This is a genomic window from Saccharopolyspora elongata (assembly GCF_004348985.1).
GTDB lineage: Bacteria > Actinomycetota > Actinomycetes > Mycobacteriales > Pseudonocardiaceae > Saccharopolyspora > Saccharopolyspora elongata.
Genome location: NZ_SMKW01000010.1, coordinates 111,494 through 155,218, shown reverse-complemented (window position 1 = coordinate 155,218; position 43,725 = coordinate 111,494). Strand labels below are relative to the sequence as shown.

Genomic DNA, 43,725 nt, shown 5'->3' with positions numbered 1-43,725 from the left:
GGATGGGAGTAGAGGCGCTGCGACGGGCCGTCTTCCACGAGCCGACCCAGGTACATCACCGCCACGCGCTGGGCGAGCTGCCGCACCACCGACAGGTCGTGCGAGATGAACAGGTACGAGGTGCCCAGTTCGGCGCGCAGTTCCTCCAGCAGGTTGATGATCTGGTTCTGCGTCGAAACGTCCAATGCGGACACCGCCTCGTCGCAGACCACGACGCCCGGGTCCACCGCCAGCGCGCGGGCGATCGCCAGCCGCTGCCGCTGCCCGCCGGAGAACTCGTACGGATAGCGCTCCAGGTGGCGCGGCGATAGGCCCACCCGCACCAGCAGGTCCCGGACCCGTTCGTCGCGGGCCTTGCCGCGCAGGCCCTCGTGCACCTCCAGCGGTTCGCCGACGCTCTCGGCGACCACCATCGACGGGTCCAGCGACGAGTAGGGGTCCTGGAACACCATCTGGATGTGCCTGCGGTGCCGCCGCAGCTCGCGGCCGCCGAGCGCGGTCAGCTCGGTGCCCCGCAGCCGGACCGCGCCGCCGTCGGGTTCGACCAGCCGCATCAGGGCCCGGCCGGTGGTCGACTTGCCGGAGCCGGACTCGCCGACCAGCCCGAGGATCTCCCCGGCGGCCACCTCGAAGGACACCCCGTCCACCGCGCGCAGCCGCGACCCGCGCCGGAACAGGCCGCGCTGCAACGGGAAGCTCACCGACAGGTCCTCGACTTCGAGCAGTGCGGTCATGCCGGGCCTCGCAACAGGAGTTCGTCGGAGCGGACGCACCGGGTGGCGCGGTGCAGGTCGAACGGCCGGAGCTCCGGGGCACCGGCGGTGCAGCGGTCGGCGGCGTACGGGCAGCGGGGGTGGAAGCGGCAGCCGTCGGGCACGGCGCCCGGCGTCGGGGCCTGGCCGGGGATCGTGGCCAGCCGCTCCGCGCCGCCGACCTGCGGCATGGCGGCCAGCAGGCCCTCGGCGTAGGGGTGCGGCGGGAGGCTGAAGAGGTGGTCGACGTCGTCGGCCGCCACCACCTGCCCGGCGTACATCACCACCACCCGGTCGCAGATGTCGGCGACCACGCCCAGGTCGTGGGTGATGAACACCATCCCCATGCCGAGCTCGTCGCGCATCTGCCGCAGCAGGTCGAGCATCTGGGCCTGGATCGTCACGTCCAGCGCCGTCGTCGGTTCGTCGGCGACGAGCACCTTCGGCTCGCAGCAGATCGCCATCGCGATCATCGCCCGCTGCCGCATCCCGCCGGAGAACTCGTGCGGGTAGCTGCGCACCCGGCGCGCCGCGTTCGGGATGCCGACCTGGTCCAGCGCCGCGACGGCGCGGCTCATCGCAGCCTTGCGGGACACCTTGCGGTGCCGCCGCACGGTTTCCGCGATCTGGTCGCCGATGGTGAACGCCGGGTTCAGCGACGACATCGGCTCCTGGAAGATCATCGCGATGTCGTTGCCGCGGATGTCGGCCAGCCGCTTCTGCGGCATGCCGACCAGCTCGGTGCCGTCGAGCCGGATGCTGCCGCGGGACACCCGGCTGGTCCGCGGCGGCAGCAGGCCCAGCATCGCCAGGCTGGTGACGGTCTTGCCGGAGCCGGATTCGCCGACCAGGCCCAGCGTCGCCCCGGCTTCGACGGCGAACGACACGCCTTCGACCACCGTGGCCCAGCCGCGGTCGGTGGCGAACCGGACGTCGAGGTCGGACACCTGCAGCACGCTCATCGACCGCTCCTGATCTCCCGGCCCAGCGAATCGCGCAGCCCGTCGCCGAGAACGTTGAACGCCAGCACCGTCAGCGCGATGGCGACGCCGGGGAGGACCACCAGGTGCGGCGCCAGCGACACGAACCTCGCGCCCTCCTGCAACATCGAGCCCCAGCTCGCCTGCGGCGGCACCACGCCGAGGCCGAGGAAGCTCAGCGTCGCCTCCGCGAGCATCGCGAACGCCGCGACGAGCGAGAGCTGGACCAGCAGCGGCGACAGCACGTTGGGCAGCACGTGCCGGCGGATGATGCGGCCCGCCGGTGTGCCGATGCTGCGGGCCGCCTCGATGTAGGTCTCCTCCCGCACCGACAGCACCGAGCTGCGCACCAGGCGCAGCAGGCGCGGCGCGGTGACCAGGCCGACCGCGAACATCGCGTTGGTCAGGCCCGGGCCGCGCGCGGCGACGATCGCCACCGCCAGGATCAGCGGCGGGAAGCTCATGAACGCGTCCGCCAACCGCACCACCCAGCGGTCGAACCGGCCGCCGAGGTAGGCGCCGACGAGCCCCAGCGGCACCCCGAGCACGACCGCGACGCCGACGGCTTCCACCGCGGCGAGCAGCGAGATGCGGCTGGCCACCAGCATCCGGCTGAGCATGTCGCGGCCGAACTGGTCGGTGCCCAGCAGGTACCCGTCGGCGCCCGGCGCGGCGAGCACGTTGCGCAGGTTCTGGTCATCGGGATCCGCCGGGGCCAGCAGCGGCGCGAACACCGCGATCGCCGTCAGCAGCAGCAAGAACAGCAGCGCGAGCACCGCCGGGCGCTGCCGCCGGAAGCGGCGCCAGAACCGCTGCCTCGGCGACTGCGGCGGGCCGAGGTCATCCGCGGTGGTCTCCGCGGCGACGTGCCGCGTCCACCGCTGCGTGGTGTCGGTCAACTCCGCTCCTCCCTCGCCGGCGCTCACTGCGCTCGCACCTTCGGGTTGAGGTAGCCGTAGGACAGGTCGACCGCCAGGTTGGCCAGCATCACCATCACGGCGGTGACCACGACGACGCCCTGCACCATCGGCAGATCCCGTTGCAGCACGGCGGTGATCGCCAGCTGGCCGAGGCCGGGGATGCCGAAGATCTGCTCGACGACAACGGTTCCGCCCAGCAGCACCGAGATCCGCATGCCCAGCACCGTGACCACCGGCGTGGCCGCGTTCTTCAGCGCGTGCTTGGCGATGACGCTGGTGGTGCGCAGGCCCTTGGCGCGGGCGGTGCGCAGGTAGTCCTGGTCGAAGACGTCGATCAGCGAGCTGCGCAGCTGGCGGGTGAGTTCGGCGGCGGCCGCCAGGCCCAGCGTGAAGCCGGGCAGCAGGAGGTGCGCCAGCCAGGCGACCGGATCGTCGTCCAGCGGCACGTACCCGGTGGCGGGCAGCAGCCGCAGGTTCAGCGCCAGCGCGGTGGCCAGCAGCAGCCCGAGCCAGAAGTTCGGCATGGCCACGCCCACCGAGGTGCCGACCGTGGCGAACCGGTCCAGCCAGCGGCCCCGGCTGGTGGCCGCGGCGACCGCGGCGGGCACGCTGATCAGCAGCGCCATCACGATGGCGACCGCGGTCAGCGACACGGTGGCCGGGAAGCGCTCCGCGATGGCGCCGGAAACGCTGCGGTTGCTGAACATCGACGTGCCCAGGTCGCCCTGGACGGCGTGGCTCGCCCAGCGCCAGTACTGCTCCAGCAGCGAGTCGTTGAGCCCGAGGCGTTCGCGGGTCGCCTCGATCTGGGCCTGGGTGGCGTTCTCCCCGGCGATGGTGATGGCCGGGTCGCCGGGCACCAGCAGCACCAGTCCGAACACGATCAGCGAAACGAGGAACAGCAGCGGCACCATCGCCGCCAGGCGGCGGACAACGAGCTGTAGCACCCGGTCACCTCCCCGTTCCGGCCGCGCCGACGCCGCGGAACTCGGGCTTGTTGGACAACCAGCTGCGGAGGTCGGTGACGCGCGCGGCGTGCCCGTAGTTGGTGTCGGCGAAGACCACCGGCACGTCCAGTGCCTGGTCCAGGACCATCCGGTCGATCCGGTGCAGGATTTCGGTGCGCGCCGCCGGGTCGATGGTCCGCCGGGCCTGCCCGATCAGCTGCTCCAGCTCGGGCGTGGTGTGCCCGCCGGGGTTGGAGAATCCCTTGCTGGAGTAGAGCAGTGCGAGGGTCTGGATCGGATCGGCGCGCCCGCCCCACGGCGCGACCATCGCGTCGCCCTGCTGCCTGCCGTAGAACAGGTCGGCCGCTTCGCTGGAGGAGACCTCGCGGATCTTCATCCGCACCCCGATGTCGGCCAGTTGTTCCTGCACGGCGACGGCGGTGCCGGGATCGGTGTTGGGCACGATCGCCTCGAACTCGAAACCGCCGGCCAGCCCGGCCTCGGCGAGCAGCTGCCGCGCCTTCTGCGGGTCGTACGGGTAGGGATCGGGCAGGTCCGGGTCGTGCGCGTAGTAGCCGGGCGGGAAGGGCTGCGCGGCCGGTTTGCCGTTGCCGAACAGCACACCGTGGATGATGGCGTCGCGGTCGATCGCGTGGTTGAGCGCGCGCCGCACCCGGATGTCGCCGAACTCGGCGCGGGTGCGGTTGAGCTGCAGGTGGTAGAAGGCGAGGGTCACGTCCCCGACGACGCCGAGGTCGTACTGCCGGGCCTCGGCGACCTGGTTCCCCTGCAGCAGCGCGGCGTCGACCTCGCCGGCGCGCAGCGCGTTCATCCGCGTCGTCGTGTCGGGCTGGATGACGACCGCCATCGTCTCGACCTGCTGGGCGGCGGGATCCCAGTAGCCCGGGAAGCGGCGCAGCACGACGCGGTCGTTCGGGCTGTAGCTGACGATCTGGTACGGCCCGGCGCCGACCGGCCGCAGGTCCAGCTGCGGGTCGTCGAACGCCGCGGGGCTGACCATCATCCCCGCCCGGTCGGAGAGCACGCCGATCAGCGAACTGTCCGGCGAGGTGAGCGCCAGCGCGATGGTCAGCGGGCCGAGCACGTCGACCCGTTCCACCGCCTTCAGCTCAGAGGCGACGGTCGAGCCTTGCAGCGTGCGGGCGCGGTCCAGGTTCGCCTTCGCGGCGGCGGCGTCGAACGGGGTGCCGTCGTGGAACCGCACGCCCGGCCGCAGTTCGAAGACCAGCCGCTTGCCGCCGTCGGTGTACTGCCAGCCGGTGGCCAGGCCGGGCACCGGTTCGGCGGCGGTGGTCAGGTGCACCAGGCGGTCGTAGACCGGGAACAGGGAGGCGTTGTCGAAGCTGGACGAGGCGCGGTGCGGGTCGTAGCGGCTGGGGCCGACGGAGTAGGCGAACCGGAAGGTGCTGCCGGCACCGCCGGAGGCCGATCCGGTCGCCTCGGTGTTGATGCCCCCGCACGCCGCGGTGAGCGCGAGCAGCGCGAAAATGGCTGCTGCGGCGAGGAACTTGCGATGTGCGGGCACCCGGACCTCCGGCTCTTCGGCGAGTACGGCGTCGGCGGTCGTCCTGCGCGAGCACGCCTGGTGGTGCGGCCCGAGTCGGAGGTCTCGTGATCGGTCGCCCTATTCAAGGAGAGCTGGATCACAGAATCAAATAGCCCTGGACGAACGGACGAATAGGGCGAAACCATGGCCGCCGAACGGGTGTTGATCGGTGCAGACCCCGTGCGGCGGCCGGTTCGATGTGCCGGGTTTCTAGCGCGGGTTGCGCACCACCGGTGCGATGCGGGAGCCGGTGGCGGCTTCCTGGAGCACCCCGGCGAAGCGGAGCGCCCGGCAGCCTCGCAGCGGTCGGCAGGCAGCGGCGCTGTCGGTGCTCGTCGGTACGGTTGCCGGTGATGAGCATGGTGTTGCAGGCGTATCGGTTTGCGCTGGACCCAAGCCCGGGGCAGGAGGCCGGGTTGCGGTCGCATTGTGGTGCGCAGCGGTTCGCTTTCAACTGGGGGCTCGGCAGGGTCAAGGCCAGTCTTGATCAGCGGAGGGCAGAAGCGTCGTACGGCCTGGACGCTGACGGGTTGACGCCGCTTGTGAGTTGGTCGGCATACGGCTTGCGGAAGGGCTGGAACCAGGCCAAGGACGCGGTTGCGCCGTGGTGGCAGGAAAATTCGAAGGAGGCGTACTCGTCTGGTCTGGCGAACCTGGCGACCGCGCTGAGGAACTGGGACGACTCGAAGAAGGGCACACGCAGAGGCCGCAAGCTCGGTTTTCCTCGGTTTAAGGGGAAGCGGGCTGGGTTGTCGTGCCGGTTCACTACCGGCAGCTTCGGTCTGGTCGACGGCGATCGGCGGCATGTGAAGCTGCCCCGCATCGGGGTGGTGCGCACTCACGAGTCCACCCGCAAGCTCGCTCGCCACGTGGAGCGCGGGAGGGCGCGTATCCGTTCGGCGACGGTGTCGTACCGGGCGGGGCGCTGGTTCGTGTCGTTCTCGGTAGAGATCATCCGCGACGACCCGGCCTCGGCCCGGCTTGATGTGACGGTGGGTGTGGATCTCGGGGTCAAGTTTTTGGCCGTGCTGTCCACTGGTGAGGTGATCGCGAATCCGAAGCACCTGGAAGTAGCCCTGCGTGAGTTGCGGCGGTTACAGCGGCAAGCCTCCCGACGCACTGGCCCGGACCGCCGAAGTGGGCAGAAGCCGTCGAACCGCTGGCGCAAAACCCAAGCCCGCATCGAAAAACTGCACGCTCAGGTGGCCAACGCGCGCCGCGATGGACTGCACAAGCTCACCACCTGGCTGGTGCGGACCTTCGGTGCGATCGTGCTGGAAGACCTCAACGTTGCGGGCATGGTCAAAAACCGCCGCCGGGCCCGCACTGCGCGGGCGGCGGGTATCGCCACGGGAAGACCCGCGCCGAAGTACGCGGGCCAACGTCGACACCGCAAGGTGCCGACTCACGACACGTTTTATACGTTTCGTGAACGGTAGAGGCCCTCGTCTTCGGTGCGCACCCCGCTGGCGATCGGCGAGATGCCCAGCCGCTTCGCGTCCTCGTCGGCGCCGGCGATCTGGTGCACCGCGCCGCGGCTGAGGTCGTTCCACGGGGCGGCGGTGGCCCGGTAGGTGTGCTGGCAGGCCCGGAACTCCTCCAGGTCGTCCGGGGTGGCCATGCCGGTGGCGTTGAAGAAGTCCTCGTACTGGCGGATCCGGTTCGCGCGGGCCTCGGCGCTCTCGCCCTTCGGGGCGATGCAGTAGATGGTGACCTCGGTCTTGTCCGCCGAGATCGGCCGGAAGTGCCGGATCTGCGAGCTGAACTGGTCCATCAGGTAGACGTTCGGGTACAGGCACAGGTTCCGGGAGTAGCCGATCATCCAGTTCGCCCGGTCCTCGCCGAACCGCGCCACGAGCTCGTCGCGCTTCTCGTTCAGCGACCGGTTGCTGGGATCGGCCCACTCCGTCCACAGCAGCAGGTGGCCGTGCTCGAGGGAGTAGAACCCGCCCTTCTGCCGGGACCAGGTGCCGGCGTCCATGTTCTTGGTGTCGTTGCTGGACTCCCCGGAGGTGCGGCGGGCGGTCGTGGCCGCGTAGTTCCAGTGCGTCGCGGAGACGTGGTACCCGTCGGCGCCGTTCTCGGCCTGCAGCTTCCAGTTGCCGTCGAAGACGTAGGTGGAGGCGCCGCGCAGCACCTCCAGCCCCTCCGGGGACTGGTCCACCACCATGTCGATGATCTTGGTCGCCTCGCCCAGGTGCTCGGCGAGCGGCTTGACGTCGGGGTTGAGGCTGCCGGGAAAACCCCCAGTCCCGACCTAGGGCCGATTGATATCCGGGACATACCAATCGATCGGGAATGAGTATTTGTTCGAGCTGAATGGTGGACCTACGCTGACCTGGACGAACGACGTTGTGGTCGCGGCCACACGGCCTGGCGGGAGGAGGTGCGGCAGTGGAGTTGCGACACCTGCGCTACTTCGTCGCGGTGGCCGAGACGCGCCACTTTGGGCGGGCGGCCAAGCGGCTGAACATGGCGCAACCCCCGCTGTCCCAAGCGATCCGGCAGCTGGAAGCCGAACTCGGCGCCGAGCTGTTCGCCCGCACGACCAGGCAGGTGCAGCTGACGCCTGCGGGTGCGGTCTTCCACGACGACGCGCTGCGCATCCTGAAGTCGATCGACGACGCGGCGCGCCGCGTGAAGCGGCTCGCGGACGGATGTCACGGCGTGCTCCGGCTCGGGCTGACCGGGTCGGCGTCCTACCGGCAGCTGCCGCGGCTGGCGCACATCGTCAAGCGCGACCTGCCCGGGGTCGAGCTGGAGATCCACCCGGACCTGCTCACCCCGGCGCAGGAGAAGGCGTTGCTGCGCAACGAGATCGACGTCGGGATGCTGCGCCCGCCGACCCGCGAGGACCGCATCGCGCACCGCACCATCGCGCGCGAGCCACTGGTGCTCGTGCTGCCGGAGAACCACCCGCTCGCCGGGGAACCCGAGGTCGGGATGGCGCGACTGCGGGCGGAGCAGTTCATCATGTATTCCGCCGCGCTGCGCTCGGTGGTCAACGACGCGGTGGTGCGCAGCTGCCTGGCGGCCGGGTTCTACCCGAACTGCGCGCACGAGGTCGGGGAGGCCTCCACCCAGGTCGCGCTGGTCGCGGCCGGCCTCGGGGTGGCGCTCGCCCCGGCCTCGGTGCAGGCCTTTCCGCTGGAAGGCGTGGTGTTCGTGCCGGTGCCCGACGCCGAAAGCGTCGAACTGGCACTGGCCTGGCGCGCCGAGGACGACTCGCCGCTGCTGCGCAACCTGCTGACCACGCTCGCGGCCAACGACGTGTTCGTCGGCCACGACGACATCCAGGACATCGAGGAAGCACGTGAAGATCACGCGAATTGAGGCGATCCCGTTCGCCATCCCGTACCGCAAGCCGCTGCGCTTCGCCAGCGGCGAGGTGCACGTGGCCGAGCACGTGCTGGTGCGGGTGCACACCGACGACGGGCTGGTCGGGGTCGCCGAGGCGCCGCCGCGGCCGTTCACCTACGGCGAGACGCAGGAATCCATCGTCGCTGCGATCGACAAGCTGTTCGCGCCCGAGGTGGTGGGCATGTCGGCGCTGGAGCGGGAGGCGATCCACGCGCGGCTGCACCGGACGGTCGGCAACCCGACGGCCAAGGCGGCGCTGGACATGGCGCTGTGGGACGTCATCGGCAAGTCGCTCGGGCTGCCGGTGACCGAACTGCTCGGCGGCTACACCGACCGGATGCGGGTCTCGCACATGGTCGGCTTCGCCGCGCCGGAGCAGATGGTCGCCGAGGCGGAACGGATCCGGGCCGAGTACGGCATCACCACCTTCAAGGTCAAGGTCGGCCGCAAGCCGTACACAGTGGACGTCGAGGCCTGCCGGGCGCTGCGGGCCGGGCTCGGCGACGACGTCGAGCTCTACGTCGACGGCAACCGCGGCTGGACCGCGTCGGAATCCGCCCGCGCCCTGCGCGAGATGTCCGACCTCGGGCTCACCCTCGCCGAGGAGCTCTGCCCGGCCGACGACGTGCTGGGGCGGCGCTGGCTGGTGCAGCACAGCGAAATCCCGTTCGTGGCGGACGAAAGCGTCACTTGCCCGGGCGAGGTGACCCGGGAACTGCTCGCCGGCGCCGCCACCGCGATCAGCATCAAGACCGCCCGCACCGGCTTCACCACGTCGCAGCGCGTGCTGTTCCAGTGCGAGGGACTGGGCGTGGAAGTGGTGATGGGCAACCAGATCGACGGGCAGATCGGAACCATGTGCAGCGTCGCCTTCGGCGCCGCGTACCAGCTGACGTCGCAGCGGCCCGGGGAGCTGTCCAACTTCCTGGACATGAGCGACGACCTGCTCGCCGAGCCGGTGCGGATCAGCGACGGCACCGTCCAGGTCCGCGCGCAGCCGGGCATCGGCATCGACATCGACCCCGGGAAGCTGGCGCACTACCGCCAGGACGGCTGAGCCGGGAACCCATCGACAACGTTGTTGAGCAAAGGAATCGGTGACATGACGACGAACCTCTCCGCGCAGACCGCGACCGCCGCCGCATCTGGCGCGGCGGCCACCCAGCGCTTCCGGGAGAAGCAGACGACCGCCGCCACCAGCAAGGAGCGGGTCGACGCGTTGGCCACGGAGGTCATTCGGGCGGTGCACGACGTGATCCGGCGGCAGCAGGTCACCTACGCGGAGTACGACGCGCTCAAGGCGTGGCTGATCCAGGTCGGGCAGGACGGCGAATGGCCGCTGTTCCTGGACGTGTGGATCGAGCACGTCGTCGAGGAGGTGGCCAACGAGGACCGGCAGGGCTCCAAGGGCACCATCGAGGGCCCGTACTACGTGCCGGACTCGCCGGAGCTGCCCGCGGAGGCCACCCTCCCGATGCGGCCGGACGAGCCGGGCACCCCGCTGCTGTTCCAGGGCCAGGTCACTAGCGTGTCCGGCCAGGCGCTGGCCGGGGCGAAGATCGAGATGTGGCACGCCGACGACCTCGGCTACTACTCGCAGTACGCGCCCGGCCTGCCGGAGTGGAACCTGCGCGGCACGGTGATCGCCGACGAGCAGGGCCGGTTCAAGATCCGGACCGTGCAGCCGGCGCCGTACCAGATCCCCACCGACGGCGCGTGCGGCAAGCTGATCGCCGCCGCGGGCTGGCACGCCTGGCGGCCCGCGCACCTGCACCTGAAGGTCTCCGCCCCCGGCCACCAGCTGATCACCACCCAGCTGTACTTCAAGGGCGGGGCCCACGTCGCCGACGACATCGCCCAGGCGGTCAAGCCGGAGCTCGTCCTGGACCCCCGGCCCAACCCCGGCAGCGGGGCGAACGAGGTCACCTACGACTTCGTCCTGGACCCCCAGTGACCCGTCGGCAGTGATCAATCGAACGGGGTGGGGCGCCACCTCGCCGAGAAATTTGGTCGAGGGCGCCCCGCACCGGGGCGAGGAATCTCAGGAAGGACTGACCGTGCTGTTCGCGGTGACGATGGACGTCGACCTCCCGGCCGGGATGGATCCGGCGGTGAAGGCCGACACGCTCGCGCGGGAGAAGGCGTACTCGCAGGAGTTGCAGCAGGGCGGGGAGTGGGTGCACATCTGGCGCTGCGTCGGGCAGTACTCGAACCTCAGCGTCTTCGACGTGGCCGACAATGAGCGGCTGCACGAGATCCTCTGGAACCTGCCGCTGTTCCCGTACATGACCATCGAGGTGACCCCGCTGGCCCAGCACCCGTCCGACATCGCCCTGCTCGGCTCCTGACGGGCGGCAGTCACCGGGAGCCGCGGACCTCCAAGGACGCCAGCAGCTTCGCGGTGGCCTTCTCGATGTCGTCCACCGCCTGTTCGAAGGCGGCCTCGTTGTGCGCGGCGGGCTTGCGGAACCCGGAGATCTTACGGACGTACTGCAACGCGGCCGCCCGGATGTCCACTTCGGTGACGTCTTCGGCGTAGGGCGGGCGGAGCGTCTTGATGCTGCGGCACATGAGCATTTCCTGGGTAGGTTTCCCCAGCTTTCGCCGGGGCGACGACCGGTGAACGGGGACGGCCCTGGGGCCGACCCCGTCATGCTAGTGCCAGTGCCCACGCGTGCGGGCGAAGAACGCCTGCTGCCCTAGAGGAACGTCGACAGCAGGAGCGTCAGGGCGAGGCCGACCACCGAGATGATCGTCTCCATCACCGACCAGGACTTGATGGTCTGGCCGATGGTCATGCCGAAGTACTCCTTGACCAGCCAGAAGCCGGCATCGTTGACGTGGGAGAAGAACAGGGAGCCGGCACCGATGGCCAGCACGACCAGAGCCAGTTGCGTCGGCGGCAGACCGACGGCGAAGGGGGCCACGATGCCCGACGCGGTCACGGTCGCCACCGTGGCCGACCCGGTCGCCAGCCGCACCAGCACCGCCACCATCCAGCCGAGCAGCAGCGCGGACAGGCTCGCCGCCACGGCGAGCTTCCCGATCGCGTTGCCGGCGCCACCGTCCACGAGCACCTGCTTGAAGCCACCGCCGGCTCCGACGATCATCGTGGCACCGACGATCGGCATCAGGCTCTCGCCCAGCTTCGTCGTCAGGGCGAGCGGCGTGAATCCGACACCCGTACCGAACGTCACCATCGCCAGCAGCACGGCGATCAGCAACGCCACGATCGGTTCCCCGATGAACTGCAGGAACGGGTAGATCCACGCGGTTTCGCTCATCCACACGTCGGCCGCGGCGCGGACCAGCATCAGCACCACCGGGGTGAGAACCGTGATGAGGGTCCAGGTGAAGCTCGGGCGACGCGTGCGCTCCGGCTCGCCCGGCACCGTGCCACCCTCGGTGCTGCCCGGAGAGCCTGCGCCCGACCCGGGCCCGATGAGGTTCCCGCCCGCGCCGAGGGCACCGATGGGCACCAGGCGCGCCGCCACCACGCCGAACAGCGGTCCGGCGATGATCACGGTGGGGACCGCGATGATCAGGCCGATGGCGAGGGTGATTCCGACGTTGGCGCGCAGGTTCGCGATCGCCACCAGCGGCCCCGGATGCGGGGGGATGAAGCCGTGTAGGACGGAGAGGCCGGCGAGAGCCGGGATCGCCAGGTACATCGCGGGCAGCCTGGACCGGCGGATCGTCAGCATGATGACGGGGATCAGCAGAACGAGGCCGATCTCGAAGAACATCGGGATGCCGATGATGAAGGCGATCAGGGCCATTCGCCACGGCAGCCCGCGGCGGCCCCCGGTCATGATCTTGTCCACGATCTCGTCGGCCCCGCCCGAGTCGGCGAGCAGCTTGCCGAGCATCGCACCGAGCACGATCAGCACGCCGACGCTGCCGAGCACGTCGCCGACGCCCTTCTCGAACGAGCCGGCGACCTCGTCCAGTCCGATGCCGGACCCGATCCCGACGAAGAAGGACCCGATGGTCAGCGCGAGGAAGCCGTGCATCTTCGCCACGACGATCAGCAGCACCACGATGGCGATCCCGATCGCCGCCACGACGAGGGTCTGGGTGTCGTGACCGGTCCACGGCTCGTGGATCGTGTCAGCCGGGAAGGGAGTGTTCGAGCTGAGCATGTCGCGCTCCTTCGCGCCACCGGAGTGCCAGGTCCGTCATGGCAGCCGTTGTCCCACGTTGCACCAGTTGGAGCCCGAGGGCCTGTTGACCTTGCGGCCAGAACCGGTCGAACGGCGGCGCTGCGCGAGCGGTCCGCGGCGACTGCGCGGCAAGACGGCTCGAAGATGAGCATGTCCATTCAGGACGATCACGGGCGGGCCGCTGCGAAGCGACGCGCTAGGCGGGTCAAGCCGGTCGGCCGCCGTCGTCGAGGTGGCACTTTCCCGTGCACATACCCCGCCACAGCAGGTCGATGAGCTTCTCGGTCGGGCCCCGCCAGTCGTCGCGGGGGTCGAGGTAGAGCAGGCCGCCGAGCCCGCGCAGGACCGTCTCCGGGTCCAGGTCGGCGCGGACGGTCCCGGCCTCGACGTTGGCGTCCAGCAGCGTGGCGACCGCGCCGACCATGGCCTCGTGGGCCTTCGCGAACATGTCGCCGTGCGACGAGGTGGCCGCGCCGAGGGCTCCGGCCAGGCCTCGTTTGGTCATCATGTAATGCGTCAGGTGGTCGGCCGTCCAGATCCGGAACGCCTGTTCCGGCGGGTGTTGCCGGAGCAGGCTCGGGACGACGTCGACGAGGTGCTGCAGCTCGCGCCGGTACACGGCCAGGACGAGCGCCTCCGGGGTGGGGAAGTGCCGGTACACCGTGCCGACGCCCACGCCGGCCTGCTTCGCGATGGCGTTGAACGAAACCGCTCCCGAACCGGCCAGCGATTTCGCCGCCGCGGTGAGGATGAGCTCGTGGTTGCGCCGGGTGTCCGCGCGTCGGGAACTGACCGAGCCCGTCGTCATCGCCCCTCCCGGTTGGCTGCCGCGTTCCTCCCTGGAATGTAATGCACAACCGGCCGTCGACCTGCGGCTACCTTCGGGGCCGTATCGTCCTTGCAGAGCGGATAAGTATCCGCTAGCGTCGAGGAGGGGCCGAAACGGATGAATATCCGGTTTCGGTGATGGTCCCAGTTCTGCTCCCACCACCACAAGCGACACCGCTGCGGTCGCCCTGCGCGGGCGGCCGGCGGGGAAGAGATCAAGTGGACATCTCACTCGAAGTCAACGGCAGGGCCGAACGGCTGAACGTCGATCCCGGCGTGACGCTGCTGGACGCATTGCGGGAGAACCTCGGCGTCACCGGCCCGAAGAAGGGCTGCGACCGCGGCCAGTGCGGTGCCTGCACCGTGCACGTCGACGGCAGGCCCGTGCTCTCGTGCCTGACCCTCGCCGCCACCGTGAAGCGACCGGTTACGACGGTGGAGGGCCTCTCCGGCGGCGACGAGCTGCACCCGGTCCAGCAGGCGTTCGTCGACCAGGACGCCCTGCAGTGCGGGTTCTGCACGTCCGGTCAGGTCATGTCGGCCGTCGCCGCGGTCGAGCAGGGCGTCGAGGACGTCCGGGAGTTCATGTCCGGCAACATCTGTCGCTGCGCTGCCTACCCGAACATCGTCGCGGCGATCGAACAAGCGAGGCAGGCCGATGCGTCCCTTTGAACTCACGGCACCGACGACCGTCGAAGCCGTGCTCGCCTCGCCCGGCACGTTCCTGGCCGGCGGCACCACCCTCGTCGACCTGATGAAGCTCAACGTCCTCGCGCCGCAACAGGTCCAGGACATCAACGAGCTCCCGCTGCGGGGCATCGACACCGGCGACGGGCTGCGCATCGGCGCGCTCGAGCGGATGAGCGACGTCGCCGAGCACCCCGGCGTGTACCCGGCGGTCTCCCGTGCCCTGCTGCAGAGCGCCTCCCAGCAGCTGCGCAACATGGCCAGCATCGGCGGGAACCTGATGCAGCGCACCAGGTGCACGTACTTCCGCGACGTCGCCACGCCCTGCAACCGGCGGGAACCGGGCAGCGGATGCCCGGCGATCTCGGGTGCTAACCGGATGCATGCGGTCCTGGGCACCAGCGACTCGTGCGCGGCAGCGCACGCCAGCGACCTCGCGGTCGCGCTGGTCGCGCTCGACGCGGAGGTCCGGCTGCTCAGCGCCGCCGGGAGCCGCACCGTGAAGCTGGCCGATTTCTACCGCCTGCCGGGCGATTCGCCGGAGGTGGAGCACGATCTGCGCCCCGGCGAGCTGATCGGCGAGGTCGTGGTGCCGCGGCTGGACTGGGCGTCGCGCTCCACGTACGTCAAGGTGCGCGACCGGCAGTCCTACGAGTTCGCGCTCTGCTCCGCCGCGGTGGCGCTGGATGTCCAGGACGAGCGCATCGCCGACGCCCGGGTGGCGGTCGGCGGCGTGGCGACCGTGCCGTGGCGGCTGCCCGCGGTCGAGGAGGCCCTGCGTGGCGCGCCCGCGACGCCGGAGTCCTTCGAGGCCGCGGCGTCCGTGGCGGCCGATGGCGCTCGGCCGTTGTCCGGCAACGCTTTCAAGATTTCCCTGCTGAAGCGGACCGTGGTCCGCGCACTGCTCGAACTGACCGAAGGGAGCCGCCTGTGACCAGTCGGCTGGACGGCCCGCTGAAAGTCACCGGGCAGGCGAAGTACGGCGCGGACAACAACTTCCCCGGCATGGCCTACGGGTACGTCGTGCTCAGCACGATCGCGCACGGCGAGGTCGAGGCCATGGACGTCACGGCGGCGAAGAGCGCGCCCGGCGTGCTCGGCGTGTACACGCCGTTCGACCCGCTGGACCTGCGCAAGCCGAGCTCCCCGCTCTTCGGCGAGATGTGGGTTCCGCTGCAGGACCGCGAAGTCACCTACTACGGCCAGCCGATCGGCTTCGTGGTGGCGGAGACCTTCGAGCAGGCGCGGGACGCGGCGATGCTGGTCGAGGTCTCCTACCGGACCCGGCCCGCCCTGACCTCGTTCGAGGACGGCCTCGCCGCGGCCGAGGACGCGCCGTCCAACGAGGACATCACGGTCCTCGAGGACGGCGTCGAGTCCATCGAGGACGCGCTGGGGGCGAGCCCGGTGCGCATCGAGGCGACCTACCGCACCGCCACCCAGAACCACGCCGCGATGGAACCGCACTCCGCGGTCGCGGTGTGGGACGCCGGCGTCCTGACCATCTACAGCGGGAACCAGGGCTCGGACCTGCAGGCCGCCGACATCGCCGGGGCGCTGGGCCTGGACCGCGCGTCGGTCCGCGCGCTGAATCCCTTCGTGGGCGGCGCTTTCGGCGGCAAGGCCCGCACCTCCACCCCGGCGTTCCTGGCGGCGGCCGCGGCCAAGGCCCTCGGGCGGCCGGTGAAGGCCGCGCTCACCCGGGAACAGGTCTTCACCGCGACGGCGACCCGCCCGGCGACGCTGCAGAAGATCTCCCTCGGCGCGGACTCCGACGGCACGCTGATCGCGCTGCGCCACGAGTCGTGGTGCACCACGCCGACGGACCGGTCGTTCGTGGAGCCGACCTCGCACGGCACCTCGCGGGAGTGGTACGCGACCCAGAACCTGGCCGTCAGCCAGAAGATCGTGCCGCTGAACATCCCGCCGACGACGTTCATGCGGGCGCCGGGGGAGGCGCCCGGGTCCTTCGCGCTGGAGAGCGCGATCGACGAGCTGGCGGTCGAGCTGGGCGTGGACCCGATCGAACTGCGCCTGCGGAACAACTCGATCGCGCCGCCCGGCAAGGACCTGCAGTGGTCCAGCAAGCACCTCGACGAGTGCTTCCAGACCGGCGCGGAGCGGTTCGGCTGGGCGGACCGCTCGCCCGGCGGGCGCACCGACGGCGACTGGCTCGTGGGCATGGGCGTGGCCACCGCGATGTTCCCGGCGCTGCGGTTCCCGGCCAGCGTCGAGATCACCCTGGGGGCCGACGGCACGGCTGTGGTGGCGACCAGCGGCTCGGACCCGGGCACCGGCCTGCTGACCGTCCTGTCGTTGGTGGGCGCGGAATCGCTGGCGATTCCGGTCGAGCGGATCACGCCGCGGCTGGGCGACTCGGCGTTGCCGTCGGGCGGCATGTCCGGCGGCTCGACCGGCACGGCGAGCGCGGGTTCGGCCGTCATGATCGCCGCCACCGAGGTGATCGACGCACTGCTGGCGGTGGCGTCGTCGCCGGGCGCGCCGTTCGAGGGCGCGGAGGTGTCCTACGAGGACGGTCGGGTGCTGGCCGGTGACGGCCGCGCGATGGAGTTCGGTGAACTGCTGCGTGCGGTGGGTCGCTCGTCGGTCTCCGCGATCGGTTCCTCGGCGCCCGGCGAGGAGCTGACGAAGCACTCGTTCAGCTCGTTCGGCGCCCAGTTCTGCGAGGTCCGCGTGCACAAGTGGACGCGGGAGGCCCGCCTGTCGCGGATGCTCGGCGTGTTCGACTGCGGCCGGATCATCAACGAGAAGGCGGCCCGCAGCCAGGCGCTCGGCGGGATGATCTGGGGCGTGTCGGCGGCGCTGCACGAGGGCCTGGAGATCGAGGACAGCGGCCGCCTGGCCAACGGTGACTTGGCGGGCTACCTGGTCCCGGTGAACGCCGACATCCCGGACGCCGACGTCCACTTCGTCCGGTACCCGGACACGCTGCACAACGCGGTCGGGGCGAAGGGCCTGGGCGAGATCGGCACGGTGGGCATGGCGGCGGCGGTGGCCAACGCGATCTACAACGCAACGGGAACCCGCGTCCGCCACATCCCGATCACGATCGAGGACCTCCTGGACGACTGAGGCGCTGAAGAGCCCGCTGACCGGTGCGAGAACACCGGTCAGCGGGTGTTGCGCGCCAGCCGGGGCGTTTCGGGGGAGTCGCGCGGGATAAACTGGGCGCGGGCTGATGATCGATCTCCGAGGTGGGCGGTGCCGGTGGCCATTGATGCGTTGGACGTGGCCGTGCTGTTCCGCGAGAGCCGCCGCGAGTCCGCGCCCGCCTACCGCCGTCTCAAGGACGTGATCATCGAGCAGGTCGGCTCCGGGCGGTGGCCCGAGGGCGAGCTGCTGCCGTCGGAGAGCCAGCTGGTGAACGCGCTGGGGCTGTCGCGGATGACCATCAACCGGGCGCTGCGCGAGCTGAGCTCGGAGGGGCTGATCGTCCGGCTCGCCGGCGTGGGGACCTTCGTCGCCGAGCGCAAGAGCAGCTCCGCGCTGTACGAGGTGCGCAACATCGCCGACGAGGTCCAGCGGCGCGGGCACCGGCACCGGACCGACGTGGTGCTGCTGCGGGAGGAACCCGCCGACCTGCGGATGCACCGCCTGTTCGGGATCACCGAGGGGCGGCCGGTGTTCCACTCGCTCGTTGTGCACTTCGAGGACGAGATCGCGATCCAGCTCGAGGACCGCCACGTCAATCCCGAGCTCGCCCCGGACTACCTCGACCAGGACTTCGCCACGCAGACGCCGAACAGCTACCTGTCGCGGATCGCGCCGCTGGGCAAGGGCGAACACGTCGTCGAGGCCGTGCTGGGCACCGCCGAGGACTGCGCGCTGCTGGGCATCGCGGAAGCCGAGCCGTGCCTGCTGATCCACCGGCGCACCTGGTCGGAGGGGCGGCTCGTGAGCACCGCCCGGCTGCTGCACCCCGGTTCGCGATACCGGCTCGAAGGCACCTTCGACGCGACCTGACCCTCGGATCGTCCCTGTTCGCCAGCGTTTGTCCGGTTTCTCCGCGCGCCCCGCCCGGATTTCGGGCCGATCTCTTGACGAGCTGTATATACAGCACTATACATATCGCACCGCCTCGGATTGTGCCCGGCAGCACAGCCGGCGGTTCCGGTTGCAACGGAGGGGACAACGTGGTTCCCGCAGGGAGGAAAAGGTGAGAAAAGGCGCGGCTGCACTGACCCGTGGCCTCACGGCACGGCACATCCGCTTCATCGCCCTCGGCTCGGCCATCGGCACCGGTCTCTTCTACGGCTCTTCCGAAGCGATCAGCCAGGCCGGCCCGTCGGTGCTGCTGGCCTACCTGATCGGCGGTGCCGTGGTCTTCGTGGTGCTGCGGGCGCTCGGTGAGATGGCCGTGGCCGACCCGGTGCCCGGCTCCTTCGGCGAGTACGCCAGTCGGCACCTGGGGCGCCTGCCGGGCTTCCTGACCGGCTGGACCTACACCTTCGAGATGATCATCGTCTGCATCGCCGACGTCACCGCGCTGGCCGTCTACATGGGATTCTGGTTCCCCGACGTGCCGCGGTGGATCTGGGTGCTGGCCACGCTGTTCGTCATCGGCGCGGTGAACCTGCTGAGCGTCAAGGTCTTCGGCGAGCTCGAATTCTGGTTCTCCGTGATCAAGATCGCGGCGATCGTCGCGATGATCCTCGGCGGCATCGCCGTCCTCGCCTTCGGCTTCAGCGGCGCCCACGCGGAGACCGGCGTGAGCAACCTGTGGTCGCACGGCGGGTTCTTCCCCAACGGCATCGAGGGCTTCCTGATGTCCTTCGCCGTGGTCATGTTCGCCTTCGGCGGCACCGAGATCATCGGCGTCACCGCGGGGGAGGCCGAGGAGCCGCACAAGACCATCCCGCGCGCGGTGAACAGCGTTCCGGTGCGCGTGCTGCTGTTCTACGTGCTGACTATCGGCGTCATCATGTCGATCACCCCGTGGCAGTCGATCAGCTCCTCGGGCAGCCCGTTCGTGCAGATCTTCGAGGGCCTCGGGCTGACCTCGGCGGCGACCGTCCTCAACGTCGTGGTGATCACCGCAGCGCTGTCGGCGATCAACAGCGACATCTTCGGCGCGGGCCGCATGCTGTTCGGCATGGTCGAGCGCGGTCAGGCGCCGGCGATCATGGGCCGGGTCTCGCGCAACGGCGTGCCCTGGATGACCGTGGTCATCATGACCGGCGCGCTGCTGATCGGCGTGGTGCTCAACTACGTCGTCCCGGAGGACATCTTCACGATCATCGCCTCCATCGCGACCTTCGCCACGGTCTGGGTGTGGCTGATGATCATGCTGGCGCACTTCCAGGCCCGCCGGAAGATGAGCCCGGCCGAGGCGTCGGCGCTCAAGTTCCCGTCGCCGCTGTGGCCGTACGCGCAGATCGCGGCGATCGCCTTCCTGGTCTTCGTCTTCGTGCTGCTGGCGTTCTCCGCGGACACCCGCGTGGCGCTCATCGTCGGTGCCGTGTGGCTCGCCGTCCTCACGATCTTCTACAAGCTCGGCGTCGGCCGCCGCAAGGCCGCCGGCGGGAGCTCCGCCGACGACCGGCTCGCCGCGTCCGAGGCCGGTACCGGCTGACCGCCGGACACGCAGCTGTATAGACAACCCTATGCTTCATCTGGCGCCACCAGCCGGATGAAGCGAGCGCGACGCCCCAACTCACGAGGAAGAAGAACATTGAGCATGCTCAGCAGTACCGAAGCCAGCGCGGACACCACCGCCCAGCCGGTGGTCGTGGGAGTCGGCCCCGTCAGCCCCGCCGACGTCGTCCGCGTCGCCCGCGGCGGCGCGCGGGTCGAGCTCTCCGAGGAGGCCCGCCAGGCCCTCGCGGACACCCGCGGCCGGATCGAGCGCCTCGCCGAAGAACCGAAGCCGGTCTACGGGATCTCCACCGGGTTCGGCGCGCTCGCGACCCGCCACATCCCGGTGGAACTGCGCCGCCAGCTGCAGAAGAGCCTCGTCCGCTCGCACGCCGCCGGAAGCGGCCCGGAGGTCGAGCGGGAGGTCGTCCGCGGGCTGATGCTGCTGCGCCTGTCCACCCTGGCCACCGGCCGCACCGGCGTCCGCCCCGAGATCGCCGACGCCTACGCCGCGATGCTGTCGGCCGGGATCACGCCGGTGGTCCACGAGTACGGCAGCCTGGGCTGCTCCGGCGACCTCGCGCCGCTCGCGCACGCCGCGCTCGCCCTCATGGGCGAAGGCACCGTGCGGGACGCCGACGGCCGCTCGCTGCCCGCCGCGGAAGCCCTCGCCGCCGCCGGGATCGCCCCGGTCGAGCTCGCCGAGAAGGAAGGGCTCGCGCTGATCAACGGCACCGACGGCATGCTCGGCATGCTCGTGCTGGCCTGCCACGACCTGCGCAAGCTGGCGAAGCTGGCCGACATCACCGCCGCCATGAGCGTGGAGGCCCAGCTCGGCACGGACCGCGTCTTCGCCGCCGACCTGCAGGAACTGCGCCCGCATCCAGGCCAGGCCGCCGCCGCGTCCAACATGCGGCGCGTGCTCGCCGGCTCGGGCATCGTGGCCAGCCACGCCGGCCCCGACTGCAACCGCGTGCAGGACGCCTACTCGCTGCGCTGCGCGCCGCAGGTCGCCGGCGGCGTCCGCGACACCCTCGCCCACGCCGAGTCGGTCGCGGCGGTCGAGCTCGCCAGCGCCGTGGACAACCCCGTGGTCACCCCCGACGGCCGCGTGGAGTCCAACGGCAACTTCCACGGCGCCCCCGTCGCCTACGTGCTGGACTTCCTCGCCATCGTCGCCGCGGACCTGGCCAGCATCAGCGAGCGCCGGACCGACCGGTTCCTGGACCCCGCCCGCAACCACGGCCTGACGCCGTTCCTCGCGGACGACCCCGGCGTCGACAGCGGCCACATGATCGCCCAGTACACCCAGGCCGCGATCGTCTCCGAGCTCAAGCGCCTCGCCGTCCCGGCCAGCGTCGACTCGATCCCGTCCTCGGCCATGCAGGAGGACCACGTCTCGATGGGCTGGTCCGCGGCCCGCAAGCTCCGCCGCGCCGTCGACGGCCTCACCCGCGTCCTGGCGATCGAAGCGCTCACCGCGGCGCGCGCCATGGACATGCGGCAGCCGCTGAGCCCGTCGCCCGCCACCGGAGCCGTGCGCGACCGCATCCGGCAGCACGTCGCCGGTCCCGGCGCCGACCGGCACCTGGCGCCGGAGATGGAGGCCGCCGTCGAGCTGTGCCGGTCCGGCGCACTGGTCGACGCCGTCGAAGAGGTCATCGGCGCGCTCGACTGACGCCCATCCCGGCCCGGGTTTCCGGGCCGGGCGCCGATCTGGGCGGGGGGAGGGCTACGCCTTTCCCCGCCCGGGCCGGAACGTTCGCATCGGTGCCGGTGCTGCCGTTGCTCACGAGCCGGTTACTGTCTCGGATACCAGACCGAGTGACATCGAGGACGCATGGTTCAGGACGCGGTGACCGGTGCGGCCGGGCGCACCAAGGACAAGGTGCCGTCGGTTCGGCAGGCCATCGCGGTGCTGCGACGTCTTTCGGCCAGCCCCGACCCGCTGCCCGCCGCTGCGCTGGCCCGTTCGCTGGGAGTGCCGCGCAGCTCCATGTACCACCTGCTGTCCGTGTTGGTGGACGAGGGGCTGGTCGTGCACCTGCCCGAACAGCACCGCTACGGGCTCGGGGTCGGCGTCTTCGAACTGGGCTCGGCATACCTGCGGCATGGTCCGCTGGAGCACCTGGCTGGCCCGTTGCTGGCTCACCTGGTGCGCGCGGTCGGCGACACCGCGCACCTCGGGATCCTGCACGGACCGGAACTGCTGTACCTGCTCAAAGTGCAGCCCGAGCACCCGACCACGCTGGTGACCGACGTGGGCGTGCGGATGCCGGCCGAGCTCACCGCTTCCGGCCGCGCGCTGCTGGCGCACCTGCCCGACGCGCAGGTGCGCGCGCTCTTCCCCGGCCCCGACTCGTTCGTCAACCGCACCGGCCTCGGCCCCCGCAGCCTGCCGGAACTGCGGTCCCTGCTGGCCGCGGAGCGCAAGCAGGGCTGGTCGGTGGAAGACGGGCTGATCACCCAGGACGTGGCGTGCGTGGCCGCAGCCGCCTTCGACCACAACGCGCATCCGGTGGCGGCCGTCGCGGTGCCGTTCCGCCGCCAGGTCCGGCCTCCCGAGTCCTGGCCGCAGCTGGCCCGGCACGTCATGCAGACCGCCAACGCCCTCACCCAGCGGCTCGGCGGCGTGCCCAGGACGAACTGAATCGTCCCCCGAGCCCGGTGTCTGCGATTCCGGACAGCTGACCCGAGCCGGGCATTGCCCTCGACATCCGCGCGGCGACTAATGGAACGAACCGAATTCCGCGGCGCGAGGAGGGCGCATGGCAGGACCGTTGCAGGTCGAGCGCAGATCGATCGAACCGATTCCGGACAGCGAGCGGCACGGGAGTCCGCGCAGCCTGTTCACCTTGTGGTTCGCCAGCAACATGCAGATCACCTCGGCCGTCACAGGCGCGCTGACCGTGCTGGTGGGGCTGCACCCGGTGTGGGCCCTCGTGGCCATCGCGCTGGGCAACGTCATCGGGGGCGTGCCGATGGCGCTGCACGCGGCGCAGGGGCCGAAGCTGGGCATTCCGCAGATGATCCAGAGCCGGGCGCAGTTCGGCGTGTTCGGCGCGGTGCTGCCGCTGATCCTCGTGGTGCTGATGTACCTCGGCTACTTCGCGAGCGGCAACGTGCTGGGCGGCCAGGCGGTCTCCGCGATCACGAGCCTGCCGGTCGATGTCAGCATCGTGCTCTACGCGGCGATGTCGGCGCTGATCGCCATCATCGGGTACAAGCTGATCCACCGCTTCGGCTGGCTGGCTTCGCTGGTGTCGGTCGTGGTGTTCGTGTACCTGACGTTCCGGCTGGTCTCCACGCACGACCTCGGGCCGGTGCTGGCGAATGCCCACCTGGACGTGCCGGCGTTCCTGCTCGCCCTGTCGCTGACGGCGTCCTGGCAGCTGACCTTCGGCCCGTACGTCGCGGACACCTCACGCTACCTGCCGGCGACGACCTCGATCCGGGCGACGTTCTGGTGGACCTACGGCGGCACGGTGCTCGGCGCGACCTGGGCGATGTCCTTCGGCGCCCTGGCCTACGCGGTCGCGGGCAAGGACTTCAAGGGCCACGAGGTCACCTACGTGGTGGGGTTGGGCGGCGAGGCGCTGGTGCTGCCGCTGTTGTTGGCCGTCGCGCTCGGCAAGTTCACCATCAACGTGCTCAACATCTACGGCGGCTACATGACGGTGGCCACCACGATGACCGCCTTCACCCGCAGGGCCGCGCTCTCCCCGGCGACCCGGATCGGCTACATCGCGCTCGTCGGGATCCTCGGCGGGGTGCTGGCCGTGCTGGGACGCGGTGACTTCCTGTCGAACTTCGTGCTGTTCCTGCACTTCCTGCTGTACTTCCTCACGCCGTGGAGCGCGATCAACCTGGTCGACTTCTACTTCCTGCGCAAGGAGAAGTACGACCTGGACGCGATGTACGACCCCGACGGGGCCTACGGTCGCTGGTGCGTTCCCGCGTTGGTGGCCTACGTCTTCGGCATCGTCGTGCAGATCCCGTTCTCCAATGTGGACAAGGTCTTCACCGGGTTCATGGTGCCGCTGCTCGGTGGCGCGGACATCGCCTGGCTGCTCGGCCTGGTCGTGCCGGGGTTGATCTACTGGGCGGCGATGCGCAACCGGATCCGGGAAGCCGCTCCGGCAGCGTCCTGACGAGCAGTGGTACTGCCCTGTCGTGGGTGTTCCGCGCGGCTCAGCGGCGCGGAACACCCACCCCTGCCGGACGGGATGTCGTTCAACGCGGGAAGAATGCGATGATGCCGGTAAGCGTGGCCGATCTCGTCGAAGTGCGTTCCCTGCGGCTGGTGCCGAAAACCAGCCACTGCGGCACCGCGGTCCGGCCCATCAGCTGGGTTTCGACCACGGAGCTGCCCGACCCGGTCCCGTTCCTGCGCGGCGACGAGCTCGTGCTGACCACGGGCCTGTACGAGCGCACCGACGAGCAGTGGTGGGAGTTGGTCGACCGCTTGGCGCGGTTGCCGATCGCGGCGCTGTGCTTCGGCACCGGGCTGGTGCACCGCACTGTCCCCGATGTCGTGGTGCGCGCCGCCGAGCAGTGCGGGCTCGCGCTGGTCGAATCACCGCGCGAAGTGCCGTTCATCCAGGTCAGCCACTGGGTGGCCGACCGCATCTTCGCCGAGCAGTACGACGCGGTGCGCGCCAACGTCGCCGTGCAGGACGAGCTGGTTCGCGCATTGCTCGCAGGCAACGGCCTGAACGGCTTGCTCAGCAGGCTTTACGTGCACCTCGGCAGGACGCCGGTCGCGGTGGTGGGCATGGACGGCGTGGTGCTGGCGAGATTCCCCCAGCGCGCCGCCCTGCCCGATTCGGCGGTGCGTCGGCCGGTCGCGATCGACCAGGTGCCGGTGGCCCAGGTCTGCGCCGACATCCCCGCGCATTTCGAGAGCGTGCTGTCGTTCGCCGCGAACATCCTCGGCCTGGAGATCGCGCGGCACCAGGCGGTGCTGACCGGGCGGCGCGAGCTGCTCGGGCAGGTCGTCGAGGACGTGCTGGAACACGTGATCTCCGACCGGGAAGGGCGGGCCCGGCTGGCCCGCGCCCACGTGCCGATCGGCGAACCCAACCACGTCGTTCTGGCCGTGGTCGCCGGGCCTGCCGACCGGCTCCGCCGCCTGCCGTGGGCGGTGGGGCAGCTGGCGGAACGCCGCGACGACCACCAGCCGACCGCGGTCATCGACAACACCGCCGTGCTGATCGTGCCCGCTACCGCGGATGTCGAGCGCATCGCCGCGGAACTCCGCGACCGGTTGGCGGTGCTGGACCCGCAGGTCGGCGTCGGCGTCAGCACCGCCAGGCCTGGCGTTCCCGGGCTGCGCATCGGGTACGCCGAAGCCCGCCAGGCCGGCGCCCAGGGGCCCGGGGTGCATTCGGCCGGGCCCCTGAGCGTGACCGGTCTGCTGGCCGCCGGCGTCGACCTGCCCCTGAAGGAACTCGCCGAGACCACATTGGCGCGGCTGCTGCGCTACGACGCCGAGCACGACGGCGAACTGCTGACGACCCTGCGCGCGTACCTGGATCACGACTGCTCGCCGTCGGTGACCGCGTCGGCGCTGACCGTGCACCGCAACAGCCTGCGCTACCGGCTGCGGTTGATCGAGCAGCTCACCGGGCGCGACCTCGCGCGCCTGACCGACCGGATCGAGCTGTGGTTCGCCGTGGCCGCGCTCAGCCGAGGAGACGGCGAGCCATGACGACCCGCTGGATCTCGTTGGTGCCCTCGTAGATCTGGGTGATCTTGGCGTCGCGCATCAACCGTTCGACCGGGAAGTCGCGGGTGTAGCCGTAACCGCCGAACAACTGCACCGCATCGGTGGCCACGCGCATGGCGGTGTCGGAGGCGAAGCACTTGGCGGCGGCGCCGAAGAACGTCAGGTCGGGTGCCCCATCGGCGCGTGCTGCGGCCGCGTAGACCAGCTGGCGGGCCGCGGTCACCCGCATGCCCATGTCGGCGAGCATGAACTGCACGCCCTGGAAGTCCCCGATGGGGCGGCCGAACTGCTCCCGCTCCCGCACGTAGCCGACCGCCGCGTCCAGCGCGGCCTGTCCGATCCCGACGGCCTGCGCCCCGATCGACACCCGCGTGCGATCCAATGTGGACAACGCGATTCGCATGCCCCTGCCCGGTTCGCCGAGCATCCGGTCGGCCGGGATGCGGCAGCCGTCGAAGAACACCTCGCGGGTCACGGAGCCGCGCAGCCCCATCTTCTTCTCCGGCGGGCCGTAGCTGATGCCCGGATCCTCGGCGTGCACCACGAACGCCGAGATCCCGCGCGAACCGGCCTCCGGATCGGTCACCGCGAACACCACGAGCAGCCCTGCGACACCGGCCGAGGTGATCCACGTCTTCACCCCGTCCAGCCGGTATCCGTCGCCGTCGCGGACCGCCCGGCACCGCATGGCGCCGATGTCGCTCCCCGCTTCGCGCTCGCTGACCGCATAGGCCATCAACGCCTCGCCGGACGCGACCAACGGCAGGTAGCGCCGCTTCTGCTCCTCGGTGCCGAACAGCAGCAGCGGTGTCACGCCGAGCTTGTTCGACGTCAGGATCGTCGACGACGACGCGCACGCGCGCGCGACCTCTTCCACCGCGATGGCCGCCGCCGTGGCGTCCGCGCCGTCGCCGCCGTACTGCTCGGGAATCCCGACCGCGTGCAGCCCGGCCGCGACCAGTGCGTCGTAGATGTCGTGCGGGAACTCGCCGCGCTCGTCGATTTCGGCGGCCCGCGGCGCGATCTTGTCCTGGGCCATCGCGCGCACGCTCGCCCGGAACTCCTCGTGTTCGGCGGGCAGCAGGAAAGGCGTCATGGGAATCTCCTCCTCCGGTCTTCCGGGCCATTACCGAACGGCCGGGGGCCGGGGGCATATGGCCTTCTGCCCGAAAAGCCGTCGACCTTTGGTGCGCCTGCACGTCGTCCGCCGCGTCGCGTCCTTCCTAGCGTTGGGCCCGGACAAAGGCTCGCGGGTGAGAACTCCGGTCCGAGCAGCGAGATCGCTCGCGAGCGCAACTTCCTTCGTGGTGAGGGTGTGATGGGACTTCTCGACGGGGTGCGCGTGCTGGACCTGAGCCGGGTGCTGGCCGGGCCGTACTGCACGGCGATGCTGGCCGACCTCGGGGCCGACGTGGTCAAGGTCGAACCGGTGCACGGGGACGACGCCCGGCACCTCGGCCCCTTCGTCGATGGCGAAAGCGTCTACTTCGCCCAGCTCAACCGGGGCAAGCGCAGTCTCGCGCTGGACCTCAAGGACGCCGACGACCACGCGCTCTTCCGTTCCCTGGCCGCGCGCGCGGACGTGGTCGTGGAGAACTTCCGGCCCGGCGTGGCCGCCAAGCTCGGCGTCGACTACGCAACCCTGTCCGCCGACTCCCCGGGGCTGGTCTACGCGAGCATCTCCGGTTTCGGCCAGGACGGCCCGCTGTCCCACCTGCCCGCCTACGACCTGGTGGTGCAGGCGATGTCCGGGCTGATGGCCGCCACCGGCCAGCCCGCGGGCCCGCCCACCAGGACCGGCGAGTCGCTCGGCGACCTGTGCGCCGGGATGTTCGCCGCATGGGGGATTTGCGCCGCGCTGTTCGCCCGCGAACGCACCGGGCGCGGCAGGCACCTCGACGTGGCGATGCTCGATTCGCTGGTCGCCATGCAGGTGACGGCGATGAGCCTGCTCACCGCCACCGGCAGGCTGCCGGGGCGCACCGGCAACCGCCACCCGGTTTCCGCGCCCTTCGACACCTTCCAGGCCGCCGACGGACCGGTGGCGATCGCGGTGGCCAGCGACAGCGTTTTCGCCCGTCTCGCCCAGATGCTGGGCAAACCGGCGCTCGCCACCCACGAGCGCTTCGCCGCCGACACCGCCCGGACCGAGAACCGCGAGCTGCTGCGCGGCATCATCGAGGCGTGGACGCAACGCCGCTCGGTCTCGGAAGTGGTGGCCGCCGCCGAACGCGCTGGGGTACCGGCCGGGCCCATCTGGGACCTCGCCGAGGCCGTCGGCAGCGAACAGGTGCGGGGCCGGGGCCTCGTGGCCGACCTGGAACACCCCGAACTCGGCGCTCTGCGCTACCTCAAGCAACCCGTGCGGTTCGGCGACGCGGACGAGCGGCCGAGCCCGCGCACCCCGCGGCTCGGCGAGCACGCGGAGGACGTCCGCCGCGAATGGCTGCGTTGAAGCGTTCCGGCGGCATCCGCGAGAATCATCCCGTCGCGGGAGGTGGATGAGGTGGCCGAGTCGAGCGCGTCACCGGCCGTCGGGCGGGCGCTGGACGTCCTCGTCCGGCTCGCCGAAGGACCCGGGCCGGTGCGCGCGGCGAGCCTCGCCCGGGATCTCGGCATCCCCCGCTCGTCGCTGTACCACATCCTTTCCGTCCTGGTGGACAAGGGATTCGTGGTGTACCTGGCGGCGGAGCAGGCCTACGGGCTCGGGGTGGTGTCGTTCGAGATCGGCTCCGCCTACCTCCGGCACGAGCCGCTGGAGCGGCGGGCCGCGCCGATCCTGCGCCGGCTGGCCCGCAGCCTCGGGCAGACCGTGCACCTCGGCATCCTGCACGGCGCGGAAACGGTGTACCTGCTGAAGGAGCAGCCGACCTCCGGCGCCGACGTCTCGCTGATCACCGACGTCGGGGTGCGGCTGCCCGCGCACCTGACCGCCAACGGCCGCGCGATCCTCGCCGGCAGCACCGAAGCGCAGATCCGCGCCCTGTTCCCGCACCGCAGCGACTTCATCACCCGCACCGGCCGCGGCCCCCGGACCCTGGCGGAGCTGGGGGAGGGGCTGGCGGTCGACCGGGAGCGCGGCTGGTCGGAGGAGGTGGAGCTGGTCGCGCCCGGCATGCGCTCCGTGGGCGCCGCGGTGTTCGACCACAGTGGACGGCCGGTGGCGGCGTTGAGCACCACGTGGAGCCGGTTCCACGAGCGCCACGAACCGGCCGTGGTCGGCGAGGCGATGCGCGGCGGCGCCGCCGGGCTGACGGCGGCCATCTCCGGCCGTGACCCGCGCCCGGTCGCCTGAGCGCCGGAAGCAGGTGTCTCGGATCCGAGAAAGACCCGGCTTCGTGCTGTCGGCCGGGCGCGGTGCGGGGTCTGATGGGACCAACGACAACGGCTCGAACCTGGAGCAGCACATGAGCAACGAAGACGCCCGCACCGTCCGCGCCCCGCGCGGCACCGACCTGAACTGCCGCGGCTGGCAGCAGGAAGGCGCCCTGCGGATGCTGATGAACAACCTCGACCCCGAGGTCGCCGAACGCCCCGACGACCTGGTCGTCTACGGCGGCACCGGCAAGGCGGCGCGGAGCTGGGCGGCCTTCGACGCGATCACCGAGACCCTCAAGACCCTCGAGAAGGACGAGACGCTGCTGGTGCAGTCCGGCAAGCCGGTCGGCGTGCTGCGCACCCACGAGTGGGCACCCAGGGTGCTGATCGCCAACTCCAACCTGGTGGGCGACTGGGCGAACTGGGAGGAGTTCCGCCGCCTCGACTCGCTGGGCCTGACGATGTACGGCCAGATGACCGCCGGGTCGTGGATCTACATCGGCAGCCAGGGCATCCTGCAGGGCACCTACGAGACCTTCGGCGCGGTCGCCCGCAAGCGCTTCGGCGGCACCCTCGCCGGCACCATCACGCTGACCGCCGGGCTCGGCGGCATGGGCGGCGCGCAGCCGCTGGCGGTGACCATGAACGAGGGCGTGGCGATCTGCGTGGAGTGCGACCCCGCGCGCATCGAGCGCCGCATCGCCCACCGCTACCTCGACGTCCGCGCCGCCGACGTCGACGACGCGCTGCGGCTCGCGGTGGAGGCCCGGGACCAGCGCAAGCCGCTGTCGATCGGGCTGGTGGGCAACGCCGCCGAGGTGTTCCCGAAGCTGCTGGAGATGGACGCGCCGATCGACATCGTCACCGACCAGACCTCCGCGCACGACCCGCTTTCCTACCTGCCCGCGGGCGTCGAGCTCGACGAGTGGGCCGCGCTGGCGGAGCAGGACCCGGCGGCCTTCACCGAGCGGTCCCGCAAGTCGATGGCCGCCCAGGTCGAGGCGATGGTGGGCTTCCTGGACAAGGGCATCGAGGTCTTCGACTACGGCAACTCCATCCGGGACGAGGCCCGCAAGGCCGGCTACGACCGGGCCTTCGCGTTCCCGGGGTTCGTGCCCGCGCACATCCGGCCGCTGTTCGAGGAGGGCCTCGGCCCGTTCCGGTGGGCGGCGCTGTCCGGTGACCCCGCGGACATCGCGGCCACCGACAAGGCGATCATGGAGCTGTTCCCGGAGAACGAGCACCTGCACCGGTGGCTGACGATGGCCGGCGAGCGGGTCGCCTTCGAGGGCCTGCCCGCCCGGATCTGCTGGCTGGGCTACGGCGAACGGCACCGTGCGGGCCTGAAGTTCAACGAGATGGTCGCCTCCGGCGAGCTGTCCGCCCCGGTCGCCATCGGCCGCGACCACCTCGACTCCGGTTCGGTCGCCTCGCCCTACCGGGAGACCGAGTCGATGCTGGACGGCTCCGACGCGATCGCCGACTGGCCGCTGCTGAACGCACTGGTCAACACCTCCTCGGGCGCGTCGTGGGTGTCGATCCACCACGGCGGTGGGGTCGGCATGGGGCGCTCGATCCACGCCGGGCAGGTCTGCATCGCCGATGGCACCGAGCTGGCCGCCGAGAAGCTGGCCCGGGTGCTCACCAACGACCCGGGCATGGGCGTGCTGCGCCACGTCGACGCCGGCTACCAGCACGCGACCGACGTCGCCAAGGAGCGCGGCGTGCGGATCCCGATGCTCTAAGAGGGTCTCCGGGCTCGTTTTGCGTGGCGGTGCGGGTAGCGGCCCCCTGCGGGAGTTGCTGCGGCCGCCTCGGCTGTGGGATCCCCGACTTGTGTATGTCCAATACGCGGCGTCGGGGCTGTCCTCGCTGGGAGAACCCCGACAGGGGTGGGCACCGTGAACCCGCGGCGGTGCCGGTTGCGTGCGTGGGCTAAGCGGCTACGCCGCATGCGACGGCTTTCGAAGTGCTGCCTTGTGCCTCGCGGTGGCGGACTGCCACCGGAAGCGGTTGCGCCGCTTGCCCGACGCCAGCCTGCGGCTTCGCTGAGTGCGACCCCTGGTACACATTGGACTTACAGGAGTGGGAAAGTGATTGTTGAGGCGGTGAACCGCGCGCCGCAGCGCTGGAGCGGCCGCGACGACGGACCGGGGCCCGAACACCTCAGGTGGCACCACGTCGTCGGCGCCGGGGGAGCGGCTGACGTCGCGTTCCTCGGGTTCCGCAGCGATGAAGGCGTCCGCCGCAACAAGGGCCGCCAGGGGGCGGCGGACGGCCCGCGCGCCATCCGCGAGGCGCTGGCCTCGATGGCGCTGGCCGCGCCGGTGGCAGCCGCGGACGCGGGCGACGTCGAGGTCACCGACGGTGCAATGGAAGCAGGGCAGGAACGTCTCGGCCGGGCCGTGACGGACCTGCTCGACGACGGCCGGTTCGTCGTCGTCTTCGGCGGCGGCCACGAGATCGCCTACGGCAGCTACCTCGGCATCGCGGAATCGGCGCGGGTGCGCTCCGGCGCGAAGCTCGGCGTGCTCAACCTCGACGCGCACTTTGACCTCCGCGCCGACGAAACACCGAGCTCCGGCACGCCGTTCCGGCAGATGGCCGACCGGGAGCGGCAGCGCGGCGAGCACCTGCACTACGCGGTGCTGGGCATCAGCCAGCCGAGCAACACCAAAGCCCTGTTCGACACCGCCGACGAGCTGGGCGTGGACTACCTGCTCGACGACCACTGCGGCCCGGCGAACCTGGCCGCGGTGGACGAGTTCGTGGACCGGTTCCTGACCGGCTGCGACGTGGTCTACCTGACGATCGACCTCGACGTGCTGCCCGCGGCGGTGGCGCCCGGCGTGAGCGCCCCGGCGGCCTACGGCGTCCCGCTGGAGACGATCCAGTACGTGTGCGAGCGGGTGGCGGCCAGCGGCAAGCTGGCGCTCTGCGACGTCGCGGAGCTCAATCCCGGGCTCGACATCGACAACCGCACCGCCCGGACCGCGGCCCGCCTGGTCCACCGGATCGTCACCGCGCAACGCACTCACCAGTAGGGGGAGGAATGCCCGAGCACGAAGCCGCGGATCCCCGCGAACTCTCCGACGAGGCGTTCGCGACCATGCTCGAAGAGGAGCAGGACACCGTCCAACGTGGACTGGAATAGCGGCCGGGGCTTGGCCCGGAGCACCGGGGCGGTGTCTCGGTAGGGTGGTGGGAGTTCCCCGGATGACAAGGAATTCCCATGACAACGAGGATTGTGCTCGACTGCGACACCGGCTCCGACGACGCCGTCGCGATCATGGCCGCGGCGCTCCACCCGGAGCTGGAGCTGATCGCGGTCTCGACCGTCAACGGCAACGTCGCACTGCCGAACACCACCGAGAACACCCTCCGGGTGCTCGACCACATAGGGGTCAAGGTGCCCGTGCACGCCGGCGCCGCGCGTCCGCTCGTGCGCCCGGATTTCCCGGTTCCGCGGCACATCTTGAACGCCGACAACCCGGACTTCCAGATCGACTACCTGGACCTCGAGCCCTCGACGACGGAGGTCCGGCCCGGATCGGCGGTCCAGCTGCTGATCGACACGTTCCTCGTGCCGGAGAACGACGACGTCGTCCTCGTCGCGCTCGGGCCGCTGACCAACGTCGCGCTCGCGCTGATCGCCGAACCGCGGCTGGCGGCGAAGATCCGCAAGCTGGTGATCATGGGCGGGGCCCACGTCGGCGGCAACGTGACTCCCACGGCGGAGTTCAACTTCTGGGTCGACCCGGAGGCGGCGCGCGCGGTCTTCTCCGCCGGGATCCGCGACATCGTGGTGGTCCCGCTGGACGCGACGCACAGCGCGCCGCTGACCGCGACCGACTGCGAGGAGTTCCACGCGCTCGGCACCCCGGCGGGAACGGCGGCGAGCGCGCTGATCCGGCACCGCATCGAGGAGCAGCTCGAACCGGAGACGGCCGCCGTGCCCGTGCACGATGCGCTCTGCATCGCCTACCTGGTGCGGCCGGACGTCATCACCGCCTCGGGCTCGTACCACGTGGACGTGGAGACCAGCGGCGACCGGACGCTCGGCCAGATGATCGTCGACACCCGCCCCTGGTCGACCGCGCCGGTCACCGCCACGGTCGCCACGGCCGCGTCGGCCGAGGTCTTCCGCGAGGTGCTGCGCGACGCGTTCGGCAACGGTGCGTGACCTGCGAGGTTCGACTAGCTAGACGCCGGGCGGCGGAGGACTATTTCCGGTATCCGCGTTCACGAAATTGGTCCTGGTGCCCGACTGGTTCGTGAGCGAACGGGACCGGTTCGCGGGGCGTCGCCCGGCGTTCGGCTACCCGTTCGAGCGCGAGCGTGAACCCACGGCCGACCCGGTCCGAATCCGACCGAGGGGGCCGCGATGTCCACTTCGGACAGCAAAGCCGGCAGCGACGACGCGCGGCTGAGCGAGCTCGGTTACACCACGGAATTCCGCCGGGACATGAGCCTGTGGGCGAACTTCGCCCTCGGGTTCACCTACCTGTCGCCGGTGGTGAGCACCTACACGCTGTTCGGGGTCGCGCTGGCCGCCGGCGGGCCGCCGATGATCTGGAGCTTCCTGCTCGCCGGCGCCGGGCAGTTCCTGGTCGCCCTGGTGTTCGGGGAGGTCGTCGCGCAGTACCCGCTGGCGGGCGGGATCTACCCCTGGGCCCGGCGGCTGTGGGGAAAGCGCTGGGCGTGGATGTCCGGCTGGGTCTACCTGATGGCACTGCTGGTGACGATCACGAGCGTCGCCTACGGCGCCGGGCCCTACATCGCCCTGCTGTTCGGCTTCCACCCGACGGTCATCAACAATGTGCTGTGCACGGTCGCGCTGATCGTGGTGGCCACCCTGATCAACTACGGCGGCACGAAGGTGCTGTCGATGGCCGCGATCATCGGGTTCACCGCCGAACTGCTGGGCGCGCTGTTCGTGGGCATCTGGCTGCTGACGACCCACCGCTTCCACGGCCTGGGGGTGCTGTTCGACAACTTCGGCGCCGGCGGTTCCGGCTCCTACCTGCCGGTGTTCCTCGCGGCCGCGATCATCGGCTTTTACCAGTACTACGGCTTCGAGGCGTGCGGCGACACCGCCGAAGAAGTCCCGGACCCGGGCCGCAACGTGCCGAAGGCGATGCGGCGCACCATCTACATCGGTGGTGCTGCCGCGACGTTCGCCTGCCTGACCCTGCTGCTGGCGGTGCCCGACTTCGGCAAGGTCATCTCCGGCGAAGATCCCGATCCGCTGATCAACGTGCTCAACAGCGCCTTCGGCGAGACGGGCGCGCGGGCCGTAATGGGCGTGGTGCTGATCTCGTTCCTGTCCTGCACGATCAGCCTGCAGGCGGCGGCCGGGCGGCTGACCTACTCCTACGCCCGCGACGAGATGATCATCGGCTACAAGGTGCTGCGCCGCTTCTCCCACGCCCGCCACGTGCCGCCGTACGCGCTCCTGCTGGCCGGCGTGGTCCCGGCGCTCATCGCGGTGGGGTCGCTGATCTCCACCGACGCGCTCACCAAGATCGTCTCGTTCGCGATCCTGGGGATCTACCTGGCGTTCCAGATGGTCGTGCTCGCCTCCCTGCGCGCGCGGCTGAAGGGCTGGCGGCCGACGGGCAAGTTCACCCTCGGCCGGTGGGGGATCCTGGTCAACGTCGTGGCGCTGGCCTACGGCATCGGCGCGATGGTGAACATCTCGTGGCCGCGAACGCCGCAGGCCGCCTGGTACGACAACTACATCGTGCTGCTCTCCGGTGGAATCGTCGTCGCCATCGGCGTGATCTACATGTTCACCACGCACCACTACGGCCGCAGCAACGCCCCGGCCGGGGACGCCGTGCCGGCGGACAAGCGGTGAGGCGCGGCTCCACCCCGGTGCGGGGTGGAGCCACGCGAGGCGGTCAGAGCGGCAGCCGCGGCCAGTTCGCGGTGTCGCGCAGCAGCTGCCTGTCGTGGGTGGCGACCACGATCGCCGCTGTGGTCGTGGTCAGCGCATCCGTGAGCTCTTCGACCAGCGTCATCGACAGGTGGTTCGTCGGCTCGTCGAGCAGCAGCACGTGCGGCCGCGCGGCCAGCGCGATCGCGAGCTGCAGCCGGCGCTGCTGGCCGATCGACAACTCGGCGACCGGTCGTCCGGCGGCCGCATCGGGCAGCAGCCCGAGCTCCGGCAACGGGATCGCGTCGTCGTCGATCAGCCCGGACACGGCGAGTTCGTCGACGGCCCGCTGGTACGCCTCGCCGGCGGTGGTCAGCCGTGCCGCAGCCGGCGATTCCTGCGCGAGCCACGAGACCCGCGCCGCGGCGTTGCGCACCACGGCACCCGACGTCGGCTGGAGCTCACCCGCCAGCACCGAAAGCAAGCTCGACTTCCCGGCGCCGTTGCGGCCGGTGACGACGAGGCGATCGCCGGATCGCAGCAGCAGCGACCGGGGTTGCTCCAACCGCCCACGCAGGGTGACCTCCTCGGCGTGCAGGAGCGGAACCCCTGGCATGTCCCCGAGTTCCGGTGCCTGGAAGCGCAGCGGCGGCGCGGGCACGTCCACGCGGTGGGCGTCGAGGTCTTCCTGCCGCCGGTGGACCGCCCGCACGAGCGCGGGTGCCCGCGTGGCGCGGGTGTGCTTGCCGGTGCCCTTCTCCGGCCGCCACCCGGTGGACAGGCGGTCCTGCGCCGCCGAGAGGTCGTCGGCGAGCCGCTGGTGTTCGCGTTGCTGCGCGCGGTATTCGTTCTCCCAGCGCTCGCGTTCGGCCCGCTTCCCCTGCTGGTAGCCGGCATACCCGCCGCCGTAGGTCCGCGGGCACCCGTCCCTGGTCGGGTCGAGGTCGAGCACCGAGGTGACGACGTCGGCGAGCAGCGCGCGGTCGTGGCTGACGAGCACGACGCCGCCCGGGTGTTCCCGCAGCCGCGTCGTCAGGTGTTCGAGGCCGGCCGCGTCGAGATGGTTCGTCGGCTCGTCGAGCAGCAGCAGGTCGTGCTCGGCACCGAGTAGGCAGGCCAACCGCACTCGGTAGCGCTGGCCGACCGACAGCGCGGCCAGCGGCCGGGCGCGGTCGGCGACGGCGCCGAGTGCGGCCAGCGAGATGTCGACCCGGCGGTCGGCGTCCCAGGCGTTCAGGGACTCCGCGGCGGCCAGCGCTTCGGCGTACTGCTCGTCGGCGCCGGGGCGCTCCTCGACCAGCGCTGCGGTCGCCGCTTCGAACTCCTGCAGGGCTCGCCGCGCGTCGGCGAGCTCGATGTCGATGAGGTCGCCGACGGTGCGCCCGTCGTCGACCGGGATCTCCTGGTCCGCGACGCCGAAGGTGCCGACCCGGTGCACGGTGCCGCTGTCGGGAACGAGGTTCCCCGCGAGCACCTGCAGCAAGGTGGTCTTGCCTGCGCCGTTGCCGCCCACCACGCCGAGCCGGTCACCTGGGGAAACCGCCAGGTCGACGCCGGTGAGCACGGCGCGACCGCCGCGGGCGAGGTGGATTTCGGCTGCGCTGAGGTGGGTTCGGGCGCGGGCCGGTAGGACGATGCGAGTGGACACGATTCCTCCGAGACGGATCCCGCGCGCACCGGGCACGGTCCAGCGCCGGGCGATGGGGGATCCGGAAATGAAGTGCGTTCAACGACCGATGCGCTCAGCGCGGACCGGCCGAAGGCCGTCCGCCGCCGAGGTCGGCGCTCTCAGAGGAAGTAGTGGAATCGCACGAGTCGACTCTAGCAGGACCACGTCGCGGTTCGCCCGTGATTTCCGACTCGCGGGTCATGTCGAAGGACCGGCGGCCGTCCTGCGCGCACGTGCCAGAACAGTCCACAAGAGACGAAATGCTGCCGGAATGCCGTGGCGGGCCGGGGAATCGACCACGGCCCGCCACGATGCACGCGGTAGGACTAGACGACCAGCCCCGAACGGACGACGTTCACCGGCGACATCAGGACGGACAGGTCGCGCTGCGGGTCGCCCGAGACGACGATCGCGTTGCCCTGGAAGCCTGCGGTGAGCCGCCCCGCTTCGCGCTCCACGCCGAGGAGCCTGGCGGCGGAGGTCGTCGCGGTGCGGATGGCGTCGAGCGCCGGCAGGCCGGCCTCGTGCATCAGCTGCACCTCGCGGCCGATCGGGTCCACGGTGCCGCCGGAGGAGTCGGTGCCGGCGGCGAGCGGCACGCCCATCTCGTGGGCGGCGCGGACGGCGTCCTTGAGGATGGGCAGGTAGGTGCGTCCGCGTTCGGCCAGGACCGGATTGGCGGACTCGGCGAGGCCGGCCATCGCGGTGAGCGTCGGGGTGAAGTAGGTGTCCCGGCGGCGCATTTCGTGCAGGGTCCGCTCGCCGACGAAGACGCCGTGCTCCAGCGAGCGGATGCCCGCGGTCACCGCGTCGTGGCAGCCCTTCTCGCTGTAGCTGTGGCACAGGACGCCCTTGCCGCGCTTCCGGGCCGCGGCCACCACCTCGGCGAGCTGCTCGTAGGAGTAGACCTGGGTCTGCGGATCCTGCTCGGGCAGCCCCGCCCGCTCGTTGACCCGCGTCTTGATCACGTCGGCGCCCCGGGCGAGGTTCACCTCGACGACGCGGCGCAGCGCCTCCGGCGAGCGGACGCCCTCCTTGAGCCGTGCCAGCGGCGTGAGGTCGGGGTCGGCGAGGACGGTGTCGCCGAGATCCGGGGTGACGAAGACGCCCGCGGCCTTCAGGTGCGGCGCCTGCTGCGGCGCCTGCCACGCCAGCTCGCGCACGGCGATGTCCTGGTAGAAGTTCGTGGAACCGCTGCGCGCGCTGGTCGCGCCCTTGCGGACCGCGTCGGCGGCCTCGGCCGCGGTGTTGAGGTGGATGTGCGCGTCGACGAGGCCGGGCAGGACCCACTTGCCGCGCGCGTCCAGGCGAGGGGCGCCGGCGGGTGCCTGGACGCGGTCGCGGGAACCGGCCGCGCGGACGATGCCGTCGCGGATCACGACGACGCTGTCCTCGATGACCTCACCGGTCGCCGGATCGAGCAGCCTGCCGCCCTCGATGACCAGGTCGCCGCCGTTCGAGCCGGGTCGCGGAGCGGCCTCGGCCGAGCGGGGAGAGGTGGTCAGGGCGGCGGTTCCGGCCAGCACGGCGGCTGCGGCGAGCACCCCGCGACGGGTGACGCTGCTGGGCGGCGGCGGGGTTGGGTCGAGGCACATCACGAGCTCCTAGAAGTCCAAGCTTGGGGTGTTCTGTATACCAAACCATCCCGCAGGTTCGGAACATCCAAGAAAGGAGTCGCGTGTACTTGATCGGATTAGCATTTGGTATACCCGTAGCTACCGGGGTGCGTTCTCGGGCAGCCGCGTCGCGAGGACTTCGCGCGCGAGCGCCAGGAGGGCAGGGATGGCCGGGTGCCCCAGGCGCCGCAGTGGCCGGGGTGGCCGCTCTGGCCGCACAATGCGGTGACGTCGGCGAGGGGGTGACGACGTGCACCTGGATCCCGAGCTCGCGGCAGCCCTGCCCGCGCTGCCCGACCTGCACATCCAAGACCTCGCCGGGGCTCGCGCACGGATGCGGCAGCTGGCCGCGGGCGCGGCGCCCGGGGAGGTCGTCATGACCGACCACGCAGTGCCCGGTCCCGACGGCTCCGTGCGGGTCGGGGTCTGCCGGCCGCCCGATGTCGCCGGCCCGCTTCCCGCCTTGTTGTTGTTGCACGGCGGGGGATTCGTGATGGGCGGCCTGGAGACGGTCGCCGCGCAAGCCTCGGACCTGTGCGCTCAAGTGCCCGCGGTCGTCGTGGCCGTCGACTACCGGCTGGCTCCGGAGCATCCGTACCCCGCCGCCCTGCGGGACTGCGAGGCCGTGCTGCGCTGGATCGCATCCGAAAGCGTGGCGCTGGGCGTCGATGCGGGGCGGATCGGGGTGTACGGGATGAGCGCCGGTGGCGGTCTCGCCGCCGCGCTCACGCTGCGCGTCCGCGACCGCGGCGGGCCGCCGCTGTGCTTCCAGTTGCTCGACGCGCCCGAGGTCGACGACCGGCTGGACACCGCCTCGATGCGGGCGTTCGACGACACTCCACTGTGGAACCGGTCCGACGCGGTGCTGAGTTGGCGGTACTACCTGGCGGACTGCGGCGGGGTCGTCCCGCCGTACGCCGCACCGGCTCGCGCCGATGATCTCTCCGGTCTCCCGCCGGCGTACGTGTCGGTCTACGAGAACGACCCGCTGCGCGATGAGGGCTTGTCCTATGCGTCCGGCCTGTTGCGCGGCGGCTCATCGGTCGAGCTGCACCTGTTCCCCGGCACGTTCCACCGGTCGGCCGTCGTCGCGAGCGCGGCCGTATCCCAGCGTCAGATCGCCGAAACCCTCGATGCGCTCCGCCGTGGTTTGAGCCGGTGCGAATAGAACTGTAACGAGACAGATGGCGCCGTCATTGGCGCTTTTCTCTGCTTTGTGGGATCAGGAGGCGGCATCGCCGTCGGCGCCGGTCCGCAGCTCTCGCGCCAGGCTCGGTGGTGGTCACTGCTTCGCGGGTTCGCGGACCTCGGCGAGGGTGTGCACCAGGCGTGGCAGGGTGAGCATGATGTAGTCGCGGACCGTTCGCACCGGGTCGTCGTCGCCGGAGAGGATCGCGTCCTGCATCGCCGACTCGAACTGGGCGAGCAGGAGCCGCGTCAGGTGCATCGAGTCGATCGCGAAGCGCAGTCCGACCGATTCCAGCGCGGCGTCGATCATGTCGGACAGCTGCTGCTGGAAGGCGCGCGTGGACTCCAGGAAGCGCGGCGCGATCTGCGGTTCGCGCATCGCGAGCAGCCGGAACTCGCTGTTGAGCAGGCACCACTGCCGCTCTTCCGGCAGGAACGCCAGCAGGTCCGCGAGTGCCTCCTCGATCAGCTCCGGGCCGGGCTTGCCCTCGGTTCGGCCGAGCGGGGCGACCGCGTCGTCGAACCTCTCCCGCAACACCTCCAGCCGCAGGCGGTTCTCCCGCTCGGCCAGCGCCACGAACAGCTCTTCCTTGCTGTCGAAGTTGGAGTGGAAGGCGCCGCGCGTGAACCCGGCCGCGTCCGCGATGGCCTCGATGGAGATGCCGTTGATCCCGTGCTCGCAGAACTGTTCGTACGCGGCGTCCATCAGCCGTTCGCGGGTCTTGGCCCGCCGGGCCGTCTCCCGATTGCCGGGCCCGGTTGCGCCGCCCGCCGTCGCGGCCGACCTGGTCTTGCTCACGCGAACTTTCCCTCCCCGCAAATGGTTCCGTGATCTTTCGCACGCGCCCGGAACCTACCCCATCGTAGTCGATACGGTCCGGTATCGGATACCGTGACGTATCCGATACGGCGCGGTATCGGTTCTCGTCCGGTGACATCGACATCGTCCGGCCACCCCGGCGACAGGAGTCTGCGTGTCCTCCTTCCTCTACTCCGTCGGCCGCAGAGCGTTCGCGGCCCGCAAGGCAGTGCTGGCGCTGTGGCTGCTGGTCCTAGCCGTCGCAGGTGGTGCGGCGGGCCTGTTGAACAAGGGCCTGGACAACTCCATCAGCATTCCCGGCACCGAGTCGCAGGAGGCGCTCGACCGGCTGTCGGTGACGTTCCCGCAGACCAGCGGCGCCTCCGCGCAGATCGTGGTGGTGGCACCGGGCGGCATGCGGGATCCGGTCGTGCAGCGCGAGGTGGAGCGGGCGGTCGACGAGCTGAACGACGTGCCGCAGCGGTCCCAGGTCGTCTCGCCCTACCAGACGGATTTCGGCGGGGCGATCAGCGAGAGCGGCCAGGCCGGGCTGATCATGGTCCAGCTCGACGGCGAGATCTTCGCGATCGGCGAGCCCGCCAAGGACCGCATCGTCCAGATCACCCACGAGCTGCAGGAGCGCCTGCCGGCGGGATCGCAGGCCTCCTACGGCGGCCAGCTGTTCTCGCAGAAGCTCCCCGGCGTGACCGTCACCGAGGCGCTCGGCCTGGTGATCGCGATCGTGGTCCTGATGATCACCCTGGGTTCGTTCCTCGCCGCCGGGATGCCGCTGATCAACGCGCTGGTGGGCGTCGGCATCTCCATGACGCTGATCTTCATCGCGACGGCGTTCGGGCCGATCACGGCGACCACGCCGCTGCTCTCGCTGATGCTGGGCCTCGCGGTCGGCATCGACTACGCCTTGTTCATCGTGTCGCGCCACCAGCAGGAACTCGCCGGGGGAGCGTCGGCGCAGGAGGCCGCCGCGCGCGCCAACGCGACCGCGGGCTCGGCGGTGATCTTCGCCGGGCTGACGGTGATGATCGCGCTGGTCGGGCTCGGCGTCGCGGGCATCCCGTTCCTGACCACGATGGGCGTCGCGGCGGCCGTCGGCGTCGGCGTAGCGGTGCTCGTCTCGGTCACCCTGATGCCCGCGCTGCTGGGCTTCGCCGGCGACCGGATGCGCCCGCGCCCGCGCAAGCGCCGCACCAAGCCCGCCTTCGGGGAGCGGTTCTTCGGCGGCTGGGTGCGCGCGGTGACCCGCTTCCCGATCGTCACCGTGCTCGCCGTGATCGCGGTGCTCGGCCTCGCCACGGTGCCCGCCGCCGGGCTGCGGCTCGCGCTGCCCGACGCCGGCGCGCTGCCGAAGGACGAGCCCGCCCGCGTGACCTACGACCTGATCGACGAGCACTTCCCGAAGGGCTTCAACGGCCCGCTGATCGTGACCGCCAACATCGTCACCAGCACCGACCCGCTCGGGCTGATGGCGGATCTCAAGGCGGAGATCGAGCGGCTGCCCGGCGTGGCCGACGTGCCGCTGGCCACCCCGAACCCCACCGCCGACACCGGGATCGTGCAGGTCGTCCCGGAAGGCGAGCCGGACTCGGCGGAGACCAAGCAGCTGGTGGACGACATCCGGTCGCTGCGCGGGCACTTCAAGGACACCTACGGCATCGATATCGCCGTCACCGGCTTCACCGCGGTGGGCATCGACGTGTCGGCCAAGCTGGGCTCGGCGCTGCTGCCGTTCGGCGTGGTCGTCGTCGGGCTCTCGCTGGTGCTGCTGACGATGGTGTTCCGGTCCATCGCGGTGCCGATCAAGGCGACGCTGGGCTACCTGCTGAGCATCGGCGCCTCCCTGGGCGTGGTGAAGCTGGTGTTCCAGGACGGCTGGCTGGCCGGCGCGTTCAACGTCGAGAACACCGGGCCGGTCATCAGCTTCATGCCGATCGTGCTGATGGGTGTCCTTTTCGGACTGGCCATGGACTACGAGGTGTTCCTGGTCGCCCGCATGCGCGAGGAGTTCGTGCACACCGGTGACGCGCGCGGCTCGATCAACTCCGGGTTCGTCTCCTCGGCGCGGGTCGTGACGGCCGCGGCCGTGATCATGTTCGCGGTGTTCATCGCGTTCGTCCCGGAGGGCGACGCGAACATCAAGCCCATCGCGCTCGGGCTCGCGGTCGGCGTGTTCGTCGACGCCTTCATCGTGCGCATGACGCTGGTTCCCGCCGTGCTCGCGCTGATGGGCGACAAGGCGTGGTGGATGCCGCGGCGGCTGAACCGGGTGCTGCCGTCCTTCGACGTGGAAGGCGAGAACCTCCGCGAGGAGCTGGCGCTGGCGGACTGGCCGCGGCCCGGCGCGGACGACGCGATCGCCTGCGACGGCCTGCGGCTGGCCGACCCGTCCTCGGGTCGCTCGATCTACGCGGGCGTCGGTTTCTTCCTGCCGCGTCGAGGAGTGCACGTCGTCCGCGGCGGTGCGGAGCCGGCGGTGACGGCGTTGCTGCTGACCCTGTCCGGACGGCTGAAGCCGGACGCGGGCAAGTTGAAGGTGCTCGGCCACGTCCTGCCCGCGCGGGCCGCGACGGTGCGCTCGCAGGTCGCCTACGTCGACGCCGGCGAAGGCGGCGCAGAGGCGGTTCGGCTGGCGCTCCGCGAAGAACCCGCCGTGCTCGTCCTGGACCGCACCGACCGGGTTTCCGACCCCGGCGAGCGGCGAGCGATCCGGGGCCTGCTCGCTGGAACCGGCATCACGGTGGTCGCGGGCACCACCGGACTGGCCGAGGTGGGCGACGTCCTGCCGGAGTCGCCGTGGGCCACCGCCTCCGACCTCCGCCCGGCCGGGCAACCCCGCACCCTCTCCGGCGCGATCCGCTAGAAAGCAGAGGTAATCGCAGTGCGTTCGTGGAACAACGGCCGGTCCCGCTTCCGGCTCCCGGTGCTGGCCGTGGTCGGCCTGCTGCTGGTGCCGCTGGCCGTCGCGGGGCTGCTGACGTGGTCGCTGGGCAAGCCCGAGGACCGGCTCAGCGGCGTCAAGGCCGCCATCGTCAACAACGACGAGCCGGTGGAGATCAACGGGCAGCTCACCCCGCTGGGGCGGCAGTTGTCGGCGAAGCTCGTGGGCGACGAGATCGAGAGCAACTACACCTGGGAGTTCGCCACCGAGCAGACCGCGGCCGACGGCCTGCGGGACGGCACCTACGCGGCCGTGGTGACCATCCCGAAGAACTTCTCCGCGGCCGCCACCTCCTTCTCCGGTGACCCGGCGGACGCCACGCGGGCGACGATCGACGTCACCACCGGCGACCGCGGCCGCCTCGTGGACGAGACGATCAGCCGCGCGGTGACCACCACCGCGGCGAACCTGCTCGGGCAGCAGCTGACCACGACCTACCTGGACAACGTCTACGTCGGGTTCAACACGCTGGGCGACAAGCTCGGCGAGGCCGCGGACGGCGCGACGTCGCTGGCCGACGGCGCCGAGCAGCTCGCCGGCGGGACCGACCAGCTCGCGGGCGGCGCCGACCAGCTGGCGAGCGGTTCGAAGTCGCTCGCCGACGGCCTCGGCAAGCTCGACGACGGTGCGGCACAACTGACCCAGGGCACCGGCGGGTTGTCCGACGGGCTCGCCGCGATGCGCGACCAGACCAAGAACCTTCCGCAGCAGGCCGCGACCCTGGCCGACGTCTCGGCGAAGGAGGCGCAGGGCGTGCAGCAGCTCAACACCGGC

General features: G+C 70.8%; 35 protein-coding genes and 1 pseudogene (1 of these 36 running past the window's edge). 23 read left to right on the top strand and 13 right to left on the bottom strand.

The window, feature by feature from the left end; all coding sequences use genetic code 11:
• The 5 genes from E1288_RS10780 to E1288_RS10760 form a co-directional block, all read right to left on the bottom strand.
• On the bottom strand, positions 1-734 hold a 734-nt coding region (locus E1288_RS10780; RefSeq protein ID WP_132483844.1), incomplete at its 3' end, for an ATP-binding cassette domain-containing protein.
• On the bottom strand, positions 731-1,714 hold the full coding sequence (locus tag E1288_RS10775; RefSeq protein ID WP_132483842.1) for an ABC transporter ATP-binding protein: 984 nt from the start codon (positions 1,712-1,714) through the stop codon (positions 731-733). The genes E1288_RS10780 and E1288_RS10775, both read right to left, overlap by 4 nt.
• Complete coding sequence (locus tag E1288_RS10770; RefSeq protein WP_132483840.1) at positions 1,711-2,631, bottom strand: ABC transporter permease; 921 nt, start codon at positions 2,629-2,631, stop codon at positions 1,711-1,713. The genes E1288_RS10775 and E1288_RS10770 overlap by 4 nt, the downstream gene beginning before the upstream one ends.
• Before the next feature lie 23 nt (positions 2,632-2,654).
• Positions 2,655-3,599 carry an ABC transporter permease gene (locus tag E1288_RS10765; protein WP_093263634.1) on the bottom strand — a complete coding sequence of 315 codons (945 nt, stop codon included), beginning with the start codon at positions 3,597-3,599 and terminating at the stop codon, positions 2,655-2,657.
• 4 nt (positions 3,600-3,603) lie between these two features.
• On the bottom strand, positions 3,604-5,145 hold the full coding sequence (locus E1288_RS10760; protein ID WP_132483838.1) for an ABC transporter substrate-binding protein: 1,542 nt from the start codon (positions 5,143-5,145) through the stop codon (positions 3,604-3,606).
• A gap of 374 nt (positions 5,146-5,519) precedes the next feature.
• On the opposite strand from E1288_RS10760, the gene tnpB reads away from it, so the two are divergent.
• Entirely contained in the window at positions 5,520-6,605 is a 1,086-nt protein-coding gene (gene tnpB / locus E1288_RS10755) for an IS607 family element RNA-guided endonuclease TnpB (RefSeq protein ID WP_132483836.1), read from the top strand.
• Here tnpB and E1288_RS10750 read toward each other — a convergent pair.
• Positions 6,584-7,402 (bottom strand): annotated as a pseudogene (locus E1288_RS10750) (SRPBCC family protein); the annotation flags it as partial. The gene tnpB and the pseudogene E1288_RS10750 sit on opposite strands and share 22 nt — an antisense overlap.
• Positions 7,403-7,560: 158 nt before the next feature.
• On the opposite strand from E1288_RS10750, the gene E1288_RS10745 reads away from it, so the two are divergent.
• The 4 genes from E1288_RS10745 to catC all read left to right on the top strand — a co-directional run bounded on the left by E1288_RS10745 (position 7,561) and on the right by catC (position 10,874).
• Positions 7,561-8,499: a LysR substrate-binding domain-containing protein gene (locus E1288_RS10745; protein ID WP_132483834.1), complete on the top strand. Its 939-nt coding sequence runs from the start codon at positions 7,561-7,563 to the stop codon at positions 8,497-8,499.
• Entirely contained in the window at positions 8,480-9,583 is a 1,104-nt protein-coding gene (locus E1288_RS10740; RefSeq protein WP_132483832.1) for a mandelate racemase/muconate lactonizing enzyme family protein, read from the top strand. The genes E1288_RS10745 and E1288_RS10740 overlap by 20 nt, the downstream gene beginning before the upstream one ends.
• Before the next feature lie 45 nt (positions 9,584-9,628).
• Entirely contained in the window at positions 9,629-10,480 is an 852-nt protein-coding gene (gene catA, locus E1288_RS10735; protein ID WP_132483830.1) for a catechol 1,2-dioxygenase, read from the top strand.
• Between the two features lie 103 nt (positions 10,481-10,583).
• Positions 10,584-10,874, top strand: a complete 291-nt coding sequence (catC, locus tag E1288_RS10730) for a muconolactone Delta-isomerase (RefSeq protein ID WP_132483872.1) — start codon at positions 10,584-10,586, stop codon at positions 10,872-10,874.
• A 10-nt stretch (positions 10,875-10,884) separates the two neighbouring features.
• On the opposite strand, the gene E1288_RS10725 is transcribed toward catC, so the two are convergent.
• The 3 genes from E1288_RS10725 to E1288_RS10715 all read right to left on the bottom strand — a co-directional run bounded on the left by E1288_RS10725 (position 10,885) and on the right by E1288_RS10715 (position 13,497).
• A complete protein-coding gene (locus E1288_RS10725) occupies positions 10,885-11,097 on the bottom strand; it encodes a DUF2277 domain-containing protein (protein WP_132483828.1) in 213 nt (70 codons plus the stop codon).
• Between the two features lie 128 nt (positions 11,098-11,225).
• Positions 11,226-12,668: a GntT/GntP/DsdX family permease gene (locus E1288_RS10720; RefSeq protein WP_132483826.1), complete on the bottom strand. Its 1,443-nt coding sequence runs from the start codon at positions 12,666-12,668 to the stop codon at positions 11,226-11,228.
• A 226-nt stretch (positions 12,669-12,894) separates the two neighbouring features.
• A complete protein-coding gene (locus tag E1288_RS10715; protein WP_132483824.1) occupies positions 12,895-13,497 on the bottom strand; it encodes a TetR/AcrR family transcriptional regulator in 603 nt (200 codons plus the stop codon).
• Between the two features lie 239 nt (positions 13,498-13,736).
• Here E1288_RS10715 and E1288_RS10710 point away from each other — a divergent pair, with 239 nt between their 5' ends.
• The 9 genes from E1288_RS10710 (at position 13,737) to E1288_RS10670 (ending at position 25,509) form a co-directional block, all read left to right on the top strand.
• Complete coding sequence (locus E1288_RS10710; protein WP_132483823.1) at positions 13,737-14,189, top strand: (2Fe-2S)-binding protein; 453 nt, start codon at positions 13,737-13,739, stop codon at positions 14,187-14,189.
• On the top strand, positions 14,176-15,138 hold the full coding sequence (locus tag E1288_RS10705; protein WP_132483821.1) for an FAD binding domain-containing protein: 963 nt from the start codon (positions 14,176-14,178) through the stop codon (positions 15,136-15,138). Before E1288_RS10710 ends, E1288_RS10705 begins: the two co-directional genes overlap by 14 nt.
• Positions 15,135-17,297: a xanthine dehydrogenase family protein molybdopterin-binding subunit gene (locus E1288_RS10700; RefSeq protein ID WP_132483819.1), complete on the top strand. Its 2,163-nt coding sequence runs from the start codon at positions 15,135-15,137 to the stop codon at positions 17,295-17,297. Before E1288_RS10705 ends, E1288_RS10700 begins: the two co-directional genes overlap by 4 nt.
• Before the next feature lie 135 nt (positions 17,298-17,432).
• Positions 17,433-18,188 carry a histidine utilization repressor gene (gene hutC / locus E1288_RS10695; RefSeq protein ID WP_235883472.1) on the top strand — a complete coding sequence of 252 codons (756 nt, stop codon included), beginning with the start codon at positions 17,433-17,435 and terminating at the stop codon, positions 18,186-18,188.
• A 193-nt stretch (positions 18,189-18,381) separates the two neighbouring features.
• On the top strand, positions 18,382-19,797 hold the full coding sequence (locus E1288_RS10690; protein WP_132483817.1) for an amino acid permease: 1,416 nt from the start codon (positions 18,382-18,384) through the stop codon (positions 19,795-19,797).
• Positions 19,798-19,902: 105 nt separating this feature from the next.
• Complete coding sequence (gene hutH / locus E1288_RS10685) at positions 19,903-21,477, top strand: histidine ammonia-lyase (protein ID WP_132483815.1); 1,575 nt, start codon at positions 19,903-19,905, stop codon at positions 21,475-21,477.
• Positions 21,478-21,639: 162 nt separating this feature from the next.
• Complete coding sequence (locus E1288_RS10680; RefSeq protein ID WP_132483813.1) at positions 21,640-22,449, top strand: IclR family transcriptional regulator; 810 nt, start codon at positions 21,640-21,642, stop codon at positions 22,447-22,449.
• 118 nt (positions 22,450-22,567) lie between these two features.
• Positions 22,568-23,950 (top strand): purine-cytosine permease family protein, encoded by a 1,383-nt coding sequence (locus E1288_RS10675; protein WP_132483811.1) that lies wholly within the window; start codon positions 22,568-22,570, stop codon positions 23,948-23,950.
• Positions 23,951-24,054: 104 nt separating this feature from the next.
• Complete coding sequence (locus tag E1288_RS10670; RefSeq protein WP_207954288.1) at positions 24,055-25,509, top strand: PucR family transcriptional regulator; 1,455 nt, start codon at positions 24,055-24,057, stop codon at positions 25,507-25,509.
• Here the strand turns inward: E1288_RS10670 and E1288_RS10665 are convergent.
• Complete coding sequence (locus E1288_RS10665; protein WP_132483807.1) at positions 25,484-26,623, bottom strand: acyl-CoA dehydrogenase family protein; 1,140 nt, start codon at positions 26,621-26,623, stop codon at positions 25,484-25,486. The two genes, E1288_RS10670 and E1288_RS10665, sit on opposite strands and share 26 nt — an antisense overlap.
• Positions 26,624-26,845: 222 nt before the next feature.
• Here E1288_RS10665 and E1288_RS10660 point away from each other — a divergent pair, with 222 nt between their 5' ends.
• From E1288_RS10660 to E1288_RS10635, 6 genes are all read left to right on the top strand, one after another.
• The gene (locus E1288_RS10660; RefSeq protein WP_132483805.1) at positions 26,846-27,982 is read left to right on the top strand and encodes a CaiB/BaiF CoA transferase family protein; all 1,137 of its coding nucleotides are present in this window, start codon (positions 26,846-26,848) and stop codon (positions 27,980-27,982) included.
• Between the two features lie 51 nt (positions 27,983-28,033).
• Positions 28,034-28,822: an IclR family transcriptional regulator gene (locus E1288_RS10655; RefSeq protein ID WP_132483803.1), complete on the top strand. Its 789-nt coding sequence runs from the start codon at positions 28,034-28,036 to the stop codon at positions 28,820-28,822.
• Positions 28,823-28,934: 112 nt separating this feature from the next.
• Positions 28,935-30,590 (top strand): urocanate hydratase, encoded by a 1,656-nt coding sequence (hutU, locus tag E1288_RS10650; protein ID WP_132483801.1) that lies wholly within the window; start codon positions 28,935-28,937, stop codon positions 30,588-30,590.
• Between the two features lie 348 nt (positions 30,591-30,938).
• The gene (gene hutG, locus E1288_RS10645) at positions 30,939-31,889 is read left to right on the top strand and encodes a formimidoylglutamase (RefSeq protein WP_235883471.1); all 951 of its coding nucleotides are present in this window, start codon (positions 30,939-30,941) and stop codon (positions 31,887-31,889) included.
• Positions 31,890-32,077: 188 nt separating this feature from the next.
• Positions 32,078-33,028 (top strand): nucleoside hydrolase, encoded by a 951-nt coding sequence (locus tag E1288_RS10640; RefSeq protein ID WP_132483797.1) that lies wholly within the window; start codon positions 32,078-32,080, stop codon positions 33,026-33,028.
• A gap of 201 nt (positions 33,029-33,229) precedes the next feature.
• Positions 33,230-34,705, top strand: coding sequence for an APC family permease (locus E1288_RS10635; RefSeq protein WP_132483795.1), 1,476 nt, complete (start codon positions 33,230-33,232; stop codon positions 34,703-34,705).
• Positions 34,706-34,748: 43 nt separating this feature from the next.
• Here E1288_RS10635 and E1288_RS10630 read toward each other — a convergent pair whose 3' ends face one another.
• Together E1288_RS10630 and E1288_RS10625 are read right to left on the bottom strand one after the other, a co-directional pair.
• Positions 34,749-36,371 carry an ATP-binding cassette domain-containing protein gene (locus E1288_RS10630; RefSeq protein WP_132483793.1) on the bottom strand — a complete coding sequence of 541 codons (1,623 nt, stop codon included), beginning with the start codon at positions 36,369-36,371 and terminating at the stop codon, positions 34,749-34,751.
• A 347-nt stretch (positions 36,372-36,718) separates the two neighbouring features.
• Positions 36,719-37,987, bottom strand: a complete 1,269-nt coding sequence (locus E1288_RS10625; RefSeq protein WP_132483791.1) for an amidohydrolase family protein — start codon at positions 37,985-37,987, stop codon at positions 36,719-36,721.
• Between the two features lie 271 nt (positions 37,988-38,258).
• On the opposite strand from E1288_RS10625, the gene E1288_RS10620 reads away from it, so the two are divergent.
• Positions 38,259-39,176, top strand: a complete 918-nt coding sequence (locus E1288_RS10620) for an alpha/beta hydrolase (protein WP_132483789.1) — start codon at positions 38,259-38,261, stop codon at positions 39,174-39,176.
• A gap of 114 nt (positions 39,177-39,290) precedes the next feature.
• On the opposite strand, the gene E1288_RS10615 is transcribed toward E1288_RS10620, so the two are convergent.
• Positions 39,291-39,995 carry a TetR/AcrR family transcriptional regulator gene (locus tag E1288_RS10615; RefSeq protein ID WP_235883470.1) on the bottom strand — a complete coding sequence of 235 codons (705 nt, stop codon included), beginning with the start codon at positions 39,993-39,995 and terminating at the stop codon, positions 39,291-39,293.
• A gap of 175 nt (positions 39,996-40,170) precedes the next feature.
• Between E1288_RS10615 and E1288_RS10610 the strand changes: the two genes are divergently transcribed.
• Together E1288_RS10610 and E1288_RS10605 are read left to right on the top strand one after the other, a co-directional pair.
• Entirely contained in the window at positions 40,171-42,873 is a 2,703-nt protein-coding gene (locus tag E1288_RS10610) for an MMPL family transporter (RefSeq protein ID WP_132483787.1), read from the top strand.
• Between the two features lie 18 nt (positions 42,874-42,891).
• Positions 42,892-43,725, top strand: partial view of a YhgE/Pip domain-containing protein gene (locus tag E1288_RS10605; RefSeq protein WP_132483785.1) — the beginning only. It continues 1,122 nt past the right edge of the window; the window shows 834 of its 1,956 coding nt (coding positions 1-834); the start codon lies at positions 42,892-42,894; the stop codon falls past the right edge of the window.

What these genes read in the sequence shown, in the direction of transcription:
- E1288_RS10675 (WP_132483811.1), top strand. Translation starts at nt 22,568, where the DNA reads ATGGCAGGACCGTTGCAGGTCGAGCGCAGATCGATCGAACCGATTCCG.
- tnpB (WP_132483836.1), top strand. Translation starts at nt 5,520, where the DNA reads ATGAGCATGGTGTTGCAGGCGTATCGGTTTGCGCTGGACCCAAGCCCG.
- E1288_RS10635 (WP_132483795.1), top strand. Translation starts at nt 33,230, where the DNA reads ATGTCCACTTCGGACAGCAAAGCCGGCAGCGACGACGCGCGGCTGAGC.
- E1288_RS10720 (WP_132483826.1), bottom strand. Translation starts at nt 12,668, where the DNA reads ATGCTCAGCTCGAACACTCCCTTCCCGGCTGACACGATCCACGAGCCG.
- E1288_RS10775 (WP_132483842.1), bottom strand. Translation starts at nt 1,714, where the DNA reads ATGAGCGTGCTGCAGGTGTCCGACCTCGACGTCCGGTTCGCCACCGAC.
- E1288_RS10660 (WP_132483805.1), top strand. Translation starts at nt 26,846, where the DNA reads ATGGGACTTCTCGACGGGGTGCGCGTGCTGGACCTGAGCCGGGTGCTG.
- catA (WP_132483830.1), top strand. Translation starts at nt 9,629, where the DNA reads ATGACGACGAACCTCTCCGCGCAGACCGCGACCGCCGCCGCATCTGGC.
- hutH (WP_132483815.1), top strand. Translation starts at nt 19,903, where the DNA reads ATGCTCAGCAGTACCGAAGCCAGCGCGGACACCACCGCCCAGCCGGTG.
- E1288_RS10705 (WP_132483821.1), top strand. Translation starts at nt 14,176, where the DNA reads ATGCGTCCCTTTGAACTCACGGCACCGACGACCGTCGAAGCCGTGCTC.
- E1288_RS10625 (WP_132483791.1), bottom strand. Translation starts at nt 37,987, where the DNA reads ATGTGCCTCGACCCAACCCCGCCGCCGCCCAGCAGCGTCACCCGTCGC.
- hutU (WP_132483801.1), top strand. Translation starts at nt 28,935, where the DNA reads ATGAGCAACGAAGACGCCCGCACCGTCCGCGCCCCGCGCGGCACCGAC.
- E1288_RS10715 (WP_132483824.1), bottom strand. Translation starts at nt 13,497, where the DNA reads ATGACGACGGGCTCGGTCAGTTCCCGACGCGCGGACACCCGGCGCAAC.
- E1288_RS10725 (WP_132483828.1), bottom strand. Translation starts at nt 11,097, where the DNA reads ATGTGCCGCAGCATCAAGACGCTCCGCCCGCCCTACGCCGAAGACGTC.
- E1288_RS10680 (WP_132483813.1), top strand. Translation starts at nt 21,640, where the DNA reads ATGGTTCAGGACGCGGTGACCGGTGCGGCCGGGCGCACCAAGGACAAG.
- E1288_RS10665 (WP_132483807.1), bottom strand. Translation starts at nt 26,623, where the DNA reads ATGACGCCTTTCCTGCTGCCCGCCGAACACGAGGAGTTCCGGGCGAGC.
- E1288_RS10640 (WP_132483797.1), top strand. Translation starts at nt 32,078, where the DNA reads ATGACAACGAGGATTGTGCTCGACTGCGACACCGGCTCCGACGACGCC.
- E1288_RS10670 (WP_207954288.1), top strand. Translation starts at nt 24,055, where the DNA reads ATGCCGGTAAGCGTGGCCGATCTCGTCGAAGTGCGTTCCCTGCGGCTG.